Here is a 57671-nt window from a genome sequence, read left to right as displayed (position 1 = left end):
GGTAGAGTTTTTGCTCGCCGATGCTGCAGAGCCACCGGCAGATTATCTACCCGAACATCTCGCGGTATTTACCAAAGCCACCGAAGCTGCAGAACGTTTGGCACCAGCGTTAACCAGTTTTGGAATTCACCAACAGGCTTATCTCGATATCTAAACCACCAGACGCAACTCATGCCCGTCAGGCTGCAAGTTGCGCAAAATATCCATACTGGTAATCACGCCCAAGGCTATTTTCTTTTCCGTCACTACTACACGGTGAATATTGTTTTTCACCATCACCGCAGCAACTTCTGCCACAGAGGCCTCTGGCCTCACGGTAATAATTTCGTGCTGCATAATCTGATGCACCGTGCAGTTATATTCTGCGCGATTACTCCAGTCGCGCAGGCTGGCTTCATCCAAATCAATTTCACAACTTTCGCGGTAGTAATTGCGCAGCGCTTCGCGGCGGTTGTCTTCATTCATACTGCTGAATTTGAAAATATCCGAAACAGTCACCACACCAACCAATTCATGGTCCGATGCGATCACCGGAGCACCAGATATACCGTGTTTAATAAAAAATTCCGCGAGCCGGTGAATAGTCCAACCTTCATAAGCACTCAGCAGGGTTTTGCTCATAATGGCTTGGGCATTAAGGTTATTTTTATGGGTTATCGACATATCGGATTCCTCTTTTCGAGTTTCGTCTGCAGGTTTCAGGATTCTTTGCAGAAAATTGGAAATGCCCTTTAAGTATTAACGCAGGCGATAAATTCGACACTCATTGACGAGCAAAACTCGCGCATCAATTAGACTTTTTCTGCATTAAAACTATCGATTGATAAATATCGATGCATCTCAGACCAATAAAAAAGCCGCTGGATTTATCAATCCAGCGGCTTTCGTCAATCCAATCAATTTGTTATAGATCGGTAATTGGTTGGTACTTGGGCACGAGGGTTTTCATCACACCCCATGCAAGCAGATAAGCGACCGCACAGACTGCAAACATAATCGCGTAGCCAGTATGGATATTGCCTTGGGCACCGTAGTAGTCAAACAACCAGCCGCCGGTCTTAGACAAGAAAACACCGCCCAAACCGCCCGCCATTCCGCCGATACCTACCACTGAACCCACCGCTTTTTTGGGGAACATATCAGACACAGTGGTAAAGATATTTGCTGACCAAGCCTGATGCGCAGAGGCGCCTATACCAATCAGGATGACCGGCACCCAGAAACCGTAATGACCTAAAGGCTGCGCAAGCAATACCACTAATGGGAAGAGTGCAATTACAAACATGGCGCGCATGCGGCCATCGTAAGCGTTGTAGCCTTTGTTCATAAAATAAGTGGGGAACCAGCCGCCGCCGATACTGCCGAACATGGTCAAGCTATAAAGCACGGTTAACGGCAGCATTAGCTGGGTGCCGGTCAATCCGTATTGTTCACCCAAATATTTTGGCAACCAGAATAAGAAGAACCACCAAACACCGTCAGTCATAAACTTGCCGAACGCAAATGCCCAGGTTTGGCGATAGCCGAGCAATTTAAACCAGGAGGTTTTTAACTCTTCTTCAACAGGCACAACCGGCGCTTCACCCGGATTGGTATTGATGTAATCCAACTCCGCCTGACTCAGGCGTTTTTGTTTGGTCGGAATTTCGTAATAAATCTGCCAGAGCACCATCCACACAAAACCAATGGCGCCAATCACAATAAACGCGGTTTGCCAGCCCCAATTAACCGCAATCCAGGGCACAGTCAAAGGCGCAAGAATCGCACCTACGTTGGCACCCGAATTGAAAATACCCGTCGCAAAAGAACGCTCTTTTTTAGGGAAGTATTCAGCGGTGGCTTTGATCGCCGCAGGGAAGTTACCCGCCTCACCTATCGCCAGCACGGCGCGGGAAATCATAAAACCGATAATTGAAACCGGGATCGCAGCTATACCTGCAATCGCCAACACATTGTTAGTGAAGTGGCCGATAGGCACCGCATAGGCATGCATGATCGCGCCAATAGACCAGATCACAATCGCCACTATGTAGCCCAGCTTGGTACCCAGTTTGTCGATAACACGACCAGCGAAGAGCATGGAAATGGCGTAGACGAATTGGAAAACCGCCGTGATATTGGCGTAGTCGCTGTTAGTCCAGCCGAACTCTTTGGATAGAGCGGGAGCTAAAAGGCTGAGAACCTGGCGGTCGAGATAGTTAACAGTGGTTGCAAAAAACAGGAGGGCACAAATCGTCCACCGGTAATTACCAATAGTTTGATGGTTCATAGGGTCACTTGTTTATAGTTATGGAATACAAAGGGAATCATAGACGCACTTTTGAATATCACTCAAAAAGTGGCAGCCTAACGAAACACTCACCTAATGTATTGACCTTATTTGCCTGTGTTCTTTTGCCTGAAGGCGCGCCCTTTGGGCTATTTTTAATTGTGGGCGGGAAAAGTAGCATGTTTCATCTGGCCAGACAAGCCAAGTAGCCCGCTAAACCCTTGTGCGACAAAGGTTTATAACCAAATCAGCACCTTAACTTTGATGCGCACAAGCACTGTTTCCGGTGCCATAATACCCAACACTTTTGACTGGCAACGATTACAAGGCAATTGCAGACATCATCATGGTTGATACCTGGTTCGATATAAAGCCCCACATTTCCGCTATCGAGAGCGGTGAATTGATCATCACCGCCAACAATCGCCTGCGCAACCATATGCTGCGCGCTTATGGCCAACGGCAGACAGATGCGGCCGGCGTTTGGGCGAGTCCGCGTATTTATTCATTAAGCCAATGGATTGAAATGAATTGGGATGTATTGCAGCGGCGCGCTTATGCCCCGGCGGCACAGCGGATTATCAATAACCTGCAACGCCAAACCCTGTGGGAAAAGATTATTGGCGAATCCTCTCTAGCCGCCGCTCTCTTGCAACCGGAACCCCTGGCACAAGCTGCCGATAGCGCACTGCGCAACCTTGAACTCTGGCAACTCAATGAAGAGCAAGTCAGTGCCGCCGAGCCACTGTTAAATGCGCAGAGCAATACTTACTGCTGGCTTACCTGGCTGGGTGAGTTTCGCGCGCGTTTGGCGCAGCTGGGATTTATTACACAAGAAAGTGCAAATCAAATATTGATCGATGCATTTAAAAATTTGCAGCTCGATCAAGAAGCCATTATCCATCTCACCGGATTTGACGATATTCCGCCCCAGCATCAGGATTTAATTAACAGCGCCTGTCACGAATTGCGCAATATCAAACTGGATAACCAACAGACTCAACTAATTCGTACCGAGACACAAAACAGCGAAGCAGAAATCCGCGCAGCGGCGCTCTGGAGCAAAATCCAGCTGGAGCAAAATCCGGCGGCGATGATTGGGATTATCGTGCCGAACCTCGGCCAATGCCGCGATCAAGTCGAGCGCATTTTTGTTGAAGTGTTTGAACCACTCGCCGCCCTGCCGTATCGCCCTCGTTACACATTGCCATTTAACTTTTCTGCCGGTACACCACTGGGCGCCACGCCCATTATTACGGCTACGCTGGATTTATTGGAGCTGCAAAAATCTTCCTGGGACTTGGAGGCGATTTGCAATTTATTGCTTTCACCTTTTTTTGGCGATGCCGATAGCGAATTAGTCTTGCGCACACATTTAATCCAAACACTGCGCAAACTCGGAAAATTTACTATCAGCTTGAGCGACTTGCGCTACCACTGCCAAAAACTGAAAAGCAAATTAGGTATCGCCGAAAGCGATAACAATCTGATTACACGGTTGGTGCAACTGGAAAACTATCGACGCCAGAGTTTTGGCAATCACAGCGCACAACAATGGTGTGATTTTTTTCAACAGCATTTGCAATTACTTGGCTGGCCGGGCACACGGCAGTTGGATAGTCAGGAGTACCAGCAACTCACCCTGTGGAACCAGGTGCTGGAAAACTTTTTGCAACTGGACGGCACCGGCATTCAATTTAATTATCCCGGTGCGATACAACAACTGCGCAGCATCGCCGGAAAAACACCCTTCCAGGCACAGACCCCCAATTCACCGATACAAATCCTCGGCGCACTCGAAGGTGCCGGTTTGCAATTCAGTCACTGCTGGGTGATGGGCTTGCACCATCGCCAATGGCCGCCAGTGCCGGCCCCCAATCCACTATTGCCAACCAACTTGCAGCGCACACAAAAAATGCCGCACGCAAGTGCAGAACGGGAATTGCAATTTGCACGCGCACTCACAGAACACTATCGCCAATGCGCGCCTGTAGTTGTATTCAGTTCAGCCCACAGCGATGACGACAGCGAACTCAGCCCAAGCGCATTGATTCGACATCTACCACTCACAGCAATTGACTCTTTAATGAGTAACGATCAAAGCATTAGCGCACAAAATTATCAGGCACTCGCAGCTGCCAGTCATTTGGAAATAGTTTCCACTGCGCAAGCACCGCAATTATTAATTGCGCAGGAGCCAGTGCGCGGCGGTGCCAGTTTATTTAAAGAACAAGCCGCCTGCCCGTTTAATGCGTTTGCACGATTACGTTTGGGCGCAACCAGTATCGATGAGCCGGTTGCCGGTTTATCTGCCATTGAACGCGGCAATCTATTGCACGATGCACTTGCGATTATTTGGAAACAACTGAAAGATCAAAACACTTTGCTTTCATTAGATGAAACAGCATTAACAACGCTAATCACTACAACAACTCAAACCGTGGTAGATGCGCTCAAACAAAAACGCGGCACCAGCATAGGTGTTTTTTATGCACAGCTGGAACAGGAACGGCTTGCTCAATTAATAGCAGACTGGCTCGCGCAGGAAAAAACGCGCCCCGCATTTTCTGTCGTCGCCATTGAAGAAGAGGTACAAATTGAATTTGCAGGTTTGCCACTGCGTTTACGCATTGACCGTATAGATCAACTCGCTAACGGCGATTTACTCCTGATCGATTACAAAACCGGCCAACCGAAATTACAAAGTTGGCAAGGCGAGCGCATGGATGAACCCCAGCTACCGCTCTATGCAGTTACTGCCACCAGTCCCGTTGCGGCTATCGCGTTTGCGCAGATTAATGCTAAAGCAATGAAGTGGATCGGCACGGGCGAATTAAACACGAATCACGATGGTATTTATCCAAGCAAACAGCCCTGGGGAGAACAATTGCAAGAGTGGCAAATGTATTTACAACAATTGGCTGCTGATTTTATCCAGGGCGATGTACGTGTCGATATGAAAAACCCCACCACTGCGCAATACGCGGAAGATTTGCTCCCACTTAATCGCCTGCAAGAACAGGATGCGCTTGATGCATTTATTCGCCGCATGCAGGGAGCTGTGTAATGTCTGAATTAATTGCAATACAACCTATCGATCAGCACGTCCGTATTGAAGCGCTTGATCCACAAACCTCTTTTGCTGTATCTGCACCAGCAGGCTCTGGTAAAACCGGTTTGCTAACGCAGCGCGTATTAACCCTGCTCGCTTATTGCGATGAGCCGGAAGAAGTATTGGCGATTACGTTTACGCGCAAAGCCGCCGGAGAAATGCAAGACCGGATTATGCATGCGCTCTGGCAAGCAGCCGATCAGCCGAAACCGCAAGACCCGCACGCGCAGCGCACCTGGCAACTTGCGCAAAATGTATTAGAGCGCGACCGCGAATTGCAATGGAATTTGTTGCAAAGCCCGCAGCGTTTGCGGGTGCAGACTATCGATAGTTTATGCCGCTCTATTACCAAACAATTACCGCTTGCCAGTGGCATAGGCGCGCAGCCAGATACACTGGAAGATGCCGAGCAAGCCTATCGTTTAGCCGTGCGTGAATTATTTAATCTGCTCGAACAGGAATCGCCTCTTCGCGACGATTTAACCCGCCTGCTGCGCCACTTGGATAACAACCTGCAAGCGGTGGAAGAATTATTAATTAGCCTACTCGCCAAACGTGAACAATGGCTCAGCGTGTTATTACAGGCACGTCATGAAGACGCACGCGCTTATCTTGAACAAGTCTTGCGCGATGTAATCTGCGAGCATTTGGATTTGGTTGAAGCCGCGTTATTAATTCACAGCAGCGAGTTATGCAGCATAGCCGACGACGCCGCAACCAATTTGCAGGAGGAAGGCGAACGCAAAAATCGCATTCACGAATTGCTCGGTATCAGTGCGCTGCCCGACGCCGAACCCGAATCGCTTAATGAATGGCTGGCGATTGCCGATCTATTGCTAACTAACGGTGGCACCTGGCGCGCACGATTAACCAAAGCCGAAGGGTTTCCAGCGGGAAAAGAAAACGCTGAATTAAAAAATCGTTTTAGCGAATTAATCGCAGCGATTAGCGACACAGCGCCGGAAGCAGAACAACTACTCCAAGAACTCCGCTCACTGCCATCGGCCAATTACGCCGAGCACCAGTGGCAATTGCTCGACAGCCTGACCAGCATATTGCCGATACTCGTTGCGCAATTAACCATCGTATTTAAACAACAAAGCGCCACTGACTACACAGCGATTAGCCAAGCGGCATTGCTTGCGTTGGGTGATGAAGATTCGCCCACTGATTTGGCATTGCAGCTGGACTATCGCATCCGCCATATTCTCGTCGATGAATTCCAGGATACCGCCAGCCCGCAATTAGAGCTGCTGCGAAAACTCACCAGCGGTTGGCAGGCAGGCGATGGTCGCACGCTATTTATTGTGGGCGACGGCATGCAATCCTGTTACGGCTTCCGCAATGCCAATGTGGGTTTATTTTTGGATGCACGCCAGCAAGGCATAGGTTCAGTCGATTTAACCGCACTGGATCTGCGCGTCAATTTCCGCTCACAAGCAGGTGTAGTGCATTGGGTTAATAGTATTTTTCAAAACGCGTTTCCAGCACAAGATGATATAAGCCGTGGTGCGGTAAGTTATTCCCCTTCAGTCGCCTTTAAACCAGCAATTGATGGTGATGCGGTAAATTTTTATGCGTGCACTTACTCTACCGAAAAATCGGCAGAAAAAAATAATGATGGCGACGATGATGATGTTCCATCGCGCATACATGCCCAGCAACAAGAGGCCGAAAAAGTCGTTGAGTTAGTACAACAAGCGCGCTATGACAATCCCAATGGTAGCGTTGCAATTCTGGTGCGCACGCGCAATCACCTCACACGCATTTTACCTGCGCTGACAGCTGCCGGTTTGCACTATCAGGCCACTGAAATTGATCGCCTCGCCAGCCGCATGGCGATTATGGATTTACTCTCGCTCACCCGCGCACTGCTAAATCCAGCGGATCGCATTGCATGGTTATCAGTCTTGCGCGCGCCCTGGTGTGGTTTGGACAATAGCGACCTGCACAGCATCACCACGGCAAATCTCGCCGAACAAAACCCGCGCGTTAACGAAACGGCATTTGCAGTGCTTTGGCCACAACTTGCATTGCATGAGCAGATTAGTGGAGTAAGCGAGAGTGGAAAAATAATTCTAGCAAGAGTGGTCCCAATTCTTAAACACGCATTGCAAGAGCGCTACCGCAAACCACTGCGCCAATGGGTTGAAGGAATCTGGTTTGCTTTAGGTGGACCTGCAACCTTGCTGGACGCCAATGACCGCGACAATATCAACAGCTTTTTTGCACTACTCGACAAACATCAACAAGGCGGCAGCATTCGTGATTGGCAAGCGTTTAACAATGCGATCGAACGTTTATTTGCTGCACCGCGTGCCGATGCCGACCCCAAATTGCAAGTGATGACCATCCACAAATCTAAGGGATTGGAATTTGATACGGTGATTATTCCCGGCCTCGATCGCAGTGCGCGCAAAGACGACAAACAATTATTGCTCTGGCAAGAGCGCATTAACCATCACGGCGAGAAACAATTATTACTCGGCTCGCTTGCTGCCACCGGCAAAGAAGAAGACGGCCTCTACACGTTTATGCGTCGCGAAGCAGATAAACAACAAGCCTTTGAATCAACACGCTTGCTCTACGTCGGCTGCACCCGTGCGATTAAACGTTTGCATTTACTCGCGTGCATCAATACCAAAGAAGATGAATTAGTCGCACCTGCCAAAGTATCGCTACTACACAGTATTTGGCCGTTTGTAGAAGACAACGCAATTAATGTATCCAGCAATAACGCTAACAATCGCAACAATTCATCTACTCTGGAAAATACCAAGCCAGGGTTACAACATATTTTGCGTTTACCCGCACATTGGCAAGCACCTGTACTAACCGATGTCACCTTGCTCAAAGATTATCGCGGCCACGAATTTAGCATGAGCGAAAGTGACAACCCGCTCAATATTCCTGAAGTTGAAACCACCGGTGCCCGCCTCGCTCGCCATACCGGCACGGTCATTCATAATGCTTTGCAAGCGCTGGTCGAAAACAAACTGGTCACCAATCGCGATTGCATCGCCGCCGATATTTTTATCAAGCAGCAACATACGTTCTGGAAAATCCAACTGCAACAACTCGGCTGGAGTGGCGACAATCTCAACCGTGCATTACAAAAAATCGCCACAGCGATCACTAATACATTAACCAGCGAAAAAGGCCGCTGGTTGCTTAACAGCGACCATGAACAAAGCGACTGTGAATTATCGCTCATGCAAAAAGACAAACAGGATGTGCGCGAACATATAATCGACCGCACATTTGTTGCCGATGGTGTGCGCTGGATTGTGGATTACAAAAGCAGCGAACCCGAAGCCGGACAAAGCTTGGAAGATTTAGTTACGCGAGAGTTTGTAACCTACAAGGAGCAGTTGCAGCGCTATGAGAAGGTGATGGGCGCAGTTGAATCCCTACCGATTAAAACGGCGTTGTATTTGGTAAGTGTTGCGCAATTAGTAGTAGCCAACTAAAAATTTACCACGTTCTGGCTCGGGTAAATTTTCAATAGATTGACGCATATCAACTCAGCAAAACTCACACCTGATTTAATGGTTCCACCCACAAGGAGCCAACTATGAGAGCGCGAATCTACAAAAAAATGGCCGGAACCTCCGCCGTATTTATCCCCGCCGATTTCAACCACGCATCCCCCGTTGAACGCGATGGCCTAACCTGGACAGATACCGAACTCAACATGCCGGAAACCCCACAAACCTTGCAGTGGAAACCACCACTCGATAGTTCATTAGCATTAGAAGGTCTAGAAGAATACGACCCACCTACTCCGGGTGATGCCCGCTACATAAACAAGCTGGGGATTGGATTTGTATATATTGGAAAAATTCGGGGATGGGTAGCGCTAACGGATTTTGTTTAAATAAACATAAAAAAATCACCTAAATTCAAGCAACGCAATCGCCGCCGCTACACCAGAGCAATAGGCACCTTCGATACGCGCATCGGTAAGCCAATCGCCTGCCAGCGCTAAACCTTGTTCAGGCCATACAGCAGCAGCGCGAGCATCATGCTCCGTAGCTCGCGCAAAACGCCAGCGATGCACATAGCGCACATGGACAGGCGGCAGTTGCTGACCGGGCAACCAATTTGAGAGCACGCGCATAAATTCTTCCAACATCATCGCTTGAACAATTTCCGGTGAAGCTTCCAGATGCGCGCGCGACCATTCAGCCGTGGCGTGCAGCACATAACATTCGCCCGTTTCGCGCTCGGGTTTGCGATTATTGTGAGCAATCCAACACAGGAATCCCTCATTCACAAACGCTGCAGCAAACGGCAAATTTAATGGGTACTCGACATCCAACAACATTGCCCAGCAAGGTTCCATAATCGCGCTGGCTGCGAGTGCGTGGGCAGCGCTACCCACTGGAAGTAACGCCTGACTTTGTGGCGCAGGTAATGCAAGAATGAGATTATGGGCTCGCCATTGCGAATGGTTTGTTTCGATTGTCCAACCAGACTCGCTGTACTGCACTTGCTTCACCTGGGTGTGATAAGAAACCTCAAGCCCCGCCGCTCTATGTACCAACGGCGATTTCATCTGCGGCACGCCGACATAGCGCTCGCGCGAGCGACTTACACTGAGCTGTTCTCCGTCCCACACTGCGATAGGTTCGCGCCAGGGTGCGACCAAACCTTCATCCAACCAATGTTGAACCTGCGCGCGAAATTCAGGTGAGCGAGCCGTAAAATATTGCGCACCGTGATCCCAACAGCCGTCTTCTTTTGTGCGCGTTGCCATACGCCCGCCTGGGCCGCCGGATTTTTCCAGCACACATACACGCTTGCCCAACGCACTGGCTCGCGCAGCTGCTGCCAGACCGGCCATGCCTGCACCGACAACAACCAGATCACACTCATTTATTGCTTTCAAACAAACACTCTCCACGAATTGCAGCCGCATCAGTCAGTTGTGCAAACACATTATCCAAACCATTGGCAGTAGCCAAACCCAGTATCACACCCAGCACCGCGCCCCTGTGACAATTATCGCCGCCAAGATTGGCATTGGCGATTAACCCTTGCTTTGGATCAGCACAATATTTCCACGCGAGATATAACACACCTGGCCAGGAATCTTCGATGTAACAAGCGCGCGAAAACTTGCCACCGACAACCCGATTATCATCGTGATATTGTTGCGCGAGCTTCTGCACATCAATACCCGCCGCTTGTTTTGCCGTTGCAGCAATCAACCCGCGCCCATCCTCTGTAGTACGAAATAAAAGCGCATCGATTAGCGCGACGTAAGCGTCGCAAATTTTTCCCAAGTGCTCATCGGGATGAGTGAATAAGATATGCGTGCGACATAGATCTTGCACACGGCTTAACGAGCGGTCATGCAACAGTTCCGCAATCGCGATAGGCGCAACCGTCACCAACCCACCGACAGACGCGGTATCGTGAGTCACAGCACCGCATTTTTCCGCTGGGCGTCCTTTGGCAAAATTGGCAAAAAATCCACGGTGATAGGATTCGGCGTAAGTATCCGGGTGCTGCGGTGTTTCAGCGGTCATAAAGGCGATGTAATCGCGCAAAAAAATCGCGGGATCATAGCGCCCCTGGTTATGCTGAATCCCCCGCATCACCATACGCATGCAATGCAGGTTAAGCGTATTCTCTCCCGCCGCCATACCGCGATGATAATGCTGATTGGCAACACCCCAATACTGGCGCTTGCCTTTCAAAATAATATCGCCCACCACTTGCGGGCCATTGCTCGCGTGCTGCGCACCGCGACCACCCGCATTGGTGGAATGCAAATTCATAATGGAGGAAGGATGAAACGCTGGAGCCGCTTCGAATCTGGTGATGCCACCGGGAAATGCGGCGTATATATCCTGAGGGTTGTAAAACCAATGCACTGGCATTGCTAGCGAATCAGCAATAAAACTGAGTTGGATCGCAGCGCTCACACGGGCGCTGATGAGCTGATGACTCATTCAAAAACTCCTGCAAACAACAATGCGGGAGCCGCGCCTACTGTAAGTACCACACGCAACTGCCAAAACCACCGCGCTATGAGCTGCACGCGCCACAAGAAAATAAAATCCAACAACAATTGCAGCACTAGCAGCGCCGCAAATCCTATCAATGCCATTTGCCGATCCAGCGTTAGTAGAAACCAGGCAAGCAAACAAGGCACCAGGCTCCAACCGAATAAAAAACCGCGCGAGGCTAAACCAACTAATCCTTGCGGCCCATTCAAGGCAATGCCCCACCAAATTGCTCCCACAAAGGCGAGTATTAGCGCGGCATAATTCACCAGATGCGCTAGCGCCGAGACAACCCAATCACCAGTCGCCCACAGCTCCGCAAACGCCAGCCCCCAAAAGGGCAAAAGCCCTAACAGGCCACCGATAACAGCGACAGGATTTGCACTCAATTGCGATTCGTTTGTATTCACTGCCCCACCTGGTATGCAAATTACATCAGTGCTTTATTCGAAGGGAGGCGGAATTGAGATCAGGTCAGGTGTAAAACAATGATGGGAGAGCTACTAAAGTGCAGAATTGATTACCATACCTGGTGCTCTTAATTTTTTTAATATCAAACACGTTTAACATCTTGGTAAATGGCAGAATTCGGAATTAAAAATAATAATGCTAAATCTTTCGCCAAAGATAAAAACCCAGCACTACAAACCCGCAAGAAAATAACAATCCGAAAAAATGGCCTTTAGCAAAACCAACTGCTATTACAGAATTTGCGTAATTATCCGGATCAACATAGACAGTGACGCGATCGCCAATACGCAAAACTGACGCAGGTTTGTTGATGCCGTAACCGACGGTAGTATTGCGGTATTCGTTGCCGTTAATTTCGTATTTATATTCCAACCAACGGTTAGTGACGTTGTATGGTGTTGCCAAGACGCGGTTCATATCCTCACTGCCGTTGGTGACAATTCCCTGATGGGTTTCCCAATTGGCAGCGGCCACACTGCTAATGATATTTTTCATAGTGGTCAGCAAAAGTAAGGCAGCGGCGAGTATGCATAAACCGAAGAATAAATTGCGAAAGCGTTGATAGTTTTTTTCCATTTTATCGTTCATTAAAGAAGCCTTTTCTCATTACAACAATGTGGATGTAACCAGTAACTACAAAACAGGGATAGCAACCTATTTACTCGATGCGACCACCCCGTCGCGCGTCCAATCAAATTCCATTTGCCGCGCAGTGCGTTCAGCAAGAGATAAACCCGCGATGCGTGAAACCAGATGGAGGCTCATATCAATACCCGCTGATATTCCTGCCGATGTCACTACAGATCCTTCATCCACCCAACGCACATTGCTGATCACATCCAGTGAGGGGAATGCATTTTTTAAATCATCTTGATCTTCCCAATGTGTTGTCGCTTTATGCGTAGTCAGCAAACCCGCTTTGGCAAGCAGAAATGCGCCTGTGCATACAGAAGCAGTGACCTGGGTGCAACTTGCAGCGCGATTGATCCAGTCATGTACCTGAGGCTTTTCCAGCTCTGCGGTAACTACACCGCCGGGAATAATGAGCAAATCCAGTGATGGGTGTGAATTGAAGTGAAAATCAGGAACAAACTTGAGCCCTGCCCTTGCACGCACAGGGTCAGGTTTTTCTGCAATGGCATACACGTTGAAAACGGGGGGATCCACAATGTTTTCTCGCGCGGCAACACGGGTTGCAGTGGTAAACACTTCGTAAGGGCCAGCAAAGTCCAGCACTTCAATTTCCGGGAATAAAAAAATGCCGACGTTATAGTTCATTGCAAAATCCTCTTTTAAAAACCAAGGCATTAAGAGTGCGCCGCAAGAACTACGCAGTTTGCGCAATGCTGAATGTACCATAACGGGTTAAACAATCACCATCTGGTCACTGTTTTAGCAGAACAATAAGTAAGGGGAGGGAAAATGCGAGAAACCCGCTCCCGCATTGTGCGGGAGCAAGCGTTAAAGCAGAAGCGTCTTGCAATAGCGCAATACAATTAAATAAACAGCGTACCTATGTAGAACAATCCGCCCGACAACAAAATGGTAGCAGGTAAAGTGAACAGCCATGCCAGCAGAATTGTGCGTACGGTTGAAAATTGCAAACCTGTGCGATTGGCAACCATAGTGCCGGCCACTGCCGATGAAAGTACATGCGTGGTAGATACCGGCATGCCCGTCACACTTGCGACCCCAATTGCTGTCGCAGCGGTAATTTGCGCTGACATTCCCTGTGAATAGGTCATACCACTTTTACCAATTTTTTCACCGACGGTGTACACAATGCGCTTCCAACCCATCATAGTGCCAAGACCCAAGGCCAAGGCAACAGTGATAATTACCCACATAGGTGCATATTCAGTTGTCGCAGTCAGATCTTTGCGCAGGTTTTTCAGGTCGCCTTTTTTCTTGTCGGAAATCGTATCCAGCTTGGACACTTTTTTCGCGGTGTCATCAATACAGAGCAATAAACGACGCACACTGCGGCGCTGTTCTAAATTCAAATCAGAATAATGATTTACACCTTTTAATTGACTCTCCAGTGTGTTGATCACTACCAGCGATTCTTTGCCGTTACATTTGAAACTGTCAGCAACCACTTCACCTTCTTTTTTGGTGAAATCGACCAACCCATTCAAATTGTTTTCATTGGCATTATAAAAATTACGCAGGTGGGTTGCGGCATCGCGCGTGCGTTCAATTTGATAGGTACTGCTATCCAGATTCAACACAAATTGCGCCGGGGTCAGGCCTATTAATACCAACATGATCAGGCCGATACCTTTTTGTCCGTCGTTGGAGCCATGCACAAAACTCACGCCCATCGCCGAGGCAACCAGGGTTACGCGCGTCCAAAATGGAGGGTGTTTTTTACCGTCAATCTGCTCGCGCTCTTGCGGAGTTTTATGGATTTTGGGGCCGGTAAATATTTTCTTCAGCAGAAGCAATACCAGTGCCGCCACGCCAAAACCCACCAGTGGTGAAATCAATAGCGACAACATGATATCGATAGCTTTTTTGACATTCACACCTTCGCTAATCGGGATATCGGTAATCAACGCATTGGCAAGACATACACCCAAGAGCGAGCCGATCAAGGTGTGCGAGCTGGATGCCGGAATACCGAAATACCAAGTGCCGAGGTTCCATACGATCGCTGCCGTCAAGAGCGAGAAGACCAGCACCATACCGTGCACTGAGGTGATATTGAGCAGCATATCGACCGGCAATAAATGCACAATCGCATAGGCAACCCCCAAGCCACCCAGTATCACACCAAGGAAATTGAAGATACCTGAGGCGACAACCGCCATATGGGGCGACATGGCTTTGGTATAGATAACTGTGGCAACTGCGTTGGCGGTATCGTGAAAGCCATTGATGAACTCGTAGGCCAACACAAAAAGAACAGCAAAAAACAAGCTAAGACCCATCGCAAAACTGAGTCCAGTGAACATATCGATCATAGGTAATCCACTTGATTGACTAGAAAAGTAAATGCAACAGCATCGTCCTTGTCATTGCACAGAGCGAAATTTCCAGCAACGGCTTACAGCCTTACATCAGCCTGGATAACTCGCATGGGATACACAAAATAGAAGCGCCCCCGAGGGGGCGCCCTATGTGACAATTATATTTCAAAGAGAGTGGCGAGCGACAGCTAGACAAGCCAGGGGGAAATCTGCATCCAGGGGGATAACTGAACTATTTCTTCCAGTTTCAGATGGCAAGTGAGAAAACACCTTATTTGGCCGCCACAGCCAGCTCACATCTGTGCGATTCCGCTGCCCCATGCCCTGCGTATCAACCGACCGCAGCCGACCGATTCCAACGCCGGACGTCCGATTACTGTCTCTTTACGGGCCACTATGCCATAAAGGGATTTATCGGCGCTGATCCAGGGATAAAAACCAAAGGCACCTGGGCTGCTGAAGGCGCCATCACCTACGACAGGATCATCCTCCACCCAGTGACCGTAGGAGTAATGCCAATGCTCAGCGCTGTAATTGATGTCGCCGCTGCTACCGCTGATAGGGGTCGCTATGGCATCGCAGGTTTTATTGGTAATTGCCGGATCAACCCAGGCACAGACAGGATCAGCCCCCAGATATCGACCTAACTCAAGATCCTGATTGAGCATCGCGCGCAAAAATTCTGCATAGGTGTTGGGCGACATATTTGCCCCGCCCGCCAACGAAGGGAAATCATAGGTGAGCGTGGAAAAACGATTGGTAATGCGACGAATTTCATCGGCAAGAAAAATGCCGTTGAGCAAGCCGTCGTCATCGCGATATTCACCTAAACCAAGGTTGACGGCGTACGCCTGCATATGGCCGCCGTTATAGGAAAACTTATTGGCACTCGCGGGATTGTAGTTGGCAATGGAGCCAGTAAAACAGTCAGCGACTGTATGCTTCAAGCACAGCGGTGTTTCTTCCTGATCATAGCCACTGGTGAAATTTAAAAACTGTCTGCGCGCGATGCTGCGCCCACCAATATCGATACTACCCCCACTCAATACTGCATAACCGTCGCGCTGCATTGCATATGCACCGAATACCCATTTAGATGCAGAAGCAACCCCCATGGGAACATTGGGGCCAATGCCTTCCGCCGTCTCTGCTTGAGGATTTTGCGGTGCGTTGCGTCCACCCCACCCCGCTGCAAGGGCACCAGTTTTATCGCCGATTTGCCAATAAAATATATCGATACTCTTACAGATAGAATTATCAGCAACTGTTGTATTCACTGCGGTAACTCGCTGCTCCAGAGTCATTATTGAAACTGAACTAGTGGCGAGCGATGAAAAATTATTGGCTGAGGATGAATGATTAACTGAGGATGGATTGGAAATAAGTGACGCGCTGCTTGCTCCGGGCGCACCGCCACCAGATCCGCCTCCACACGCAATTAGTGCCGAACTGATTAGCACCGCAATAAAATTAGCAACACGCATAAAAATTCCTCATCTTACAGTCTGCTATTTACTCTTCATTTTGCTGGCGACGCATAAAACGTTCACGGGCTTTGGCGCGTTGCTCTGGTGTCATATTGCGGAAGCGGTCGCGCAATTTTTCACGCTGCTCAGGCGATAGTGATTGCCAGCGTTCGCGCATGGCGGTGCGCTGCGCTTCCGGCAGATTATTAAACCACTCAACACGCTGTTTCAGTTTGGCTTTTTCTGCCGCAGGCAGCGCTTGATATTCGCGATAACGCGCGCGCAATTGCGCTTTTCTCTCAGGTGACAGATTTTGCCACCGATTAAACCGCTCTCTCAATACAGCCTGTTCCGCCGGCGTCATGTGTTTAAATTTCTCTGCCTGCGTGACTAATTTTTCACGCAGCTCGGGGCTGAGCTCAGGCCATTGGTCTTTCACATTTAACAATAGCACCTGCTGTTCACTGGTTAAATCTGACCAGAGTTTATCCTTGGCAACACCAATCGATGGCATAGTGGCAAGCCAACCTAACAACAGAATCACTACTGATTTTTTTATCAAAAAATCACTTTTGATGTTACTCATGGTTGCACCTCATCAGCTTGAACTGCTGCTTTTTCGTCACGTAATTTATTTGCACTCACACCGTCAACCGATATTGCTTTGGCAGATATTTTTTCCATTTCGGTTTCGGTAATCTCGCTAACGGTCATCAGCATTTCTGGTTCCATCAACTCACCTTGCACATCGCTAAATTCCACCAAATACTGCAACAACTCCGCCGACGGCGGTGTATTCTCTTCTGTTGCATGTGCGTCAAATGGCAAAATCAGCAGCAAACCAATGATCCACTGACGATGTAAACAGTTATGTTTCACTACTAGTGTCCTCAGTAGTTTCACCCAGCACTTGCAGCATTTCCATATCCTCCAACAATTGGGGATCAACACTTAAATAACTGAACTCATCACCAAACTCCAAAGCAGATTGATCATTCCAATATCCCGGCAACACCACCGCAGCAGCAATACTTGCCGCAGCCGCTATACCAGCCAGAGCATTCAGCGGTGTTGATATCGATCTCTTACTCGCCAACGCTTGTTGACGCGCCTGCAAAAGCGAAGCGTGCGCTTCAGCATCAAGTGATTGCAAACTCACATCCAAAGCATCTGCAATTTTTATTGCCAACTGCTCATCCGCATTGGGGATTTGATCTTCCGGTTTCATAGCAATCACTCACCGAGTAGTAATTGTGTACGCATAAATTGCAGCGCACGAAAATAATGGGTTTTTACACTTCCCTCGCTACAGGCCATCACACTAGCTGTAGACGCCACATCAAATCCTTCCCAAGCGCGCAATAAAAATACTTGCCGCTGGCGCAAAGGCATCATCGCCAACGCATCAAGCACGCGGTTAATATCTTGTGCGCGCGCAACAATCTCTGCAGGATTTTCATTCTTGTCATCGACAATTGTATCGATAACACTCTCGCTCTCGTCTTCTACAACATTTGCGGGCACCTGCCAAAACCAACGACGCTGTTTGGTTTGCGCGCGATGCCAATCCAATATTTTGTGCTGCAAAATGCGCTGGAATAAAAGCGGCCATTCAGCGCTATCGCGCGCGCGATAGGATTGCACCAGATGCAACATCGCCTCTTGCACTATATCCAGCGCATCAGCCGACTTTTTTGTCGTTAACAAAGCACTGCGATAGGCACGCGCCTCTACGCTCGCTAAAAATGCATCCAGCGCGCTCTCGGCTGGCGATGAACTCATAAGCGGAAGAATCTTGGCCGGCATCTAATGACTCAATAGGTCGATAGTGATAAACGTGTGTTCACTGGGTATAACGGCGAAGTGGAAAATTGGTTGACAGGATTATTCATTATTTTTTGGCATGGATCGCTCAAAAACGGCGGGCAATAAAAAAACCGCCACAGTTGCCTGGGCGGTTTTTCTATCACTACTGGTTTGACTACAACCAGATTAGAGACCAATTACGTTTTCAGCCTGTGGGCCTTTTTGGCCTGGCTTAACGTCGAACTCTACTTTTTGGCCTTCAGCCAGGGTTTTGAAACCTGAACCGGTGATAGCGCTGTAGTGAACGAATACGTCTTGACCTGCTTCACTCGCGATGAAACCAAAACCTTTAGATTCGTTGAACCATTTAACGGTACCAGTACTTCTAGCCATAATAAACCTCGATGCTCTTTGTAAATAATAAAATGAATACCCCAAGGTGGAGCTGTGCTGGCGGATTCAGATGTTACTTATGAAGAACAAAACGTGGTGCTAATAGATGTACTGCTAGAACAACGAGGTGACTTGCCATAAATAATGCTGTGAACAGACCAACAGGCCAAATATATTCTGCGTGTCGTTCGGTGTAAAGGCTTTGTTGCAAGGCGATATAGGTGATTTTTAGTTATAAGGGCTTTAGTGTGCGGCAATTTGCCACTCCCGTAAATGGAGGTCACTCGCTAAGATGACTCCATACCATCACCTCGTTGACATACCGTCTTTCACTTAAACGGGCAACTGGTTAATCTCCTTCGGGCTGGCTCGCCGGCCCATTTTTGTCTCCACCTCACTGCCCTATTTAACAGCACCAAGTCGCGCAAAATGCGACTTTCGGTAGAGTCTGCATACACCCTTACCAATCTAATTGCGTTTAGAATGCGCTCGGGCAAAGTAGCGCCACCAATAACAGGTAAAGGAAGCAATCCATGCAACAGGTTCATAGAGTCACCGGGGCTATCCCCTTTTTCATTGCCGTTTTTCTCAATGCGTTTGTCGATCTTGGCCATAAGATCGTTGTGCAAAATACCGTTTTCAAACTCTACAACGGCAATGAGCAAATTTTGCTCACCGCGGTAGTCAACGCCATGATGTTACTCCCCTTCATTCTGTTGCTTAGCCCTGCCGGTTTTTTATCGGATGTTATGCGTAAAACCCGCGTGATGCGCGCCATGGCCTGGTTTGCCCTGGCATTGACCCTGCTGATTACTGCCTTTTACTACCTGGGCTGGTTTTGGGCCGCGTTTGCAATGACGCTTTTACTCGCCGCTCAAGCCGCGATTTATTCACCCGCCAAATTTGGTTACATCAAAGAATTATTTGGTAAAGAAAGCCTCGCGCAAGCGAACGGTGCCGTTGGTGCACTTTCGATGATTGCGATCCTTTCCGGTATCGCTGTGTTTTCGATTTTCTTTGAAATGTACTATCCGAAAGGTGCCGGTACAGAAAAAGACGTGATTCAAGCAATTGCTCCACTCGGCTGGTTACTGGTGTTAAGTGCAATCATCGAAGTGGTAATGATTTATCGCCTTCCCGAACAGCCCACACCGCAAACAACTGCCCACTTTTCAACCAAAGCTTACTTAACAGGAAAATTATTTGCGGAAGATATGGCGCCAGTAATGCGCCAACGAGTGATCCGTTTATCGGTTGTTGGCCTCGCAATTTTCTGGGGCGTAGGTCAAGTGATGCTTGCCGCCTTCCCCGCTTTCATCAAAGAAGAATTGCACATGGATAATGCCATGATCGTGCAAGGCATTCTCGCGTGCAGCGGTATTGGTATCGCACTGGGTTCGATTATCGCCGGGCGCTTCTCGCGTAATTATATTGAAACGGGTTTGCTGCCTTTAGGCGCATTGGGTTTTGCTCTGGGTTTATTGTGTTTGCCTCACTTGCATTCTTACACTGCATTTATGCTTGCGTTTTTGTTTATTGGGTTTAGCGGTGGTGTGTTTACCGTGCCCCTTAATGCCCTGATCCAATTTCACGCTGGCGAGCATGAGTTGGGTCGTACCCTCGCTGCCAACAACTGGGTACAGAACGTGGTGATGCTGGTTTTTCTCGTTATAACCGTCGGGTTTTCATTTGCAGGATTCAGCAGCAAAACCTTGCTGGAAATTATTGCGGTTATCACTTTGATCGGTTGCTGTTACACCATCTATGAATTGCCGCAAAGTCTGGTGCGTTTTGTTTTTTCGCGCATTGTTTCGCAGCGCTACCGCGTGTTAGTGCAAGGGATGAAAAATATCCCTGCAAAAGGCGGTGTATTGTTGCTTGGCAACCATGTGAGTTGGATTGACTGGGCGGTATTACAACTCGCCAGCCCGCGCCCGGTTCGCTTTGTTATGTTGCGTGCGATTTACCAACGCTGGTATTTGAAGTGGTTTTTCGATTTGTTTGGTTGCATCCCGATTGAATCCGGTGCACAGAGCCGCAATGCATTGGATACGGTTGCAGCAAGTTTAAACAACGGCGATGTGGTGTGTTTATTCCCTGAAGGTGCGATTAGCCGCACCGGTCATTTAGGTGAATTTCGTCGCGGTTACGAACGTGCCTGTGAAAAAGCCAATGACGATGTCGTTATTGTTCCCTTTTATTTACGCGGTTTATGGGGCAGCCAATTTTCGCGTTCATCTGCCCACTTAAAAAATAAAAACCGCCCGTTGCTAAAGCGCGATTTAATTGTCGCATTTGGAAAACCGCTGCCTAAAGAAACCAAGGCGGATGTGTTAAAACGCCGCGTGTTGGATTTATCGATTCGCTCATGGCAAGAATATGTAGACAGTTTGGACACCATTGGCCGCTGCTGGATTGACGCTGCTAAAAAAATGGGTAACCAAATGGCAATTATCGATACCATGGGTACAGAGCTGAGCGCACATCGTGCGCTGGCCGGCGCCAGTGCCATCGCCAGCCGTATCGCCAAATTACCCGACCAGAATATCGGTGTACTTTTGCCGACCAGTGCTGCTGGTGTGCTCACCAACCTCGCGGTAATTCTGACCGGAAAAACCCTGATCAATTTAAATTACACAGCAAGTCAAAGTGCTTTTGCATCGGCACTTACGCAAGCAAATATAAAAACCGTATTTACCTCTGCACGCTTTTTGAAAAAACTGGAGGACAAAGGCATTCCTGCGCACAGTTTATTGCAAGGCGTCAATGTGGTTGCGATGGAAGATTTTGCAGGCAGCATTTCTACCGCCGAAAAAATTGCCCGTTTATTATTGATCAAAATACTACCTGCATTTGTGTTAAAAACACTCTGGGCGCGGAAACAAAAAGCAAATGATATCGCCGTTATTTTATTTTCCAGTGGTAGCGAAGGTATTCCCAAAGGTGTACAGATTAGCCACAAAAATATTATCGCCAACGTTAAACAAATTACCGATGTATTAAACGTAGAAGAAAAAGATGTAGTAATGGCAAACCTACCGCTGTTCCACGCATTTGGTCTAACAGTGACACAGTTTATGCCGCTGCTCGAGGCTGTACCTATGGTATGTCACGCTGACCCGACGGATGCATTGGGCAGCGCCAAAGCCATCGCACAAAATCGTGTAACCGTTTTATTCGGTACATCTACTTTCCTGCGTTTATATTGTCGCAACCACAAAATCCATCCACTCATGTTAGAGAGTTTGCGTTTGGTGGTTGCTGGTGCAGAAAAACTGCAAGAAGAAGTGCGCACCGCATTTAATCTGAAATTTAATTTGTCGATTTATGAAGGGTATGGCGCAACCGAAACCACCCCCGTCGCTAGCGTCAATCTGCCCGATAAAATCGATACCCATTACTGGCAAGTGCAAGCAGGCAACCGACCCGGTTCCGTGGGCATGCCCCTGCCCGGCTCCAGTTGTATGATTGTTGATCCGGTTACATTTAAGGAATTGCCCACCGGTGAAGCAGGCATGATTTTAATTGGTGGTGCGCAAGTGATGGTTGGCTATTTAAACAATCCAGAAAAAACGGCCAGTGCTATTAAAGAAATACAGGATATGCGCTGGTATGTAACGGGCGATAAAGGTGTGATTGACGAAGACGGCTTCTTGTTTATTCAGGATCGCTACTCGCGCTTTGCTAAAATCGGTGGCGAGATGGTCAGCCTCACTCTCGTTGAAAGTGCATTGAAAAAGGCCATCAACAACGATGCTATCGATGTGATTGTAGTTGCGATTGATGATGCCAAAAAAGGTGAACGCTTGATCGCCATCACCAACGCCGAAGTGGCAAAAGATGAAGTTCGCACTGAAGTATTGCAGCAAGGTCTAAATGCGCTCGCGATTCCCGGAGACTGGATGCAAGTAGAAGCAATGCCATTATTAGGCTCAGGCAAAACGGATTTCAGTTTGGCGAAGAAGATGGCGAGGGAGTGGAGTGAGGTAGGTACAGCGGCAGCTACCGAGACCACAGCGTAATTACTATTGGTGTGCTTGGGCGAACAATCGCTCAAGCACACATTCAAAATCAACTATTTACCGCCCCAACCAAAGCTGCAACAATCACGTTATCAAGCCATCCCTGCACAAATCCTATCAGGGGTAACCGTTCCCTTGAGGTTCCCGCGCCATGACCGTCAACCAAACCATTGTAAAAACACAGGATTCCAGTTGTCCTCACGATAAAAAAGTGAGCTGCGGCAACTGCCGATTGAATACCATCTGCCTGCCTATCAGTTTGCATATAGAGGATATTGATCGACTCAACAACATCATTCAACGCGGTAAACCGCTGCAAAAAGGGGATTATTTGTATCGTGCCAACGACCCCTTTGACTCTGTGTATGCCATTCGCTCAGGGGCGGTAAAAGCCATGACTCTCAGTGACAATGGCGAAGAACAAGTCACCGGGTTCTATTTACCGGGCGAAGTTGTGGGGATGGATGGCATTGCCGACAACCGCTATACCAACTCCGTAGTTGCACTGGAAACAGCATCAGTATGCGAAATCCCGTTTAATCGTATGGAAGAATTAAGCCTGCAAATTCCCAACCTGCAGCGCCATTTCTTCCAACTTATGAGCCGCGAGATTACCCAGGATCAGCAAGTTATTACGTTGCTTAGCAAAAGCAGTGCAGAAGAGCGGATTGCCGCGCTGTTGCTAAGTATCTCCAGCCGCAATAGCCGCCGCCAATTATCGGCTAATGCCTTTCGTTTACCCATGTCGCGTACTGATATCGGCAACTATTTAGGGTTGACCATAGAAACTGTCAGCCGCATTTTCACCCGTTTGCAAAAACAGGATGTCATCACTGTGGATAAAAAAGAAATTCTCATTAAAAACATGGAACAGCTACGCAATATCGCCAATGGCGACACCGAAAACTAGAACATAACGAGCAACCATCGATGACCGACCAAAACCGACTGGAAAAAACCCTCGCTGCATTTGATGCGGCAAATTTACAAGACCCAAATACTGAAATAGTGGATGGCAAAGCCGTTGCCAAAGAATGGATTTACGCCCAGCGCATGAGCGCACAATTACATAAATTCTGTGCAGCCCCGTCAGAAGCATTGCAACTAGCAACACGCAGCCAGCACATATGCCGCTGGAAAAGCCCGCGTAGCGATTACCCTATGGATAGGAGCGGCTATAAAAAATGGCGGCTGGATCTGGCGCAGCTACACGGCGAAATTGCCGGCGACATCATGGCAGAACATGGGTATGACGAAAGCATGATTGCGCGGGTGAAAGATCTACTGCTGAAACGCAGCTTGAAACGCGACGATGAAGTACAGGCGCTAGAAGATGTCATCTGCCTGGTGTTTATTGAATTCTATCTGGAAGATTTTGCAAGCAAGCACGATGAAGAAAAACTCATCGATATTATTCGCAAAACCTGGAACAAAATGTCAGAAAAAGGCCACGCTGCCGCCCTAAAGCTACCTTTATCCGAATCCATGCTGGGTCTGGTCGGCAAGGCGTTAAGTGCAAGCTGATCGCGATTTAGCGTTTAATAACTATCCAACATCCACAACAGCAATCCCACATTGATAAAAAGGAACATACCGTGTATCTAGCTCTTAAACATCTTCATCTAACTTTTGTTGTGTTATCGCTGCTGGCTTTTTTCGTACGCGGCATCTGGTTGTTTATGAACTCCAGCATGCTTAGCAAAAAATGGGTAAAAATATTGCCACATATCATCAGCACCATTTTATTGGTAAGCGGGATAGTGCTGGCAGTACACCTGAGCATGTCGCCCGGAAGCCAGACTTGGTTGATGGCTAAAATTATTGGTTTGGTCGCTTATATCGGTCTGGGTATTGCCGCATTCAAAGTGCCTAATCCTAATGCGCGCAAACTACTCTGGGTGAGCGCATTAATCGTATTCGCTTATATCGTCAGCGTTGCAATCAGTAGAAACCCGCTGGGCTTTTTTAGCTAACTACACAGCCTGATTCGTTGTTACCCAAGGCAGCCGAGCGCTGCCTTTTGTTTGCCCGCTTTGACCCGCCCCAAAAAATTGATTCTTCAACGTTTGCAATTTCGCAGTGAACTCCTAGGCTTAAAGCTAATAGCTATATTCAGGCTTAATTTTATTTACAATACTTGACGTTTTTTAAAAAGTGATTTATATCACAGTCCAGTTGTTCAGCTTTCATATAACTTTAATAATCGGTGAGCCTGCTATGAAAAAAATCCTACTAACCATCGCCCTGCTGTCGCTATCGCAATTCGGTTTCAGTTGCGATGAAGCCTGCAAACGCACCAAGGCAGAAGCTGCCAACAATATAAAATTTGCCAGTTATCTGAATGCCAAATACTGCAAATCGACTGGTCTTGATTTTTTGTTACAGGGGCGCAAAAGCCTGCAAGCCTATCGCGACAAACAACTCCCCACAGCTCATCGCGGCGGTGCCAAGAATATTCGCCACTTTATTATGCAACGCAAAGACTGGCTGCAAGAATGCGACAACTATTTGCAGCTGACTGAGCAGGGTAGAATTTTCCGTGATAAAGACAGCACCGATAAAATCATCTCTGCAATGACCGGCACTGCTGCCGAGCTGGAAAAAATTATGAAGCGCCCCAAAGTCGAAGTTGAAAGCCTGGAGTTGGTGACCGCACCGGCAGCACAAAAATTTGATGATTTATTCAAGCTGGTTGATGCACATTATTTGGAACTGCAAAGACGCGGGTTACTTTGAGTTACCAACCAATCGCCATTTCGCTTCCGTAAAAAAACCGGCGTTTTGATACGCCGGTTTTTTTATGGGATTCAAATTATATGGATACAATTTCAAGCTCAAGAATTCTTTTTCAACGACAGCACTGAACGCTGAGGTTTATCGGGCCGATCAGCAAAACGTTTGGCCAACTCTTCGCGCGCTTTGATAGCTTCTGTTTTTGCATCCTGCACCGGGCTGGATTGCCAGGATTTAGGTGCACTGCCACCTGCCTTCGCCAGAAACTCCAATCCAGAACGTAGCAGGCGCGCCTGATCAACAAAGCTCATCCCTTCCGGAAACTTACCGGGATACACCTCGGAAGGATCTTTTGGATTACCTTCAATACGAATAGTGAATCCGCTGGCATGGGTTGCCGTGCCTGTAGCCATGTCGGCTGTCCAATCGTCAAAATTCATAGATACCACAAGTATTTATTAACGGAAACGGCATTAAAGCATAAAGTAATTGTGTGACAAAATAGCTAAATACTATTTGATGATGGGCGCTTTGTTTCGCCCACTGCTTTTAACGACAACCGACGCTGCTCCTCGCGATGCTCCAGCTTTTGGGCGCGACGCAACTGACGCTCCGGGGGCAGAACACCTATGTGGGCTTGATTGCGCTGCTTGGCCAATTCGATTTGTTTCTGGCGTTCGGCAAAACGTGTGGTTTGCTCTGGCGTCAACTTGTCAAAGCAGCGCGGGCAGCAGACACCCAACATGTAATGTGCAGAGTTTTTGTCTTCTTCAGTGATGGGATAACGGCAGCCATGGCATTGGTCGTAAACACCTTTTTCAAGTTTATGATTAACGGCCACGCGATTATCAAATACAAAACATTCGCCACGCCACAAACTTTCTTCTTCCGGGACCTCCTCCAAATATTTAAGAATCCCGCCCTCCAGGTGATACACCTCATTAAAGCCCTGCTCTTTTAAATAGGCAGTGGATTTTTCACAACGAATGCCACCGGTGCAAAACATCGCCACTTTTTTGTGTTTGGCAGGATCAAGGTTTTCTGCAACGTAAGCAGGAAACTCCCGGAAGGTTTCGGTTTTTGGATCAATAGCGCGCTCAAAAGTCCCTATCTCATACTCGTAAGAATTACGAGTATCGATCACCAGCACTTCAGGATCGCTAATCAGCGCGTTCCAATCGCGGGGTTTAACATAGGTACCCACAATTTGTTGCGGATCTATGCCGTTAACACCCATGGTGACGATTTCTTTTTTGAGCTTAACCTTCATGCGGTAAAAAGGCTGCTCATCGTAAAAAGATTCTTTGTAACTCAGGTTATCAAAGCGGCCATCGGCGCGTAAAAATGCAATCAAACTATCAATGCCTGCACGCGAGCCGGATACAGTTCCATTAATACCCTCCTCTGCCAACAGCAAGGTTCCCTTGATTCCCAACTGCTCACAAAGGTCTTTCAAGCGGGGCACCAGGGTTTCGTAATCAGGCAATTTAACGAACTTATACAGGGCGGCAACGACAATTTGGCTCATAAACATCACTTAACGGGTTAGCAGTAATCAGATCGAAGTATTCAAGGGCAAGCAGGATTGCGCAGGGCGCGCATTATAGGCGTTTAGTTTTTGCACAACCAGCACTTATTGTGGGTCGTGTTTCCTGCCCCCCAGGCATTGGGGAGATGCTGGAACCTGGCTGCTGGCCTGCCACTCCTCTGGACTAAAGGTGTGCAGCGCCAAGGCATGGACTCCGGATTGCAGCTCTCCGGCAAGGCAAGCATAAATTGCCTGATGACGCTGCACTTGCCGCTTGCCCGCAAACTGCGCGGACGCCAATACCACTTTAAAATGGGTTTCCGACCCGGGCGGCACCGAATGCATGTAACTTTCGTTGATAACTTCCAGATGTACAGGTTGGAACCCGCCACTCAGCTTGGTGTAGATACGACTTTCAACAGGATTCATAGGATTCACCCTTTTTCGCAAAGCAATAACAACATCACACAGGGATAGACGATGGCTATCCAAATGGATCTGTTTATGCAAAAAAACTTGCCGCATTTTAGCGACAAAGATCTACACTGTGTTGACTTGGAGCAACCAGCACACATTTAAATCCAGGTAGATAACGATAAACAGACGAGAATAGAAGTATTCGCTATGAGTGACCACAAGATTTTTTTTGACCGCCGTAAAGGCAATGACCGCAGGCTGGATCGCGACCCCTGCAAGAACATGCCTCTGGATCTTTATCATCGCAAGCGCCGCAAATCTACCGAGCGCCGGACTGATGAACGCAGTATCGCCGATGACTATCTCGCCTTTTTAAGTGATGCAGATAACGCAGGCAAAACGCGGCATTGATCGCTGGTGTGATTGTAGGGGCGCCGCTTGCCGCGCCCAATCGACAGTAGAAATAAGGGCCCAGCAAGCAGCGCCCCTACAGGGAAGGGAAGAGAGGATTAAGCAAAGGCACCCGCACTGGCTTTGGCGCGGATTAAGGTAGGAATACAGCCGGTTTGATCCTGATAATGCGCCTCAACAGCAGCCGCCAAGCGAGGAATAACCGCTGCCGGGGCCACCGCAACAACACAACCACCAAATCCTCCGCCCGTCATACGCGCACCGGCTTTACCCTCTCCCGCAACTGCCAGGATATTCACTAGCGTATCTATCGCGGGCACAGTGATATTAAAGTCATCACGCATAGATGCATGTGATTCAACCATTACCTTAACTAAACTAGCCAGATTACCTTCTGCAAGCGCCTTGGCCGCATCCAGTGTGCGCTGGTTTTCAGTAAGTACATGGCGCGCGCGACGGAAGCTCAACTCATCAAGTTCAGCTTCGGCCGCTAGCAGCTGAGCCAACTCAACACCGCGCAAGGACGGTTGTCCAAAAAACGCGGCGGCCTGCTCGCACTGTTGGCGACGCTGGTTGTATTCGCTATCGACCAAACCGCGCTTGACGCCGCTGTGGACAATCAGGATTTCCCAATCTGCTGGAACTGGCACAGCACGGGTCGATAAATCCTGGCAATCGATAAGTAATGCTGCATGCTCCTGGCCGCGCGCTGAAATCAGCTGATCCATTATCCCGCAGTTGCAGCCAACAAAATTGTTCTCTGCCGCCTGCCCCATCAACGCGGCTTGTGTTGGCTCAATTTGCTCCTGACTGAGCGAAGTGAGCGCGCGGATCAACGCCATTTCCAGCGATGCTGAACTGCTTAAACCCGCACCGGAATGAAGATCACCGGCAATATACAAATCGCCACCAGCGAGTTTAAAACCCTGTTTACGCATCTCTTGCACGACGCCGCGCACGTAGTTGCTCCATGACGCATTAGTGTCATGCACCTGAACTGCATCCAGATCAACAACGACAGATTCATTATCAAAGTTGTAAGCCACCAAACGCAGCTGGCGGTCACCGCGCAGTGCAAAGGCAATATAGGTGTGATAGTTGATTGCTGCGGGCAACACAAAACCGCCGTTGTAATCCGTGTGCTCACCAATCAGATTGACACGGCCGGGCGCTTTAACGGTGCCAACCGGCGCTGTACCGAAATAGCTTTCAAATAATTCGCTCACACGAGCATTAGAGAGAGTCTTCACGCTCGTCTTACCTCAATCGAAAATGAACAGGACTTTGTTGACGCAAACGTTCAGCCGCTTGCTCGGGGGATAAATCGCGCTGGGGCTCAGCCAACATTTCGTAGCCCACCATAAATTTGCGTACGCTCGCACTGCGCAATAGCGGGGGATAAAAATGAGCGTGCAACTGCCAGTGTGCGGTGTCGTCAGCCATATCACCCGTCGCAAAAGGTGCGCCATGCCACCCCATTGAATAGGGAAATGAGCACTCAAACAGGTTGTCGTAACGGGCGGTGATATCACGCAGTATCGCACCTAGACTCAGCTGTTGTGTGGGACTAAGTTCTGTAATGCGCGCAATTTTTTGCTTGGGCAGCAGCAGGGTTTCATAAGGCCAGGCCGCCCAAAATGGCACTACCACCAGCCAGTCCTCGTTCTCCACAACTACTCGCTCACCAACGGCAGACTCTTTCTGCGCATAGTCCAGCAGTAAAGGAATCGAATGTTGATTGTGGTATTCGCGCTGCTGCTCATCCTCTTTATCGACTAGTGTTGGCAGCTGCGATTGTGCCCAAATCTGGCCATGGGGATGAGGGTTGGAGCAGCCCATCACCGCGCCTTTGTTCTCAAAAATTTGCACGCTGGCGTAGTCTTTGCCCAGATCAGCCGCCTCGCTCATCCAGGTACTGATGACTGCACTGATCTCTTCATCGCTCAACAACGGCAGGGTTTTACTGTGATCGGCAGAAAAGCAAATCACCCTGCTGGTGCCGTGTTCGGCCTGGATTTGGAACAGCGAATCACTGGAAACCGGCGCTGCTGGTACTTGCGGCATCAACGCCGCAAAGTCATTGGTGAAGACAAACGTCGTTTTGTAGGGCGGATTCACTTCCCCCCCAGCGCGATGATTACCGGCACACAGATAGCAAGAAGGATCATGCGCCGGACTGTCTGGCCATTGATTCTGCTCTTGCTGCCCCTGCCAAGGGCGCTTGGTACGATGAGGGGAAATTAGCAGCCATTCTCCCAGGAGTGGGTTGTAGCGGCGATGTGGATGTTCATTAACTGAAAATTCTTCGTTCATAGTTTTTCTTATGCTGGCTTCAATGACATATAAATATGATAATTAACCGATTTGTGTAATTTACCCTAAACCGGAGGGCACTGCAATCAACCCACGGCAGATTGATTAAAAGAAAATTTTCAGCAATGCAAAAACAAAAAGCCCCGGCCTTTAGGGCCGGGGCTTTAAAAATGATCGTTACTGCAGTAATCAGCTAAACCGATTGAAGGCAATGATTCCCCACACAATCGCCAGCAATACCAAACTGACAAACACCAATGCTGAACCAATATCTTTCGCGCGCCCGGAAAGCTCATGGCGCTCAGAGCCGGTGCGGTCCACCACCGCTTCAACGGATGAGTTGGCCAATTCCGCCATCAATACCCAGAAGACACTCGCAATCAACAAAATAAGTTCGACTGGAGTTTGTGCAAGCCAAAAGGCCGCCGGAATCAGAATGATCGCCAGTCCTACTTCTTGCCGGAATGCCGCCTCATATTTCCATACCGCGGCAAACCCCTTCATTGAATAACCAAACGCATCAATTATACGTGGAACACCGGTTTTACCTGGTTTGCTCATTCACTGTCTCCGCTCATTGTCATCTCAGGTTAATTACACATTCACACAATAGTCACACAGCAATGTTACTAATAGATGGACGCGGACGTAATTTATCCTGTTCGCGCGATTTCATCTGCAACTAGTTAAAAAGGCGGTGAATCATGAATACTTTTTTACAGCGCGTCCACCACTTGGATACTCTCGCATTTTTGTGGGTACATGTAACCAAAGGCTTCCAGTATCGTCGCTCTGTCAGATTTGTTTCCCAGACCGGAGACGGCCCTCTTTATTTAATTGTCGCATTGGGTTTGCTTGCACTTGAGCCTATCGCCGGTGCGCGTTTTTTCTGGGCGGGAATTATCGCCTACGTATTTGATGTCAGTTTGTATCTGCTTCTGAAAAATCTCATCAAACGCGATCGCCCTGCGGTAAAGATCACAAGCTATCAGGCGTGGATCACTCCCTCGGATCAATTCAGTTTTCCTTCAGGTCATACTGCTGCTGCATTTTTATTTGCCTGCCTGATTTTTAATTTTTATCCGCTTTTTGCAATCCCCTGTTTTATCTGGGCCTGTGCGATTGGCATGAGCCGCGTGCTGCTCGGCGTGCACTACCCGACTGATCTGGTCGCCGGAGCCCTGCTCGGTAGCGCCTGTGCATTTTGGGGAATTTACCTGCATTCGTTAATTGTTTCACTACACTAATTATTAACAGCGCAGCGACTTATTAACCGCCAATCCTGATTGGCATTGATTACCAAGTGAGAGCGCATGAAAATATTGTATGGGGTTCAAGGCACCGGCAATGGCCACACTACGCGTGCGCGCATTATGGCCAAAGCCTTTGCTGATGTTGGTGCACAGGTTGATTGGGTTTTCTCAGGCCGGGAGCGCGATAAATTTTTTGATATGGAAGCCTTTGGTGATTTCCAATCCTACCGCGGACTTACCTTCGCTACCCAAAACGGCAAAGTCCAGTTCGTAAAAACACTCTTCACATCCAATATTGCCCAGCTGTATCAAGACACGAAAAAAGTGGATGTCGAGGGCTACGACTTTATCATCAATGATTTTGAACCTGTGTCGGCTTGGGCAGCCAAACGCGCAGGGAAAAAAATTATCGGTATCTCTCACCAAAATGCCTTTTTTTACGACATACCCAAATTCGGTAATAATATTTTTGTCGATTGGTTTATGCATAATTTTGCACCAGTGACGCAACCTATTGGTTTGCACTGGCATCATTTCAACCAACCAATTCTTCCACCACTCGTAGAACCATCACAGTACCCTAACGTTTCCACCCCCAAACATTATTTAGTTTATCTACCTTTTGCGGGCTTAGAAGATATAGTGCCGCAGCTGCGCGAATTTCCGGATTATGATTTTTTTATCTATCAATCCGTTCCTGCCGCCTACGATGATGGTCACATCCATGTCCGCCCGTTTTCACGGGAAGGATTTCAAATAGACCTGCATCGCTGCGAAGGCGTGATTTGCAGTGCAGGCTTTGAGTTGCCGAGCGAAGCGATCCATCTGGGGAAAAAATTATTAGTGCAGCCAGTTGCCGGACAAGTTGAACAAAAATCCAATGCCATCGCCTTGGAACAACTCGGTTACGGGAGTACTGCTACACATTTTGATACAGAAACCTTAAGCCGTTGGCTGCCACTTAAACCACCCGCCCAACCGCGCCATTACCCGGATGTTGCCAAGGCACTGGTCAATTGGTTAATGAATGGTGGCAGTGACGACATCAGTGATTTGCAGCAACAATTATGGCGGGAAGCTATCGCGGGAAAGACACAACTAACCGGATTGTTAGCGAAATAAAACAATTCTGCGGTAGAGATTAATCAAACGACACTTTTTGCCGGGCAGATTTAATGGAGCCGCGCTGGGTTTTGGCATCCATGCGGCGCTGCTTGGATGAATAAGTCGGCTTGGTCGCACGGCGCATTTTTTCAATTTTTATTGCATCGAGAATGATTTCCTGCAGACGCGCCAGAGCATCTTCACGATTTTGTTCTTGCGTACGGAATCGCTGGGCTTTAATCACCAACACACCTTCGTTAGTGATGCGTTTATCGCCCAGCGCCAACAAACGCGCTTTGCAAAACTCACTTAACGATGAATTAGGGATATCAAAACGCAAATGTATCGCACTCGACACCTTGTTGACATTTTGCCCGCCCGCACCCTGAGCACGCATAGCGCTGCATTCAATTTCACTCAGGGGAATAACAACCGAGGCGTTCACCCGCAACATACTAATGCTGCTCTACGGCTTGATAAAAATGCAGGGGTTTTCGGTCATCCACCAACACTGGTTGCAGATCGCTATTTAAGCGGTTACGCCAGGAATGCCAGCGCACAATCAAGCCACCCAACAATAAACCAGCGAAACCACTGAGCGTACTAATACCCTCATGGGCAAATTGATGATGGGCAAATACGGTGGCAAGCAACAGCGTTATTAGCGGCACCATATAAACCAGCAGCGCGCCTTTTGCGATAACTTCCTCGGGAATACCGATCTGGATTTCATCACCCAAGTGATAATCCGCAGGATTGCGCCCCTCCAATAGCACCCAAATATACACGGTGTGACCATCCCATTTATTGATAAGGCTCTGCCCGCAACCTTTTTCGGCCTTACAGGAACCGCAGGCGGATTTCCGGATGGTTTCCACCCAGACACCTTCGGTTTCTATTGCCATTATGCGGCCGGTTTCAAGAATCATGCGCCTTACCTGTATGAACTGCCTGGAATGAAAAAGGGACGATTAAATCCCCCCTATATTCTGCGCAATTTTTTGGGCGGTGACGACAGGTATTTCGCCCACGACGGTTATCCGGTAACTCTTGCCCTGATAGCTCAAGGAATCCATTACCGCCAAGGTTGCACCGCGCGACGCAACCCCCTCAGGGATCGCACCGGTCGCCGCTTCGATAAACACAGAAAAGGTGGTCAATCCATCGGTATACATCAACATATCAATCTGGTTGCGCACCTGACGCTGGCCAACAAACGCAAAGCCGGGCGGCACCCACGCCAAGCGCCAATGCTCGGATTGCTTGAGCGCGGAAGGATTACATTCACTGAGCTGGGATGTGGCAGAGCGCTGCAATTTAGCCGCCGGCTGTTGTTGGATACTCTCCAAATCCGGACTGAGATCGAGATCAATAAATTGATAGCGCTCTAGTGGCCGCGCCGATTCATCGACCAACCAGGATTTAAGGACCAAGCCGGTCTCATTATCAATCGTCAACAACGAACTGTGGCGGTAAGCATCCAGCGGCAGTGCAAGCAGTGCCGTGGCTTCGCGCCCGGCGACACGCTCGGGGCCGCGAATTTCAAAGCGATATAACTCATCCATACGCGCAAGATTGGCGCCGAGCTGGCTGATCTTGCCCTGCAATAATTGATCACCCAAGGATTCACAACCTATCGCCTTACCCGAGCGCACAAACTCACGCTCGGTACCATTCAAGTGCTGCAAGCGCTCATGCTCTACCCCATTCTCTACCCAGTGGAGAATCCGGAAGCTTTGCAGCGATGGATTGTCTTTATGCTGGTAAGTGAATGACCCTTGGTAATTCAGGGTATGGGGGACGCTCGCCATTTTCTGTAACAATCTGGCTACCTCAGGTGATTGGTTAACGCCAGCAGAAACTTGCGACGAAGCCTCAGGAGCTGATGAGTTTGAATCTTGGGCGTACAGATTGGGGGATAACAACAATGGGGAGATGAGTAAAAGGTTACGTATAGAAAAGAGAGTTAACATTCTGAACTCGTGGGAGAGTGGATCAAGGGAGCAGCATAACTGCTCCACCTGTTAATGCAACGGATCGGAGGAGCTATTCCTCCTCAGTCAGAATAACGCGGGTATAAGGCAACATACCTTGGCCACTGTTGGTAGAGGCATTGTCAGTATGCTCCTGAATTAGCTGGTTCACGTAAATGCTGACATCTTCGTTGTAGATGGGCGCCGCTTGCTGACGCGGTACAAACATCACACGACGATTTTCTTGCGGACGCGATTCATAACCACTTTGCACTGCAACAGTACGCGCCGACAGCGCGGGAGCATTGATACCAGAAGGCAAATTCGCCGCCTTGGTTTCATTATTCACTGCCGCAGGTGTGGTGACAGGAGTGTTATCCGCAAACTCTGCCGTTTGTGGCGCAACTGCTTGATACTGTTGCACTCCGACAATCAAGGCGCCTGCAACCGATGCAGCTACAGCAACACGACCGGCTTGCTGCCACCAACGCAGCGGCATAACAATCACATTACCCCCAGTGCCCCGATTAATAACTTCTTGCGCAGCAGGCTGCGATTGAGGTGAGTAAGTTTCTTCAGCATCAATTGCAGCGCTAATCCGCGCAGCAAAACCACTGGATGCCATCACCGACAGATCTTTTTTGAGGCCAGCGCTGGCGATTTGATAGCGGGACCAAGTGGCTTTGAGTTCAGGATCTGCATCAAGTGCTTTGAGCAGACGTTGGATTTCCAACTCAGACGCCTGGTTATCCATAAGTGCTGACAAGGATTCAGCTAGCACTGGTGGTTGGATTTGCTCTGTCATTCTCGCTGGTGCCTCGTTTAAAAGTGCTCGCTAGAGTACAAAAACTATTATTAATAAGGTACGTTTGGGTGGCCAGAAGTCTGAATACTTAACCGTTCTGGCCCAACTGCTTTGTATGACTAGACGCTAGCCAATTGGTTCATGAAATTACAAAAAATTGTGCAAGTTTTTCAAGAGGGTTGCAATTTCTCCGCGACCAACCCGGTCGCTCAGCCACACTAATCCTCAATCAACGGTTTGATACGTTTATCAATCGCCTCGCGAGCGCGGAAAATACGCGAACGCACGGTGCCAACCGGGCATTCCATCACCTCGGCGATCTCTTCATAACTCAAGCCATCAATCTCGCGCAAAGTCACTGCGGTGCGCAGATCATCGGGCAGATCCTGAAATGCTTGCGCAATCGTATCCTGTAACTCGTCGCACAGGATATTGTGCTCAGGCGTATTTAATTCATGCATGCCATCATTACCATCGAAGAATTCGGCATCTTCGATCTCCACATCGCTGGTCGGTGGACGACGGTTGCGAGCTACTATGTGGTTCTTAGCCGTATTGATGGCGATGCGGTAAATCCAGGTATAAAACGCACTGTCTCCACGAAAATTGGGCAGCGCGCGATACGCTTTAATAAAGGCTTCTTGAGCCACATCCTGAGCTTCGGCGTGATCGCGAATAAAACGGCTAATCACTGCCAACACTTTGTGTTGGTACTTAATCACTAGCAAATCAAACGCGCGTTTATCGCCTTTTTGAACTCGCTCGACCAGTTGCTGATCAACATCAGGCGCTAGTTGCGCTGTCATTCTTTAACCCCCAAGCGCCTCAACCTAACGGTTGCACGGCAAATCTGCGTCAGTATTCCAGAGCCAGTAGACTCATGCGAATCTAACCTCACTAAACCAACTTTTAGCCTGCTACCCGATCTCTATACCGAGATACGGATGCTGGTCTTATACAAAACAAGCCTATTAAAGCTGGCCGGCTCATAGACAAAACCATGCCTGAAAAGTTCAGGGGCGATTATACGGGGTTATTACCCTTATGGCTGTTTACTTCGTATAAACCAACACGGGCTTGATATACTGCGCCCATTGTCGCCGTCTTATCTCACGGCGCCCCTCGTACGAACCGGGTTCTATTTGCATGAAAAAACACTATCAATACGACGTTCTGGTTATTGGCTCAGGCGCAGCTGGCCTCACTCTGGCGCTAAGTCTAGCCCAACAGGCGCGAGTTGCCGTGCTTAGTAAAAATGAAATCAACCAAGGCTCTACCTGGTTTGCACAGGGCGGTATAGCCGCTGTATTGGATGACCAAGACTCTATTGATGCCCATGTTGCGGATACGTTGATTGCCGGCGCCGGACTCTGCCATGAAGACGCGGTGCGGTTCACTGTCGAGCGCAGTAAAGATGCGATCCAATGGCTTATCGCCCAAGGCGTCAACTTTACCAAAGAAAATAGCAATGGCGATTATCACCTCACCAAAGAAGGTGGCCACAGCCATAGACGCATCATCCACAGCGCCGATGCCACCGGCCAAGCGGTACATTCAACACTGATTGAACAAGTCCAGCAGCAGACCAATATCGATATTTTTGAACACCATGTCGCGGTGAACTTAATTTCCCAGGCAGATGCGGACTCACGCAAGCTGCGCTGCACGGGCGCTTATGTGTTGGACAGCAAGCACGATGCAGTCCATGTGTTCCAAGCGAAAGTCGTGGTGCTGGCTACGGGTGGTGCGAGCAAGGTGTACCTTTACAGCAGCAACCCTGACAGCGCCAGTGGTGATGGTATCGCCATGGCATGGCGAGCCGGTTGCCGTGTGGCCAATATGGAATTCAACCAATTCCACCCCACCTGTTTATATCACCCGCGCGCGAAAAACTTTTTGATTACGGAAGCCCTGCGTGGCGAAGGGGCTTATTTGCGCTTGCCGAGTGGCGAACGTTTTATGCCGCGCTTTGATGAACGCGAAGAATTGGCACCGCGCGATATAGTTGCCCGCGCCATCGATCATGAAATTAAACGTCTCGGTTGCGATTGTGTGTATCTGGATATCAGCCATAAATCCGAAGAGTTTATCAGCGAGCACTTCCCTACAGTAAAAGCACGCTGTTTGGAGTTTGGAATCGATATAACAAAAGAAGCCATTCCAGTTGTACCCGCAGCACATTACACCTGTGGCGGTGTTGTCGTGGATAAAAATGGGCAAACCGATTTGCAGCATCTTTATGCTATCGGCGAAACCTCGTTTACCGGATTGCACGGCGCCAACCGCATGGCGAGTAACTCGTTACTCGAATGCATCGTTTACGCGCAATCGGCAGCGGAGCATATTTTGGCGAAACTCAACAATATCCATACGCCCGAATTGTCGGCGCAGTGGGACGAATCGCGCGTAAGAGACTCTGATGAAGACGTTGTGATTTCGCACAACTGGGACGAGTTACGCCGTTTCATGTGGGATTACGTGGGCATTGTACGTACACATAAACGCCTGGAGCGCGCGACCCACCGTATCAAATTGTTGCAAAAAGAAATCGCCGAGTATTACAGCAACTACAAAATCAGCAGCGATTTGATCGAACTGCGCAATTTGGCGATTGTTGCCGAGTTAATTATTCGCTCAGCACATGAGCGCAAAGAAAGCCGCGGCCTGCACTTCTCGCCCGATTATCCGGAGAAGTCGCCAATCGCACGCGATACCATTCTGGTGCCGACAAATTTTGCCGGGCAGGATGTGATTGTGAGTAAGGAAATCTAAAACCGGAATTATGCCTTGGGTGTTAAACACGCGCGCAACCAACGGCGCAAGCGGGCATTATCATCTTTGTTTAATGCATCACCAAAAATCAATATCCACCGGATTTTACCGCTCGCTATTTCACGTAAGGGCAAAATAATCAGCCAAGGCCAACACAGCACGTCGCCTGCCAGCGTCAACTGGTAGGTGCTGCCATCTTGCTCAAGCAACCAATGATCACCGGAGTAGCTGAGCGCCCCTGTAACGCAACGCCTACTTTCCCGACGATACACCAACCACACCCCACCCCAACACAGCGTTAACCCAAACAACCACAGCGGTTGCTCACTGATAAAAGGATAAAACACCAGCAGCAGGCTCAACGCAAACACAGCATAGCTGCAGCGATAAAGCAGGACACCAAAGCGGGAGTGATTGATATAAACCGCTGCCAGCATGGGCAGCGGTTTCAGAACAGATGAGTCAGCAGTTATAACGTCAGTATCAACTGCTTTTTTGAAGGCCGGTGTTTGCACGAATAATATCCACAATCCGTTGTAGCTCAGGGTTAGCAGGATCAGTCCTGCGCATAAACCAGGCAAATAAATCCTGATCCTGCTCTTCCAATAATAACCAGTAACGTTCTTTGTCCGCCTGCTCCAATGTCGGGTAGACATTTTCCAGAAAAGGCATCAACACCAAATCCAGTTCCAGCATTCCGCGCCGGCTACCCCAAAACAAACGATTAATATCCACATCACTACCTATATTGATCACGCGAGATGTACGGCATTATAAACGAGCCACTGACTAAACGCTTGCTTTGATCACCCTGTTCCGCCCCTGCGCTTTGGCTTGATAGAGTGCAGTATCCACGCTTCGGAATAATTGATGAAAGGGGATTTTACCGTCGCTGGTGCCTACACCCAAGCTAATGGTCACGTGCAATTGCGGGAATTGGTCAAAGTTGGCAGCTGCGATTAAGGCGCGCATTTTTTCTGCGATAGCAAATGCGCCCTCCGAATGCGTATCAGGCAATACCAGCACGAATTCTTCACCTCCCCAGCGGGCCACTTGATCACTTTGGCGCGTATGGGATTTTATTAATTCTGTCACTCGCTTGAGCACCAAATCGCCACCATCGTGCCCTAATGAATCATTAATTTTTTTAAAATGATCAATATCCACTATCACCATAGACACCAGGCGTGCGCTATCCATTGGAAAATATTGTTCGATATATTCAGAAAGCCCCTGACGATTCAACAAGCCGGTTAGTGGGTCAACCATCGACAGCTTTTTATATTTGTCTGTCTCCTGCGCGAGCAGTGAATTTTGATTTGCCAACCGCTCAAGGCGCTGATGTTCAAGGCGAATTTCTTTAGTGAGCTTCGCCAGACTGATACCACCCCCGAACATAATGGCACTTAACCAAAATACCAATATCCCCAAATACCAATCCTCACGCGACACCCATTCGCCAACAAACTCGAGCTTGTTGAGCTTAAAACCGTGCTTCCCAACCGGACCGGGATAGCTGACATCAATTCCAAATGCAATAACATGGTCAAAACGTGGCAATGAATGTTCACGCGGTGCCTTGTATTGGGTGACCCACCATTCAGCCACTGAGAACTCCGATAAACTCAGCACCAAACTCTCATCAACGTAGTTGATCGGCACATGTACATTATTAAACTTGGATGTCTGCATATCGTTGATATCAGAAAATCCGGGTTCATAATTGCGCAGATAAAATCGCAGGCGCTGATCATTGCCAACATAATCCAAATCAATATTGATTGTTTTATAGCTGCTCAAATTGATTCCCTCGGAGCCTTGCCCTCCACCGAGATAAACATTAAACCCACAGCCATGGGCTTTGCCATCATTCTCGATATTGCACTCCCAGGCGAGGCCGTCAAAATCGGTCCAATACACCATAGGCTCTCCTGCCGAATTCATATCGGCATAGATGTAATGGGGAATATTGGCGGAAGGAACGACCAGCATTTTTTTCGCTGGCAACAACTCATAGGCATACATCACTGCCACAGTAATCAGGCAGCAGAGGAAAAGTTTATAGAAACCACTTTGGCGAAGTCTGGAATTCTGCATTGGCTATATATAGTCCAGATCGGAATAACTGCCAATGAGCAGATCGTCAAAACACGGTATGATGCAATTCAATTTTGCCACTTTTATAGCAACACCAAGATTCTCCTACAGTAGCGGTATTGGTAGTTATGACCCAAGATAAACCCACAACCAACCAGACAACACGACTGGTAAAACTTCATCAAACCCGACTTCTTCTGGTCAAAGGGCCGGATGCCAGTAAGTTTCTCCAAGGCCAGGTCACTTGTGACTTGCGCGAGCTAAGTGCACCCGTCACGCGCACAGGCGCGCAATGCAATCCCAAAGGGCGAATACTGCTCAGCTTCCGCGCCCTGCAACTGGATGCAGAGACCATCGCCCTGCGCATACCCGCGTCCATGCTGAACAAAGCCAAGAGCTCGCTCGGTAAATATATCGTCTTCTCCAAAGCAAAATTGCACGATGACAGCGGCTACCATTTGTATGGAATCCATGGTGATAGCGCACAACACACCGCCAAAACCATTTTTACTACACTGCCCACCGATAATGATGGCTGGGCAGAAAAAGACGGTAACTTCCTGATTCAACTAGCGCAGGATCGTTTTGAATGCTGGATAAAGTCTGCCGATGCAGCTGCATTTGAACAGCAACTCGCTAACCTCACGGTTAACGGAGACCTGAATGATTGGGAGCTGCTGAATATTCGAGCAGGTGTTGCCGATATTTATCCCGAAACCATCGAGCTGTTTACCCCACAGGAAATCAATTACCAATTGATCAACGGTATTAACTTCCGCAAAGGCTGCTACACCGGTCAAGAAATTGTGGCGCGCCTGCATTATCGCGGCAAATTAAAACGGCATATGTACCGCTTTAAACTTAGCGGCAATCAACTCCCCGCACCCGGCACCGCGCTGGTAAACGCAACAACCCGCAATGCCTGCGGGCACTTGGTCACTGCTGCATTTACATCCAGCAACCAGATCGAAATTCTAGCCTCATTGCTGGATGAGCAATTGGATCAGGTAACTCTGGAAACCAGCACGGAAATTTTAAAACAGCTACCACTTCCCTATGCTATACCTACAGCAGATGAAACCACCGAATAGCGCTGTAATAGGATCACTAATGAACCCCATTGCTGAAAAAGTTCGCACCGAAATTATCACCGCGATCAACAATGACCAACTCGTTCTCCCCACTCTGCCCGAAGTCGCATTAAAAGTACGGGAAGTCGCCGACGATCCGGATGCTGACATCGATAAACTAAATCAGGTCATCAGTGGCGACGCAGCACTCAGCGCCCGCATTATCCGCGTAGCCAACAGCCCGCTCTTGCGCGCCAGCCGCGCCATAGAAGATCTACGCACCGCGCTAATGCGCCTCGGTATCCAATACACCTGCAATATCGCTACTGGCCTCGCTATGGAACAAATGTTCCAAGCTACCTCTGACCTTGTCGATATGCGCATGCGCGAAGTCTGGAGCCGCTCCAGCGAAGTCGCCGGCATCAGCCACGTGTTGTGCAAACATTACACGCGCCTGCGGCCAGACCAGGCAACCCTCGCCGGCCTCGTCCATAAGATTGGTGTGCTGCCCATTCTCACCTATGCTGAAGACCATCCCGCACTCCTCAAAGACAGCTTCACCCTCGACGCCGTCATCGAGGAATTACACGGCCCGATTGGCGACCTTATTTTAAAAACCTGGGGCTTCCCCGAAGAGCTCGCGCACATCCCCACGCAACACATCAACTTTGCCCGTCAAAGCCCCAAAGCCGATTACGGCGATATAGTCACTGTCGCCATGCTGCAAAGTTACCTCGGCACCGATTCACCCATGGCAAAAATAGATTGCTCCCAAGTAAAAGCCTTCGAACGTCTGGGGCTCGACCCGGAAATGCAAATTGCTGAATCAGAAGATTTGAGTGCAGAAATGGAAGCGGCTATGTCGCTGTTGCTTTAGGGGGATTGCGAATGCCATGGTGCGGGATAATTGCGAGTGGCGATTGAACTAAATTTGCGTTGTAGGTATTGATTTTTTAACACAGTCGCTTGTTATGCGCTTTCAGTCTGTGATTTTAAGTTCTATTTTAGCTCCCTCAGGGAGCTCTGCAATTTGATATGCAAGATCACCAGAAAAACGAATTTGCTCTATTTGAGAAATGGTACGAATATTACTAATTCCATATTCACCGCCTAAAGTTCCTGGAACGGCCAAGTGATATTTACGGCCCTCTTCTAAAACTCCATATTTCTCTGTTGCTTCGCCAGCTAACGAAGACATATACCAGTCAGCCAAGAAATCTTGGTTTTTAGATAAAGAGTCAAGCTGCTCTTGATTTTCAGCAACCACCTTGCAATAAAGGTCTTCGGGGCATAAGCGCCAATACTTCCCCAATACGTCACGAATTATTAGATTCCCAAAATCGTTTTGACCAATTATTTCTGCCGGCTTAATTCCGACCCAGCCCCAACTTTCTTCAATAATTTTTATCACGCTCATCTCCTGTGACGGATGGGTAAATGATAGGCAGGATCAATGACACAAAAAAGGCGGCCTTTTGGCCGCCTTGAAGTTATTGCATTAATACATTTATAAAATTTCCCGATCAGTCATCCGCTTTCACAATCGCCTGAATCAGATTGGGGTATAGCTGCGCACCAGAGGCGCGGTCGAACAACGCCATACCGCCGTTGCCGCCGAAACCGTTGTCCCAATACACTGGAACCAAACCGCGCGTGTACGCGGACTTAGTGATGTACTCATTCCAATAGTTGCGATAGGTTTCGTGATCCGCAACATTCGTGCGCGATACCACGCCGTATTCGCCGAGGATTACGCCGATGCCTTTATCCACAAAATTCACTTTCATTTTTTGGAATTGCGCATCGGTATATGACTCGTTTGCCCAAGTTTCAGTGGCGCTTGGGTTAGTGGCGATTGAGCCCCATTGGGTGATATTGCTGCTGGTGTTCAGTGTGAAGTTGTAAGGATCGTAATAATGCACTTCCATCATCAAACGATTGCTTACGATATCGGTTGGGATTTTTGCAAAATTTACGGTGTGGTCGATATTGGTATTGAAGCCCTGCACGACCAAATGACGCGTTGCATTTTTTCCACCGGTTGCACGTACAGCCGTTACGAAGGTTTGGTTGAAGCTATTTTGCACTGTGTAATATTCGGCAGTGGGCGTACCGTAATCACCGTCCACCATCACTTCATTGGTACCTGCAAATAATAAGCGATCATCGTAATTGCTGAAACGAGTGGCGATTTGTGTCCACATAATTTTCAACCGGTTATTCACATAGGCTTGTTGCGCATAGGTGGGTTGCATCCAACCATTATCCCAATGAATATTCATCACCACATACATGTCGGCATTCAGTGCGTAATTCACGACTTGTTCAACGCGATCCATCCACGCACTTTGAATGACAAAATTGGATTCGTCCGAAAATTTACTCCAGGCAACAGGCAAGCGAATTGTTTTAAAACCTGCAGCTTTAACGGAATTAATTAATTGCTGTGTAATTAGTGGGTTGCCCCAATTGGTTTCACCGCCGATTGCATCAAGCGAGTTACCAACGTTCCAACCTATTCCCATGCGTTTTGTCAGCTCAACACTGGTAATACCACCTGAGCTTACTGAACTCGACGAGCGCGAACTGGTGCTGGAGGAACTTCTCGGGCAGAGTGACGGGCCAACCTGCGCACAGTATGCATCGCTCCAGGTTGTGTAAGGGCAATCGGGCCAGCTATTGCCTTGGGGGCAGCTTAATGAAGAACTGCTTGAGGAGCGACTGGAAGAAATACTGGAACGAATACTTGACGAGCTCAGCGAAGAAATAGATGAACTTGATGGAACACAAGCCCCGCCTGTTACACCGAAAGGTGAAGGCTGGCTGGTACAGGTTGCGCGTGAAATACAGCTTTTATTGTTCTCATATCCCCAACCGCTCTGGGTATTCACACACAACGGATAGAGCGTGCCGTACCAGTTGCACTGCTGAACACCGGTACAAGCTGATGTCGATGAGCTGCTGCTAACGGACGAAGGTATAAGACTTGATGACGATGAACGGCTTGAAGGAGCAGTCGAAGAAGAGCTGGATCTGCTGGTTGTTACAGACGAAGTGCTGTAACTATTGGTGCAAATGGAACCATACACAATGGGTGCTTCAATTGAGCCGTTACCATTAACTTGCACACCGATTGAAATGGTTTGGCCTGGCTGGATGCTAGCATTCCAACTCAAATTGGTAGCAGTGTAAGGATTGCTGCCAGTAACAGCGGCATTCCAACTACCGGTAACGCGGTTATTGACATAATTCCAATTCACGCTCCAACCATTGATTACCGTTGATCTTATATTGGTAATTTCGATACTCGCCGTTGCACCACTTCCCCATGAGTTATTCACTACATATTTACAGTTGGCGATTGGCGCGATGGAACTTAACGCGAGTGAACCATGCGATGCGAATAGGCCTGCGCTTAGTAGCACAGCCGTTGCCATTTTTTTGAGCCGCGACATATTCATAAAGTATTTCTCCTATCGTTATTGTGAGTTATCAGAGCGAAAAGAGGATCTACCTTGGACTAGTTACAGCGGTCGCTATACAACATCTTCGAGGGGGAAATATCGAGAAAGAGCTTGTGACCAAAATAGTCAGGAGGACTACATACTAATCACTAATGCGATAAATAAGACTTGAAAAGCCAGACCTACAGATGCTTTTGATGACACAAAATTGATTATGCGATGTAATTCACAAATGGAACTATGTTCATATATAAAAATATAATGCCTTATTATTTACTGGATAAAAAGCGACTCTGGATACATGCCCCCACGGCCGGTAAGTTATTTTTTGGTGAGAATTACAACTCATGAGGAAGGAAAAATCGCTAATGAAAATAGCAAAATACGCTTGTCGAAAAACGTAAAACTGCAGCACAAAAAACGTAAAATCACGCCAAAATCCATCATTTTATATGTTAATTATCTTTCATACTTAATAAAGCGGCATTAAACTAACAAACATAGTCACATAGACTATTTAAAGGCTTGATCGCAAAGCTACTGATAATAAAGCAAGCATTCGGCAAAAAAATTGGCGTTTACATTTTAGCGTCCACGTCACTGCTCCCAGTACAGACGCCGCTGATAAAACCCAATCATTTCTCTCAATACCTACCGTTGTGATCCTCAGGATCCGGTATTTGGTCGCATCACTTCCCCAGTTTTTCAACAGTTGGGGAACGTGCATCTCTACGTCAAAAAAACATAACTAGCGGGAACTAAAAATGAAAAAACTTTTTTGCAAATCGCAATTGCAGCTCGTTAAATCCTGTACACATTCGCTGATAGCTGCCGGTGTAATATTGGCGCTGGCACCCCAGGCTTGGGCGGCAGAAAGCAGTTGGATTTTTGAAGAAAGTGCAGTGGGATTTTGTGGCAACTCTGGCGTGATCGACACCAAACATGCCGGCTACACAGGTACAGGTTTTATCGATACAGAAAATGTGATTGGCGCATCCATCACCTGGAGCATCAGCGCTGCCAGCACAAAAACCTACGCAGCAAAAATTCGCTTCGGCAACGGTGGCACAGGGGCAAGACGTGCAAACTTTCTGGTAAATGGTAACCAGGTTAAAACGCTGGATTTCCCATCCAATAGCAATTGGGCGCAGTGGCAGACCGTTAATGTAGATGTCCCACTCAACGCGGGAACCAACAGCATTAAACTCGTTGCAACAACGGCGAATGGCTTGGCGAATATCGATAATATCAGCGTGACCGGCGACGGCATAACACCAGCAGCCTGCCCTGCTACACCCACCACTGCCGATTGCAACAGCATTACCAACCAACCAACCTTACGCGTCGCTGCAGATGGCTCCGGCCAATACAAAACAGTGCAAGCCGCGTTAAATACTTTGTCCAATTCCAACACCACGCCGACACAAATTCGCATCAAGCCGGGTACCTATCGCGAGAAATTATTGATCACAAAACCGTTTGTAACTTTTTGTGGTGAAACAGGAAAAACAACATCGACGATTCTTACCTACAACGATGGCGCCAGCACATTAAAAGCCGACGGCACTGCGATTGGCACATCCGGCAGCGCGAGCGTCACGCTCAAAGCCAACGATGTCTCCATGGAAAATATCACCATCGAAAATTCATTCGGTGTTGGTTCGCAGGCAGTTGCTTTATTAGCCCAAGGTCAACGCTTACAGTTCCGCAATTGCCGTTTGCTCGGCAATCAGGACACGCTCTATACCCACAGCGGCACGCAGTATTACCGCAATTGCCACATCCAGGGCACTGTCGATTTTATTTTTGGTGCAGCGACAGCAGTGTTTGATAACAACACGATTCACAGCGTTGGCGGCGGTTCAGCATTAACTGCACCGAGCACCGAGCAAACTGTTCCTCATGGTTTGGTTTTTCTGGGCGGAAAAGTGACTGCAACCTCGAGTGTGGCCAAAGGCTCTGTTGCACTGGGTCGCAATTGGAGACCTTACGGTGCGGCTACCTATATCCGTACTGAACTGGGTCAACACATCTCTGCAGTCGGCTGGGTGAATATGAGTGAAAACACACTCGATACTGCGCGCTTTTCTGAATACTTAACCACTGGTGCAGGTGCAAATACATCGGCACGCGCACCGCAATCCAAACAATTAACCGCAGCACAAGCAGCGACTTATACCATCAGCAATATTTTTGGTGCATGGACACCCAGTTACAGTAAATAAAACCTGTTTCAATAAATAGAAAAGACGTTTTAACCACTACTTAAAAATGAATAACTATTCTGAGGACATTATGAAAAGTTCATCAATAATTTTTACTAAATACGCAAAGACATCGTTTGCGATAAGCGCATTGGCTTATGTAATAGCATCACCCACCTGGGCCGCATGCACCTACAAAGTCACCAACAATTGGGGCTCAGGCTTTACCGGAGAAATTACCGTCACCAACGACACTACCTCCACCGTGAATGGGTGGTCAGTATCCTGGCAAGAATCTGGCGTGAGTGTAACCAATGCGTGGAATGCGACGCTGAGTGGAGCAAATCCCTACACTGCAAGTGCATTGGGTTGGAACGCAATGCTTGCACCTAAGGCATCGGCTAGTTTTGGTTTTCAAGCAAACGGCACAGCGGGCGCACCTAAAGTGAGTGGCAGTTTGTGTGGTGCAACTACATCATCAATAGCTAGCAGTAAAACGAGCACGAGTGTTGTGAGCTCCAGTATCGCAAGCTCACGCGCTGTTAGCTCAAGTAAAGCGAGCGTAACTAGCAGTTCAAAATCATCAAGCTCTGCTGCAACATCCAGTGTTCCGAAATCGAACAGCAGCTCAAGCCTGCCCACAACATCATCATTCACTATTCAAGAAGAACAAGCCGGATTCTGCCGTGTCGATGGTATCGCCACCGAAAATACCAATACTGGTTATACCGGCAATGGTTATACCAATAGCAACAACGCGCAGGGTTCTGCAATTGTATGGGCCGTTGATGCAACCACCAGCAGCCGTCACACATTAACCTTCCGTTTTGCTAACGGTGGAACAACAAACAGAAATGGCTCACTGTTAATTAACGGCGGTAGCAACGGCAATTACACTGTGCAATTACCTGCAACCGGCAGCTGGACAACTTGGCAAACCGCGAGCATCGAAATTGATTTGGTGCAAGGTAATAATAATGTGCAGTTATCATCACTCACTGCGGATGGTTTGGCCAATATCGATTCATTAAAAATTGAAGGCGCACAAACCAAAGCTGGTGCGTGTAGCAATGTTGCAAGCAGCAGTTCTTCGTCGGTTTCTTCAGTCGCTAAGTCCACCTCAAGTTCATCCAGTAGTTCTCTATCAAACACGGGAACTTTGCTGACACTCGACGGTAATCCTGCTGCAAGCTGGTTGACAAAATCACGAACCAAGTGGAATGCAAGCAGAGCCGATATTGTTCTCTCTTATCAACAAACCAACGGCGGTTGGCCAAAAAATCTGGATTACAACAGCGTGAGCGCCGGTAGCGGCGGCAGCGACAGCGGTACTATCGATAACGGCGCAACCATTACCGAAATGGTATACCTAGCTGAAATTTACAAAACTGGCAGCAACACCAAGTACCGCGATGCAGTGCGTAGAGCCGCTAACTTTTTGGTCAGTTCACAATACAGCACCGGTGCATTGCCGCAATTTTATCCGTTAAAAGGCGGCTATGCAGACCATGCAACCTTTAACGATAACGGCATGGCTTACGCTCTCACCGTGTTGGATTTTGCTGCAAACAAACGCGCGCCTTTTGATACGGATGTATTTAATGATACAGATCGTGCAAAATTTAAAACTGCTGTAAGCAAAGGCACTGCGTATATTCTCAAAGCACAATGGAAACAAAATGGGGTATTAACTGTGTGGTGCGCTCAACATGGTGCGACGGATTATCTGCCGAAAAAAGCACGCGCCTATGAATTGGAATCACTCAGTGGTAGTGAATCAGTGGGCGTGCTTGCATTCCTGATGACCCAACCACAAACTGCTGAAATTGAAAAAGCAGTAAGGGCGGGCGTTGCCTGGTTCAATAGCCCCAATACTTATCTTGATGGCTACACCTATGATTCATCGCTGGCGGCGACAAACCCTATCGTTAAAAAAGCAGGCAGCAAAATGTGGTATCGCTTTTACGATTTAAATACCAACCGCGGATTTTTCAGCGATCGCGACGGCAGCAAATTCTATGACATTACCCAAATGTCGGAAGAGCGCCGCACAGGTTATAGCTGGGGCGGGTCTTACGGGAATTCGATTATTCCATTCGCGCAAAAGGTGGGATATCTATAAAAAATATATTGATCATTAAAGTAGCAACCTGCTAAAGGAACATCGGTAGGTATGCAGAAAAATGCCAGAAAGTTTTCTGGCATTTTTTTTGCCTGATTACACTCAAAAACGATATTCTACTCCGCGAGACATATGTAACAGACCGAAAAATTATTACTTCCGCGAGAAACCTTATGGACAAACATCATCGACAACCCCAACTTGATAAGAAGTTTTTGGGTGTGATCTCGCACCAGAACCCATTAATAAAATTCATGCTGTGGATTGGCAATCGCGAATTCGCCGTTTTAATTGCCCTATTCTTCGTTTTGGTATCGCTGTGGGGATTTGTCGCCCTGACCGAGATCGCGCTAGAAAATCATCCACATGAATTTGATCGCGCACTGCTACTCAGTATGCGCAATGCCGCCGATGTGAGTGACCCCATCGGCCCGGGCTGGGCGGAAGAAATCGGGCGAGATTTTACGGCACTTGGTGGCAATGCCGTTTTAATACTGCTCACTATCGCCGTCATTGGTTATCTTTTGCTAGACCGAAAACCGCGCATGATACTAGTAGTCCTCATCGCAACACTTGGCGCACTGGGAGCTAATAATCTTCTAAAAAAAGCCATTGATCGCGACCGCCCCGATCTGGTTCCGCACGGCAGCCATGTCTACACCGCCAGCTTTCCCAGTGGCCATTCCATGCTGGCGGCAAGTACCTATCTCACGCTCGGTGCCCTTCTGGCGCAATTACAGCGTCGCAAAATCATCAAAGCCTATATTTTAATGATATGCATCACCATCACCTTGCTGGTGGGTACAAGCAGGGTATATCTGGGAGTGCACTGGCCTACTGATGTGCTCGCAGGCTGGGCCGCAGGTGCCGGCTGGGCAGTGTGCTGCTGGTTATTGGCTCGTTGGTTGCAGGCAAATGACGGGCAAATAAACACTGCAAATATTGACCATACTGGCATTTAGTAAACCACTATCGCGGCAGTAACACCGTATCCGTAATCCAAAAAATGAATATTTATAGCTATCGGAGGTGTGCCAACTAACGGAAAAAAATACAAGGATCATGTAAAAACGAACAGATTAGTGAATGGATGATACAACTGAGGAATATGTGAAGGTGACGATTATCAATACTGCCTTGTTAATCCTGAATGCTAATAGCCGCAACGGAGGCACTGCTGATATGCAGGAAGGCCTGCAGTTGCTCAAAAGTGCAGACATTACTATCATTCAAAAAAACTCTGGTAGTGCCAAAGAAACTGCGCAATTAATTCAGGATCATTGCGACCAAATACAATTAGTGATTCTCGGTGGAGGTGATGGCACTGTCAGTTCAGCAGCGGAAGCACTCTACAAACATAAGTTGCCATTCGCCATATTACCCTTGGGCACTGCAAATGATTTGGCGCGCTCGCTGGGAATTTCCAGTAACCTACCTGACGCATTCCAAACCATCCTCAATAATTACCGCAGCAAGATTAATTTGGGGGTTATTAATGGGCATTATTTTTTAAATGCCGCGCACATCGGGCTAGGCGTTACTGTCACGCATGAATTAACACCAGAAGTTAAAAAGAAATGGGGCGTGTTGAGTTATTTGAAAGCAGCCTTTGCAGCGTTTAAAAATAATCAATCATTTCGCGTGACGATAACTGCAAATGGTGAGTCACATCAGATGCGCTCCATCCAACTCGCAATCGGTAATGGCCGTTATTACGGTGGTGGAAATGTGATTGATGAAAAGTCTGAAATTGATGATGGATTACTCTGCTTGTATAGCCTCCCACCCTCAACCTTGTGGGAGTTATTAACACAAGCTCCTTTGTTGCGGTACGGCAAACACAGCCAGATGAAAAAAACATTTACCATTTCAGGTAAACGTATTGAAATCAAAACAAAACACCCTAAAGAAATTCATGCAGATGGAGAACCCGTCACTAAAACGCCAGCAATATTCGAAGTGATCCCACAGGCGTTGGAAGTGATTAGACCAATACCTACTTAAACCACAGCTCAAGTTTGCCAAGGAGCACAGAATGTTTCGTTTACTTTCGGATACCGAAGTTGCCCTAAATGAGTTATTTGTAGCTTGCCGCGAAAGTATTGATCACTATCATGATGCCGCTGAACTGGTTGGACAATCAGAGATTGCAAAACACTTTTTGGACATTGCCAATAGCAGGAAATTATTTTTAAACCGTTTGGCATCTGCAATAAGAGAGCTTGGGGATTTACCCTCAGTTCCCGACCCGGATAAAGAAGCAGGTGAAATGATGCTACATCATTTAAGTGCTGCACTCTCATCTGATTATACAAACGAAGCCTTAGCGCAGCGCATTAAGACTGAAGAACATATTCTGGCGTTAGTTAATGCAGCACGCAAAACTGAGCCGAATCAGTCTTGTACTGGATTATTGAATGACTTAACGAGCCATATTGAAGATGCAATTAATACGCTTACCAAAGCTGTTTAAACTTGTCGGTGCTTCGATATTGAAAGTCACAAAATCGACTGTTCTAAAAGCTCACGTAAAAAAGCGCGCTGCGCTGCAGGTGTTTGTTCATTCTTATACGGCAAAAGCGTCCAGACTTCAGTCGCGGACATAGATTCATGTGGTTTGAGGGTTTTGTAAGGTGCATGCACTTCAAGCTCCAACAACCCTTCATCCGGTCTTTGGGTTAAAAACTCCTGGTAAAGTTCAATTTGCCCTTGCTCAGGATGAATCGCACTTTTTGGTTGCAGAGCAAACTGGATAATTAACAATTGTTCACCGCGAAATGCAGCCATCCAACCCTGCGCAGGCTGGATGAAAACCTTGCCTTTACGCCCTTCGTGTGTGCTGGGTGAAAAATTTTCCAACGCAAAAAATCCCTCGCTGAAAGTGTATTCAAGTGACCCATAAGTCGCATCAGTAAAGTGTTGGATGCGCACATCTTGCATGCTTGTAATAGGCACATACACATTCGTTGTGTGTGGTACGCGAGTATTAAACCAAATATCCCAAGCAACGTTTGAATCACGAATGTTTTTTGCATTCACATCCAGCCGAATTTGATTTTGTTTACCACCTACAAGGGAAAATGTTTTTTGCAGCGCGACACCCGATATAGGACTATTAGGGCTTTGCATAATGACTCGCTGCGCGTTTTTTTCTTGCAGCGTATTTTTAGCAAGAATTAAAAAGGGATCAGGCGGCCACACCGCTTTTGCAGCAGCACGCTGGGGATTAAGCAGTTGATGCACCCACCATTGGCTCTGCGGGCCCACCCAGGTTTCATGCCCCAAATAACCTATATTGTAGGATTCAGGTGTCACCACAGGATTTGGATCGCTAACCACCGCCGCGCCAACAAGTAAAAAATTGGGCTGATCGAGAAGGCTCGCTGATAAAATTCGCCCGCCGATATCAGGAGTAATTTCAATAGCGACAGAGCTATTGCTAAGCGGAATTCGCGTCACTTCTGCCTGCGCAGATAATGCAGAAGAAAAAAACATAAGCAAAAAAATCCTTACCAAAAAGATATGGGGTGCGGGCATAATTGATCTCTCACTAGGTATTTTTTGTATGTTTTTTGCAACATGCAACAACATCTACGCTGGATGTTGTATGCACCAAATAGATTTATAGAACTATTGTTTTTGGGTCAACAAACGGAAAATCACAGCAAAGGCTTAGAGTTCAGTATTTGCAACAATTGTTGCAGGTGTACCGAGGACTCATATCCTAAAGGGGTTAAGTAACCGCCATCCACTTGGGTTGTTAATTGTTTTTCAAAAAGACGGCGGGTCGCAGCGATAATATCAGCAGAAGCATCCGAGTGAACCTTTAATCCTGACTGACTGGTACTGGTATCAAACATACGCAACACTTGCATTTCGGCAACTAATTCGGGCGATATTGGCATGGTTATTCTCCGTTATTATTGAAACTTGCTTATTGGTTTCTGGTCTGCAAATCAGTAAAAGTGGATTTCATTTACCCTGAATGAGTCAGTTATAAATAGCATAGCCCTTGCGTATCGCCAAATATTTCGCTGAAAAAGCGGTGATTTCATATAAAAATCGACTATTCAATTCGGTCATTGTGAATTTTGATCACCATGCAGGCAAAAAAAATCCCGCAAGTGTATGCGGGAATTTTTAACCAAGACTCTATCACTCGTCAGCCCACTGGCAATACTTATGTATTGAAAGACATGTATTGTTATGGGCGGTTCGCTTTCATGAATCCGGCGAACCCTGTTGAAATTATTTTTGTTGATTCACTTTTGACAAATAACGCAGCAAAAATAATTTTTGGAAAATGCTGGGGGTGCGAATTAACAAAAAGCCGACCCACCGTATGGAGGGTCGGGAAGTTCACGGTTTTTCAGGGATAGCTATTGGAGTCTGGCAAGCGGCGGGAGCTGTAGTAAAACCGCTCCGCCCGCCCGAATCCATTGTGGGAAAAAGTCGTCCTTAACCGGGGCATCTCTCCAAATGCCTGTCCATGCTCACTCTCACTCATTTACTTAGCACCGATTAATTCAGCGGTGGGTAAGCATTATTGATCAGCACCTGGAAGCCTTCTTTGAACCAGCGCCCCGCTACCGGAGCATTAGCCATGGAGCCAGTGGTGGTGCCAGCAGCATTGGTGTAGGTTGGATCGCAATTGCGGTCAAAACCTTTAGCTGGATCTTGTGGATCAAAGGATAACTCCTTGGACGCAGCACCATCAGATTCACCTGGCGGTTTCACCCACACATAAGCATCAATACCTGCAACTGGTGCAGTTTGCGGACGCTCGCCTACCCCACCAGCTTGGTTACACCAATTACCACGGTGCGCACGACGATCAATACGCGATTGGTCGATGAAGGTATCAAGTACAGTGCTGGTAGATACGGCGGTTGGACGGTTTGGACCACCCCAACCGTTACGTGATGTGTCTACCAACATACCAATAGTTGAAGGGAAACCAGCTGCAATCATCGCGGTACGCCAGGCTTGCACAAAGGAAACTTCGCTGAAATGCGGGTTCCACTCGTAAAATTTCGCTTGACGGGTTTGAGTGCCACCACCAGTACCGAATGAACCATTTGCCAATGAATCCAGGAAGGGTTCGTACAGCGGTGTATAGCCTGAGGTGTTAGAAACAAAACCAGCAATTGAATTTACACCACCAGTTGCACCTTTAATCGCATTGCCAATCAAGGTTACAGCCTTGCCAAAGTTATCAGTCCAACCCAACCAGCCTGAGTGTCCAATGTCCACATAGCTGTATACGTTAGTGATGGGGTACAGCTTGCTCAAGGTGTAACGGGTATTAGCCACGTAACCATGAGTTGGGTCGGTTGCTTCCTGACATGCTGGTGTGCTCAAGTTGGTAACCAGGTTTGGCAATGAGTCCGGCTCAATAATCGCAATAATGCGCAGTGAAGCGTATTTAGGATCAGAGAAAATCCCTGCAATTACATCAACATACTCAGTACGGTAGCGTGCGCTCCCTTCTGGAGTTTGCTTTAACTCACCATTTGATGCCAGTGCATGACAGTCACGGTTTGGTAGGTCATAAACCACAACTTTAATCACATTAGCGTTTTGCGCCAATGCGGCATCAAGGTGATCACGCAAGCCGTAGCTGCCATCGGTCGGAGCAATAGCGCCGATACGATCCATCCATACAGCGGTGCTGTATCCGGCGATCTTCGAACCGTTAGTCTCAGCTTGTGCTTTGGCTGACCAGATTGGGTCTACATACCAACGTGCATCCACGAATGGGTTATCCAAGCGCACGCCAGGTGTCACACTCGATACGGACGAACTTGAGCGTGAGCTAGGTGCGATAGAAGAGCTTGTGCTCGGAACCGAGCTGGATGTGGTAGCGACGCTGGAGCTGCTCGGAGCCACTGATGAACGTGAACTCGGTGCTATTGAGCTAGTGGTAGCGACGGACGAGCTACTAGGAGCAACCGATGAACGCGAACTTGGCGCGACAGAACTGGTAGTCGCAACAGATGAGCTGCTTGGAATCACAGACGAGCGAGAGCTCGAACTGGGCGCGATGCTGGAAGACCCGCCCACTACGTTGATACATGTAGAGCGGGAAATACAGCTCTTGTTGTTTTCCCAACCCCAACCACTTTGGGTGTTGACACACAGTGGATACAAAGTGCCGTACCAATTACATTGTTGTCCGCCGTTGTTAATCACACTTGAGCTTGAGCTACTAAGGATCGGTGTTGAACTGCGAGAAGAACTGGTTGTTGGTATGCTGGATGGTGCGGATGAGCTGGTCACTGTGCCAGAACAAATACTGCCTGTCACACTTGGGATCTCAGCAGCACCGCCACGTTTATCCACCTGAAAACCAAAACTGACGCTCTGGCCTGGCGGTAAACTACCATTCCAACCCATGTCAGATGCGCTGTAGGGATTGGTGCCGCTTAGGCGTACGTTCCATGAGCTGGTGACACGGTTGGTCGCATATTGCCAACCCACAGTCCAGCCATTTACAGCGGTTGTGCTGCTATTAGTAACTATGATTTCGCCGGTAAGCCCGGTATTCCATTCGTTAGTAATTTTATACGTGCAACCGGCTGCAGCACCCTGGCTGACGGCAGCCAGTCCAAGGCTCAGCAATGCAGCCAAGCCGTAAGTTTTTCTTAGGGAAGTTGTCATTCAAGTTCTCCTGGAGTCCAGTGAGGAAGACCATAAGGCTTCGTTATTATTTCGCGCCTGATACCGCTGACGCTGATTTATCCCTACATTCCGGTAAGGCCGTCACGAACATGCCTGTGACATTATCGATCCATCAATATATTTGTTAGCGCAACCTTATTTTTATGTAGGTAAAGGCAACATACCAATCATCTAAAAAGACGATTACTAGGAATTTGACGCTACAGAAAAATGCGTTAGTTGTGTAAGACAGAAACAATACCAACAAAAAAATAAGCTGGTAAAACAATGAAATTGAATAATTATTGTAGTTTTTTAACGGATTTATACAAAAACACTACACAGGAAGAGTCATTACTGGAGAAGACAATGAAGTTATTATGATTTTATTTTCCACTGCTATCTGCGAATAATCTCTCATTGTGTACTTGTACCCTAGAAAAATAATACATTCAAGGTAGCGCTACCATTTAAGCGACAATATTTGCGATTGCGGTAGTCGACGAAAGAAATATTGCGCTCGCAATAAGTCCCCCTTAACACAAACTGCTATCACGGGAACTACCGGAGTGTCTGCATCAACTGCCTGATTTAGTGGGTCCTACACACGACAACGCGCATATCCCACAAGGTTGAATTTGTTTTCTTATAATTTTTAGATGTTTATAGAAGCTTTTTAGCTCCTAATGAGAACCAATACCGCTCGAAAAATGTTCTTAAAAGCAAGCTTTGACACGGTATTGTAAAAAAATGCAAATGGCAAGCGCTCATCCTCGAAATTTATATGACTTACCTGATCTAGCAAAAGGGTGCACATCAGGCTGCATTTTTTCATCGCACCTTCTTTTCCGAATCCACTCGCTCAAGAGCACTTTTTAACAAAGATAATTTCACCTATGAACAAAAAATTTGTTTTTGCGAGCTTATTATTGACTTTATTAAAAATGAAATGAATTTTCTTTGTTTTGTGAATTGATCGCGCTGTCAATTTGCTGTAACGTGGAATAATAAACATAAAAATAGATTCACCTATTAGAAAGATGTTTTTTAGTTATAAACACATAGCGCCAAACGGACAATTAAGGCGCCAAAATTATAAAGACCGTGATAAGAACGAGGGAAATAAGTGCTGTATTCGCAAGAACTACACGCTTTTCTGCTTCACCATCCAGCTGTAATTAATTTGCGCGCGAGCGTTTATAAAGAGCTTTTCTGACCGCAAAAATTCATTATCAATTTTTCGTCACAGGATTTTATAGACAATTTGTTAGCGCAATCATAACAAGCAAAAAATAACAATTTACCCACAACAACCTGACTCAAAACAACAACAAAGGCGCGGACGACTATGAAGACCTTGATTGTTTATGCCCATCTCCTGGCTGCATGTGTAGCTATTGGCATTTTGCTTATTCAAGACCTGGCCCTGGCTAAATCCAAAGGTAGCCCCCTCTCGGCTACTGCCATCAAAGACCTCACCAAATCCGCAGAAATTATGTTTATTGCACTGGTCGTATTGTGGATTTCCGGTCTGGCACTGGTGCTGCTCGGCTATCTTGAAAACCCCCAGCAGTATTTGATGAATGAGAAGCTATGGGCCAAATTCACTGTCGTATCGGTACTAACACTCAATGGAGTTGCACTGCACTACTTCAGTTTTCCACGCGTGACCTCACGCCGCGGCCTGCTTGGCCTACCGACCTTTGAACAAATTTTGGTGACGCTGACTGGCGCACTCTCCTCTGTGTCCTGGCTATTTGCCTGCTACCTCGGTATTGCACGCCCCTGGAACTACACAGTGGACTATAGCTTTGTGATGTTCATCTATTCCGGCCTCTTGGTCGGCGCCTTTATCGTCGCAGGTGAAGTGCTGCGCGCCATGCGCAGAGCCGAGCCCGAACCACCCACGCTGACCGAGCAAATTCGGTTGAATGCCTCGCGCAAGTTTGATTAATCCTGTAACCCGATACTTTATGTATCGGGTTTCGGTCGTTATGACACGCTGTTGTGCAACAACAACTGACAATAACTGTTAACCGTTTGTTTTACCCGCTCCGCCTGTTTTACCCGTTCTGACAATAACGATTGTTGATGACCGTTACCGGTGCAAACCGGTATTTAACTCCGAGGAAGACACTATGAGTAGCTTTAAAGCCTCTGCGATCACCCCTCGCCAGGATGGAGCACTAACCCGCTCCCTCTGCGCGGTAGGGTTCTCCC

The 57671-nt window shown here is 47.9% G+C and carries 54 protein-coding genes (1 of these 54 running past the window's edge); 21 read left to right on the top strand and 33 right to left on the bottom strand.

The genetic code is table 11. The features are described from left to right. On the top strand, positions 1–154 hold the 3' end of the coding sequence (gene murI, locus J2X05_RS05145; RefSeq protein ID WP_310069620.1) for a glutamate racemase. The gene continues 674 nt to the left of window position 1, outside the view; 154 of the gene's 828 nt are visible here — the last part of the coding sequence; its start codon lies beyond the left edge, outside the window; the stop codon is at positions 152–154. Here the strand turns inward: murI and J2X05_RS05140 are convergent. Further along, positions 151–663, bottom strand: coding sequence for a CBS domain-containing protein (locus J2X05_RS05140; RefSeq protein ID WP_310069618.1), 513 nt, complete (start codon positions 661–663; stop codon positions 151–153). The genes murI and J2X05_RS05140 overlap by 4 nt on opposite strands. Positions 664–904: 241 nt before the next feature. After that, positions 905–2269, bottom strand: a complete 1365-nt coding sequence (locus tag J2X05_RS05135; RefSeq protein ID WP_310069616.1) for an MFS transporter — start codon at positions 2267–2269, stop codon at positions 905–907. Between the two features lie 346 nt (positions 2270–2615). Here J2X05_RS05135 and J2X05_RS05130 point away from each other — a divergent pair, with 346 nt between their 5' ends. The 3 genes from J2X05_RS05130 to J2X05_RS05120 all read left to right on the top strand — a co-directional run bounded on the left by J2X05_RS05130 (position 2616) and on the right by J2X05_RS05120 (position 9258). After that, entirely contained in the window at positions 2616–5336 is a 2721-nt protein-coding gene (locus tag J2X05_RS05130) for a PD-(D/E)XK nuclease family protein (RefSeq protein ID WP_310069614.1), read from the top strand. Beyond that, entirely contained in the window at positions 5336–8851 is a 3516-nt protein-coding gene (locus J2X05_RS05125) for a UvrD-helicase domain-containing protein (protein WP_310069612.1), read from the top strand. The genes J2X05_RS05130 and J2X05_RS05125 overlap by 1 nt, the downstream gene beginning before the upstream one ends. A gap of 104 nt (positions 8852–8955) precedes the next feature. Then, positions 8956–9258 (top strand): hypothetical protein, encoded by a 303-nt coding sequence (locus J2X05_RS05120; protein ID WP_310069610.1) that lies wholly within the window; start codon positions 8956–8958, stop codon positions 9256–9258. Positions 9259–9273: 15 nt separating this feature from the next. Here the strand turns inward: J2X05_RS05120 and J2X05_RS05115 are convergent, their stop codons facing one another. The 12 genes from J2X05_RS05115 to J2X05_RS05060 form a co-directional block, all read right to left on the bottom strand. Further along, complete coding sequence (locus tag J2X05_RS05115) at positions 9274–10272, bottom strand: NAD(P)/FAD-dependent oxidoreductase (protein WP_310069606.1); 999 nt, start codon at positions 10270–10272, stop codon at positions 9274–9276. Continuing rightward, positions 10256–11341, bottom strand: a complete 1086-nt coding sequence (locus J2X05_RS05110) for an ADP-ribosylglycohydrolase family protein (RefSeq protein ID WP_310069604.1) — start codon at positions 11339–11341, stop codon at positions 10256–10258. Before J2X05_RS05110 ends, J2X05_RS05115 begins: the two co-directional genes overlap by 17 nt. Then, positions 11338–11805: a DUF3429 domain-containing protein gene (locus J2X05_RS05105; protein WP_310069601.1), complete on the bottom strand. Its 468-nt coding sequence runs from the start codon at positions 11803–11805 to the stop codon at positions 11338–11340. The genes J2X05_RS05110 and J2X05_RS05105 overlap by 4 nt, the downstream gene beginning before the upstream one ends. Positions 11806–12004: 199 nt before the next feature. Continuing rightward, the gene (locus tag J2X05_RS05100; RefSeq protein WP_310069598.1) at positions 12005–12454 is read right to left on the bottom strand and encodes a DUF3592 domain-containing protein; all 450 of its coding nucleotides are present in this window, start codon (positions 12452–12454) and stop codon (positions 12005–12007) included. 66 nt (positions 12455–12520) lie between these two features. Next, complete coding sequence (locus J2X05_RS05095; RefSeq protein WP_310069596.1) at positions 12521–13144, bottom strand: DJ-1/PfpI family protein; 624 nt, start codon at positions 13142–13144, stop codon at positions 12521–12523. Between the two features lie 218 nt (positions 13145–13362). Next, positions 13363–14832, bottom strand: a complete 1470-nt coding sequence (locus J2X05_RS05090) for an inorganic phosphate transporter (protein ID WP_310069595.1) — start codon at positions 14830–14832, stop codon at positions 13363–13365. Between the two features lie 299 nt (positions 14833–15131). Then, complete coding sequence (locus J2X05_RS05085) at positions 15132–16322, bottom strand: hypothetical protein (RefSeq protein WP_310069594.1); 1191 nt, start codon at positions 16320–16322, stop codon at positions 15132–15134. 28 nt (positions 16323–16350) lie between these two features. Further along, positions 16351–16890: a DUF3106 domain-containing protein gene (locus J2X05_RS05080; protein WP_310069593.1), complete on the bottom strand. Its 540-nt coding sequence runs from the start codon at positions 16888–16890 to the stop codon at positions 16351–16353. Beyond that, positions 16887–17183 (bottom strand): hypothetical protein, encoded by a 297-nt coding sequence (locus J2X05_RS05075; RefSeq protein WP_310069591.1) that lies wholly within the window; start codon positions 17181–17183, stop codon positions 16887–16889. Before J2X05_RS05075 ends, J2X05_RS05080 begins: the two co-directional genes overlap by 4 nt. Continuing rightward, positions 17173–17532, bottom strand: coding sequence for a DUF3619 family protein (locus tag J2X05_RS05070; RefSeq protein ID WP_310069589.1), 360 nt, complete (start codon positions 17530–17532; stop codon positions 17173–17175). The genes J2X05_RS05075 and J2X05_RS05070 overlap by 11 nt, the downstream gene beginning before the upstream one ends. A gap of 5 nt (positions 17533–17537) precedes the next feature. Then, on the bottom strand, positions 17538–18110 hold the full coding sequence (locus J2X05_RS05065; protein ID WP_310069586.1) for an RNA polymerase sigma factor: 573 nt from the start codon (positions 18108–18110) through the stop codon (positions 17538–17540). 186 nt (positions 18111–18296) lie between these two features. Continuing rightward, positions 18297–18503: a cold-shock protein gene (locus J2X05_RS05060; protein WP_039913407.1), complete on the bottom strand. Its 207-nt coding sequence runs from the start codon at positions 18501–18503 to the stop codon at positions 18297–18299. Between the two features lie 533 nt (positions 18504–19036). On the opposite strand from J2X05_RS05060, the gene J2X05_RS05055 reads away from it, so the two are divergent. From J2X05_RS05055 to J2X05_RS05035, 5 genes are all read left to right on the top strand, one after another. Beyond that, positions 19037–22525 (top strand): acyl-[ACP]--phospholipid O-acyltransferase, encoded by a 3489-nt coding sequence (locus J2X05_RS05055; RefSeq protein ID WP_310069578.1) that lies wholly within the window; start codon positions 19037–19039, stop codon positions 22523–22525. A 151-nt stretch (positions 22526–22676) separates the two neighbouring features. Then, the gene (gene fnr / locus J2X05_RS05050) at positions 22677–23435 is read left to right on the top strand and encodes a fumarate/nitrate reduction transcriptional regulator Fnr (protein ID WP_310069575.1); all 759 of its coding nucleotides are present in this window, start codon (positions 22677–22679) and stop codon (positions 23433–23435) included. Positions 23436–23455: 20 nt separating this feature from the next. Beyond that, positions 23456–24049: a DUF4202 domain-containing protein gene (locus tag J2X05_RS05045; protein WP_310069573.1), complete on the top strand. Its 594-nt coding sequence runs from the start codon at positions 23456–23458 to the stop codon at positions 24047–24049. A 71-nt stretch (positions 24050–24120) separates the two neighbouring features. Beyond that, positions 24121–24498: a SirB2 family protein gene (locus J2X05_RS05040; protein WP_310069570.1), complete on the top strand. Its 378-nt coding sequence runs from the start codon at positions 24121–24123 to the stop codon at positions 24496–24498. A 244-nt stretch (positions 24499–24742) separates the two neighbouring features. Then, positions 24743–25261, top strand: coding sequence for a hypothetical protein (locus J2X05_RS05035; RefSeq protein ID WP_310069567.1), 519 nt, complete (start codon positions 24743–24745; stop codon positions 25259–25261). A gap of 98 nt (positions 25262–25359) precedes the next feature. Here J2X05_RS05035 and J2X05_RS05030 read toward each other — a convergent pair whose 3' ends face one another. From J2X05_RS05030 to J2X05_RS05020, 3 genes are all read right to left on the bottom strand, one after another. Continuing rightward, positions 25360–25698, bottom strand: coding sequence for a hypothetical protein (locus J2X05_RS05030; RefSeq protein ID WP_310069564.1), 339 nt, complete (start codon positions 25696–25698; stop codon positions 25360–25362). Positions 25699–25763: 65 nt separating this feature from the next. Continuing rightward, positions 25764–26786, bottom strand: coding sequence for an oxygen-dependent tRNA uridine(34) hydroxylase TrhO (gene trhO / locus J2X05_RS05025; RefSeq protein WP_310069563.1), 1023 nt, complete (start codon positions 26784–26786; stop codon positions 25764–25766). 105 nt (positions 26787–26891) lie between these two features. Continuing rightward, on the bottom strand, positions 26892–27215 hold the full coding sequence (locus J2X05_RS05020) for a BolA family protein (protein WP_310069560.1): 324 nt from the start codon (positions 27213–27215) through the stop codon (positions 26892–26894). A 195-nt stretch (positions 27216–27410) separates the two neighbouring features. On the opposite strand from J2X05_RS05020, the gene J2X05_RS05015 reads away from it, so the two are divergent. Beyond that, positions 27411–27614, top strand: coding sequence for a hypothetical protein (locus J2X05_RS05015; protein ID WP_310069556.1), 204 nt, complete (start codon positions 27411–27413; stop codon positions 27612–27614). 98 nt (positions 27615–27712) lie between these two features. On the opposite strand, the gene galK is transcribed toward J2X05_RS05015, so the two are convergent. The 3 genes from galK to J2X05_RS05000 all read right to left on the bottom strand — a co-directional run bounded on the left by galK (position 27713) and on the right by J2X05_RS05000 (position 30488). Beyond that, a complete protein-coding gene (gene galK / locus J2X05_RS05010; RefSeq protein WP_310069551.1) occupies positions 27713–28864 on the bottom strand; it encodes a galactokinase in 1152 nt (383 codons plus the stop codon). 7 nt (positions 28865–28871) lie between these two features. Continuing rightward, a complete protein-coding gene (locus tag J2X05_RS05005; RefSeq protein ID WP_310069548.1) occupies positions 28872–29927 on the bottom strand; it encodes a UDP-glucose--hexose-1-phosphate uridylyltransferase in 1056 nt (351 codons plus the stop codon). A 189-nt stretch (positions 29928–30116) separates the two neighbouring features. Continuing rightward, positions 30117–30488 (bottom strand): diacylglycerol kinase, encoded by a 372-nt coding sequence (locus J2X05_RS05000; protein ID WP_310069543.1) that lies wholly within the window; start codon positions 30486–30488, stop codon positions 30117–30119. A gap of 143 nt (positions 30489–30631) precedes the next feature. Here J2X05_RS05000 and J2X05_RS04995 point away from each other — a divergent pair, with 143 nt between their 5' ends. Next, the gene (locus J2X05_RS04995) at positions 30632–31174 is read left to right on the top strand and encodes a phosphatase PAP2 family protein (protein WP_310069539.1); all 543 of its coding nucleotides are present in this window, start codon (positions 30632–30634) and stop codon (positions 31172–31174) included. Between the two features lie 66 nt (positions 31175–31240). After that, complete coding sequence (locus J2X05_RS04990; protein ID WP_310069536.1) at positions 31241–32302, top strand: MJ1255/VC2487 family glycosyltransferase; 1062 nt, start codon at positions 31241–31243, stop codon at positions 32300–32302. A gap of 19 nt (positions 32303–32321) precedes the next feature. On the opposite strand, the gene arfB is transcribed toward J2X05_RS04990, so the two are convergent. From arfB to rpoE, 5 genes are all read right to left on the bottom strand, one after another. After that, positions 32322–32738 (bottom strand): alternative ribosome rescue aminoacyl-tRNA hydrolase ArfB, encoded by a 417-nt coding sequence (gene arfB / locus J2X05_RS04985; protein ID WP_310069533.1) that lies wholly within the window; start codon positions 32736–32738, stop codon positions 32322–32324. Between the two features lies 1 nt (position 32739). Further along, on the bottom strand, positions 32740–33213 hold the full coding sequence (locus J2X05_RS04980) for a SoxR reducing system RseC family protein (RefSeq protein ID WP_310069531.1): 474 nt from the start codon (positions 33211–33213) through the stop codon (positions 32740–32742). Between the two features lie 42 nt (positions 33214–33255). Then, positions 33256–34257: a MucB/RseB family sigma factor regulatory protein gene (locus J2X05_RS04975; protein WP_374725253.1), complete on the bottom strand. Its 1002-nt coding sequence runs from the start codon at positions 34255–34257 to the stop codon at positions 33256–33258. Positions 34258–34330: 73 nt separating this feature from the next. Then, a complete protein-coding gene (locus tag J2X05_RS04970) occupies positions 34331–35062 on the bottom strand; it encodes a sigma-E factor negative regulatory protein (protein ID WP_310069528.1) in 732 nt (243 codons plus the stop codon). A gap of 218 nt (positions 35063–35280) precedes the next feature. After that, positions 35281–35868, bottom strand: a complete 588-nt coding sequence (gene rpoE, locus J2X05_RS04965; protein WP_310069525.1) for an RNA polymerase sigma factor RpoE — start codon at positions 35866–35868, stop codon at positions 35281–35283. A 340-nt stretch (positions 35869–36208) separates the two neighbouring features. Between rpoE and nadB the strand changes: the two genes are divergently transcribed. Beyond that, the gene (gene nadB, locus J2X05_RS04960) at positions 36209–37834 is read left to right on the top strand and encodes an L-aspartate oxidase (protein WP_310069523.1); all 1626 of its coding nucleotides are present in this window, start codon (positions 36209–36211) and stop codon (positions 37832–37834) included. An 8-nt stretch (positions 37835–37842) separates the two neighbouring features. On the opposite strand, the gene J2X05_RS04955 is transcribed toward nadB, so the two are convergent. The 3 genes from J2X05_RS04955 to J2X05_RS04945 are packed head-to-tail and all read right to left on the bottom strand — an operon-like array spanning position 37843 to position 39931. Then, a complete protein-coding gene (locus J2X05_RS04955; protein WP_310069518.1) occupies positions 37843–38349 on the bottom strand; it encodes a protein YgfX in 507 nt (168 codons plus the stop codon). Then, complete coding sequence (locus tag J2X05_RS04950; RefSeq protein ID WP_445343907.1) at positions 38318–38569, bottom strand: FAD assembly factor SdhE; 252 nt, start codon at positions 38567–38569, stop codon at positions 38318–38320. Before J2X05_RS04950 ends, J2X05_RS04955 begins: the two co-directional genes overlap by 32 nt. A gap of 54 nt (positions 38570–38623) precedes the next feature. Further along, positions 38624–39931 (bottom strand): GGDEF domain-containing protein, encoded by a 1308-nt coding sequence (locus J2X05_RS04945; RefSeq protein WP_310069516.1) that lies wholly within the window; start codon positions 39929–39931, stop codon positions 38624–38626. A 128-nt stretch (positions 39932–40059) separates the two neighbouring features. Here J2X05_RS04945 and ygfZ point away from each other — a divergent pair, with 128 nt between their 5' ends. Further along, a complete protein-coding gene (gene ygfZ, locus J2X05_RS04940) occupies positions 40060–41022 on the top strand; it encodes a CAF17-like 4Fe-4S cluster assembly/insertion protein YgfZ (RefSeq protein ID WP_310069513.1) in 963 nt (320 codons plus the stop codon). Between the two features lie 19 nt (positions 41023–41041). Then, positions 41042–41878 carry an HDOD domain-containing protein gene (locus tag J2X05_RS04935; protein ID WP_310069510.1) on the top strand — a complete coding sequence of 279 codons (837 nt, stop codon included), beginning with the start codon at positions 41042–41044 and terminating at the stop codon, positions 41876–41878. Between the two features lie 102 nt (positions 41879–41980). Here J2X05_RS04935 and J2X05_RS04930 read toward each other — a convergent pair whose 3' ends face one another. After that, on the bottom strand, positions 41981–42412 hold the full coding sequence (locus J2X05_RS04930) for a T6SS immunity protein Tdi1 domain-containing protein (RefSeq protein ID WP_310069507.1): 432 nt from the start codon (positions 42410–42412) through the stop codon (positions 41981–41983). A 112-nt stretch (positions 42413–42524) separates the two neighbouring features. Continuing rightward, the gene (locus J2X05_RS04925) at positions 42525–44462 is read right to left on the bottom strand and encodes a cellulase family glycosylhydrolase (RefSeq protein ID WP_310069504.1); all 1938 of its coding nucleotides are present in this window, start codon (positions 44460–44462) and stop codon (positions 42525–42527) included. Between the two features lie 767 nt (positions 44463–45229). Here J2X05_RS04925 and J2X05_RS04920 point away from each other — a divergent pair. The 5 genes from J2X05_RS04920 to J2X05_RS04900 all read left to right on the top strand — a co-directional run bounded on the left by J2X05_RS04920 (position 45230) and on the right by J2X05_RS04900 (position 51264). After that, complete coding sequence (locus J2X05_RS04920) at positions 45230–46690, top strand: pectinesterase family protein (RefSeq protein ID WP_310069501.1); 1461 nt, start codon at positions 45230–45232, stop codon at positions 46688–46690. A 70-nt stretch (positions 46691–46760) separates the two neighbouring features. Then, the gene (gene pelA, locus J2X05_RS04915) at positions 46761–48791 is read left to right on the top strand and encodes a pectate lyase (RefSeq protein WP_310069499.1); all 2031 of its coding nucleotides are present in this window, start codon (positions 46761–46763) and stop codon (positions 48789–48791) included. Between the two features lie 173 nt (positions 48792–48964). After that, positions 48965–49753, top strand: coding sequence for a phosphatase PAP2 family protein (locus J2X05_RS04910; RefSeq protein WP_310069496.1), 789 nt, complete (start codon positions 48965–48967; stop codon positions 49751–49753). A 124-nt stretch (positions 49754–49877) separates the two neighbouring features. Further along, positions 49878–50795, top strand: coding sequence for a lipid kinase (locus J2X05_RS04905; RefSeq protein ID WP_310069492.1), 918 nt, complete (start codon positions 49878–49880; stop codon positions 50793–50795). Positions 50796–50826: 31 nt separating this feature from the next. Continuing rightward, complete coding sequence (locus tag J2X05_RS04900; RefSeq protein WP_310069490.1) at positions 50827–51264, top strand: DUF2383 domain-containing protein; 438 nt, start codon at positions 50827–50829, stop codon at positions 51262–51264. Positions 51265–51290: 26 nt separating this feature from the next. Here the strand turns inward: J2X05_RS04900 and J2X05_RS04895 are convergent, their stop codons facing one another. The 3 genes from J2X05_RS04895 to J2X05_RS04885 form a co-directional block, all read right to left on the bottom strand. Next, positions 51291–52286 carry a DUF4380 domain-containing protein gene (locus J2X05_RS04895; RefSeq protein ID WP_310069487.1) on the bottom strand — a complete coding sequence of 332 codons (996 nt, stop codon included), beginning with the start codon at positions 52284–52286 and terminating at the stop codon, positions 51291–51293. Positions 52287–52450: 164 nt separating this feature from the next. Beyond that, positions 52451–52696, bottom strand: a complete 246-nt coding sequence (locus J2X05_RS04890; RefSeq protein ID WP_310069484.1) for a TIGR02647 family protein — start codon at positions 52694–52696, stop codon at positions 52451–52453. A gap of 616 nt (positions 52697–53312) precedes the next feature. Then, complete coding sequence (locus J2X05_RS04885) at positions 53313–55451, bottom strand: glycoside hydrolase family 6 protein (RefSeq protein ID WP_310069481.1); 2139 nt, start codon at positions 55449–55451, stop codon at positions 53313–53315. Positions 55452–56799: 1348 nt separating this feature from the next. Between J2X05_RS04885 and J2X05_RS04880 the strand changes: the two genes are divergently transcribed. Further along, positions 56800–57405 carry a DUF2214 domain-containing protein gene (locus J2X05_RS04880; RefSeq protein WP_310069478.1) on the top strand — a complete coding sequence of 202 codons (606 nt, stop codon included), beginning with the start codon at positions 56800–56802 and terminating at the stop codon, positions 57403–57405. Positions 57406–57671 lie beyond the last annotated feature (266 nt).

It is taken from the genome of Cellvibrio fibrivorans (assembly GCF_031457055.1).
Lineage (GTDB): Bacteria > Pseudomonadota > Gammaproteobacteria > Pseudomonadales > Cellvibrionaceae > Cellvibrio > Cellvibrio fibrivorans.
Note: the sequence above shows the minus strand (reverse complement) of the source record. Positions and strands in the feature narration are given on the sequence as shown.

Coding starts and splice junctions, on each gene's coding strand:
- J2X05_RS05140 (WP_310069618.1), bottom strand. CDS start 663: ATGTCGATAACCCATAAAAATAACCTTAATGCCCAAGCCATTATGAGC.
- J2X05_RS05135 (WP_310069616.1), bottom strand. CDS start 2,269: ATGAACCATCAAACTATTGGTAATTACCGGTGGACGATTTGTGCCCTC.
- J2X05_RS05130 (WP_310069614.1), top strand. CDS start 2,616: ATGGTTGATACCTGGTTCGATATAAAGCCCCACATTTCCGCTATCGAG.
- J2X05_RS05125 (WP_310069612.1), top strand. CDS start 5,336: ATGTCTGAATTAATTGCAATACAACCTATCGATCAGCACGTCCGTATT.
- J2X05_RS05120 (WP_310069610.1), top strand. CDS start 8,956: ATGAGAGCGCGAATCTACAAAAAAATGGCCGGAACCTCCGCCGTATTT.
- J2X05_RS05110 (WP_310069604.1), bottom strand. CDS start 11,341: ATGAGTCATCAGCTCATCAGCGCCCGTGTGAGCGCTGCGATCCAACTC.
- J2X05_RS05100 (WP_310069598.1), bottom strand. CDS start 12,454: ATGAACGATAAAATGGAAAAAAACTATCAACGCTTTCGCAATTTATTC.
- J2X05_RS05095 (WP_310069596.1), bottom strand. CDS start 13,144: ATGAACTATAACGTCGGCATTTTTTTATTCCCGGAAATTGAAGTGCTG.
- J2X05_RS05090 (WP_310069595.1), bottom strand. CDS start 14,832: ATGATCGATATGTTCACTGGACTCAGTTTTGCGATGGGTCTTAGCTTG.
- J2X05_RS05085 (WP_310069594.1), bottom strand. CDS start 16,322: ATGCGTGTTGCTAATTTTATTGCGGTGCTAATCAGTTCGGCACTAATT.
- J2X05_RS05080 (WP_310069593.1), bottom strand. CDS start 16,890: ATGAGTAACATCAAAAGTGATTTTTTGATAAAAAAATCAGTAGTGATT.
- J2X05_RS05070 (WP_310069589.1), bottom strand. CDS start 17,532: ATGAAACCGGAAGATCAAATCCCCAATGCGGATGAGCAGTTGGCAATA.
- J2X05_RS05065 (WP_310069586.1), bottom strand. CDS start 18,110: ATGCCGGCCAAGATTCTTCCGCTTATGAGTTCATCGCCAGCCGAGAGC.
- J2X05_RS05060 (WP_039913407.1), bottom strand. CDS start 18,503: ATGGCTAGAAGTACTGGTACCGTTAAATGGTTCAACGAATCTAAAGGT.
- J2X05_RS05055 (WP_310069578.1), top strand. CDS start 19,037: ATGCAACAGGTTCATAGAGTCACCGGGGCTATCCCCTTTTTCATTGCC.
- fnr (WP_310069575.1), top strand. CDS start 22,677: ATGACCGTCAACCAAACCATTGTAAAAACACAGGATTCCAGTTGTCCT.
- J2X05_RS05045 (WP_310069573.1), top strand. CDS start 23,456: ATGACCGACCAAAACCGACTGGAAAAAACCCTCGCTGCATTTGATGCG.
- J2X05_RS05035 (WP_310069567.1), top strand. CDS start 24,743: ATGAAAAAAATCCTACTAACCATCGCCCTGCTGTCGCTATCGCAATTC.
- J2X05_RS05030 (WP_310069564.1), bottom strand. CDS start 25,698: ATGAATTTTGACGATTGGACAGCCGACATGGCTACAGGCACGGCAACC.
- trhO (WP_310069563.1), bottom strand. CDS start 26,786: ATGAGCCAAATTGTCGTTGCCGCCCTGTATAAGTTCGTTAAATTGCCT.
- J2X05_RS05020 (WP_310069560.1), bottom strand. CDS start 27,215: ATGAATCCTGTTGAAAGTCGTATCTACACCAAGCTGAGTGGCGGGTTC.
- J2X05_RS05015 (WP_310069556.1), top strand. CDS start 27,411: ATGAGTGACCACAAGATTTTTTTTGACCGCCGTAAAGGCAATGACCGC.
- J2X05_RS05005 (WP_310069548.1), bottom strand. CDS start 29,927: ATGAACGAAGAATTTTCAGTTAATGAACATCCACATCGCCGCTACAAC.
- J2X05_RS05000 (WP_310069543.1), bottom strand. CDS start 30,488: ATGAGCAAACCAGGTAAAACCGGTGTTCCACGTATAATTGATGCGTTT.
- J2X05_RS04995 (WP_310069539.1), top strand. CDS start 30,632: ATGAATACTTTTTTACAGCGCGTCCACCACTTGGATACTCTCGCATTT.
- J2X05_RS04990 (WP_310069536.1), top strand. CDS start 31,241: ATGAAAATATTGTATGGGGTTCAAGGCACCGGCAATGGCCACACTACG.
- arfB (WP_310069533.1), bottom strand. CDS start 32,738: ATGTTGCGGGTGAACGCCTCGGTTGTTATTCCCCTGAGTGAAATTGAA.
- J2X05_RS04980 (WP_310069531.1), bottom strand. CDS start 33,213: ATGATTCTTGAAACCGGCCGCATAATGGCAATAGAAACCGAAGGTGTC.
- J2X05_RS04975 (WP_374725253.1), bottom strand. CDS start 34,257: ATGTTAACTCTCTTTTCTATACGTAACCTTTTACTCATCTCCCCATTG.
- J2X05_RS04970 (WP_310069528.1), bottom strand. CDS start 35,062: ATGACAGAGCAAATCCAACCACCAGTGCTAGCTGAATCCTTGTCAGCA.
- rpoE (WP_310069525.1), bottom strand. CDS start 35,868: ATGACAGCGCAACTAGCGCCTGATGTTGATCAGCAACTGGTCGAGCGA.
- nadB (WP_310069523.1), top strand. CDS start 36,209: ATGAAAAAACACTATCAATACGACGTTCTGGTTATTGGCTCAGGCGCA.
- J2X05_RS04945 (WP_310069516.1), bottom strand. CDS start 39,931: ATGCAGAATTCCAGACTTCGCCAAAGTGGTTTCTATAAACTTTTCCTC.
- ygfZ (WP_310069513.1), top strand. CDS start 40,060: ATGACCCAAGATAAACCCACAACCAACCAGACAACACGACTGGTAAAA.
- J2X05_RS04935 (WP_310069510.1), top strand. CDS start 41,042: ATGAACCCCATTGCTGAAAAAGTTCGCACCGAAATTATCACCGCGATC.
- J2X05_RS04925 (WP_310069504.1), bottom strand. CDS start 44,462: ATGAATATGTCGCGGCTCAAAAAAATGGCAACGGCTGTGCTACTAAGC.
- J2X05_RS04920 (WP_310069501.1), top strand. CDS start 45,230: ATGAAAAAACTTTTTTGCAAATCGCAATTGCAGCTCGTTAAATCCTGT.
- pelA (WP_310069499.1), top strand. CDS start 46,761: ATGAAAAGTTCATCAATAATTTTTACTAAATACGCAAAGACATCGTTT.
- J2X05_RS04910 (WP_310069496.1), top strand. CDS start 48,965: ATGGACAAACATCATCGACAACCCCAACTTGATAAGAAGTTTTTGGGT.
- J2X05_RS04905 (WP_310069492.1), top strand. CDS start 49,878: ATGGATGATACAACTGAGGAATATGTGAAGGTGACGATTATCAATACT.
- J2X05_RS04900 (WP_310069490.1), top strand. CDS start 50,827: ATGTTTCGTTTACTTTCGGATACCGAAGTTGCCCTAAATGAGTTATTT.
- J2X05_RS04895 (WP_310069487.1), bottom strand. CDS start 52,286: ATGTTTTTTTCTTCTGCATTATCTGCGCAGGCAGAAGTGACGCGAATT.
- J2X05_RS04890 (WP_310069484.1), bottom strand. CDS start 52,696: ATGCCAATATCGCCCGAATTAGTTGCCGAAATGCAAGTGTTGCGTATG.
- J2X05_RS04885 (WP_310069481.1), bottom strand. CDS start 55,451: ATGACAACTTCCCTAAGAAAAACTTACGGCTTGGCTGCATTGCTGAGC.
- J2X05_RS04880 (WP_310069478.1), top strand. CDS start 56,800: ATGAAGACCTTGATTGTTTATGCCCATCTCCTGGCTGCATGTGTAGCT.